The sequence below is a fragment of the Mycobacterium sp. SA01 genome (assembly GCF_041287105.1).
Classification (GTDB): domain Bacteria; phylum Actinomycetota; class Actinomycetes; order Mycobacteriales; family Mycobacteriaceae; genus Mycobacterium.
In genome coordinates this window covers 1-57,259 of the sequence record NZ_JBGGNO010000016.1, presented here as the reverse complement: position 1 = coordinate 57,259, position 57,259 = coordinate 1, and the positions used below count along the sequence as shown (strand labels likewise).

Below are 57,259 nucleotides of genomic sequence, written 5' to 3'. Positions count from 1 at the left end.
TGTGCCGCAGGCACAGTTGGATTGCGGGGTGCATGCCCGCGGCGTACCAGTGCCGCACCGATTCCCAGATCCGGTCGGCGGTGGCCGCCGAGATGTCGGCGTGGTCCTCGGCGCCGACGTCGGTGACGGCGTCGAGGTCGGTCGGGACGCGAATCCGGCCGTCCCCGGCGGGGGAGTGGCTCACCCCTGCTTCCTGTGCAGGGTCGCGGCCAGATGGTGGGTGAGCGGCACGCCGACGGCGGCCATCCGCACGCTGTAGGTGAGTTCGTCACCGGCGAGTTGGAACGAACGGCTCAGGGCGGTAACGCTTTTCGCCGAACCGGTGAGCCCGATGGCGGTGGAGTCGAGATCGATCGCCAGGCCGTCGCCGGTCTCCGACAGCGTGCCTTCGTCGATCTCGGTGACCCCGGTGGGATGGGCGACGACAAGTTCGATCCGGCCGGGCGACGGCACCCGCAGGTAGCCGGTCTCGGCGTGCAGGGGCCGACCGTCGTCGGTGGCCCTGGTCCGCTGCGAGTAGGTCAGGAAGGGCTTGCCGACGTGTCCGATCGCGACCTCTTCGACGTAACCGAACGTCTCGATGGTCGGGTACTCGCCGGTGCCGGCGCCGGTCCAGGTCCCCAGCAGGGGCGCCAGGACCGCGACGTCGGGATGAAGCTCGGGCACGATGCCCAGGGTACGGGCCGCGATCTACATCGGGCCGACGAGCTCGACCCAGTTCCCGTCCGGATCGGCGACGAACATCCAGCCCATACCGGGTACCGGGGCGAACTCCGCGAGCTCCTGGGCGATCTCGTAGCCCGCGGCCTTGACCTGCTCGGCGGCCGTGGTTGTGTTGGCCACCACCACGGTGTAGTAGCGGATGCCGGCCGCGGCCGGTCCGCCCCCCGGCGTCGCCGGTGCGGCCGGCGGCTGGTCGAGGGTGATCAGCTTGAGCACGTTGTCACCGAGTGCGTAGCGCTTCATGGTGCCGCCGGGGAAGTCGAGGTCGCCGGTGAAGGGCAGGCCCAGGAAGTTCTCGTAGAACTCGACCATCGGACCCAGGTTGGTGGTGACCAAACCGACTTCGATGTTCTTGGCGAGTAGCTCGATGGCCATAGGTGTTCCTCTGCGTTGAGTGGGTGACGTCGGACGGATGAGCGGTGTTCAGATCGGACCGGCGAGCTCGACCCAGTTGCCGTCGGGATCGGCCACGAAGAACCACCCGATGCCGGGCAATGCGGTGAATTCGGTGAGCGGTTCGACGATGTCGTACCCGGCGGCGGCGACCTGGGCGGCCACCTCGGTGACGTTAGTGACCACCAGCGAGATGTAGCGGACACCGGTCTGCGCGCGTCCGCCGCCGGGGGTGAGGTCCGCGGGAGGCGGTTGGTCGTAGGTCACGAGTTTGAGGGTGTTGTCACCGATCAGGTAGCGCTTCATGGTGCCGCCGGGAAAGTCGAGGTCGAGCTGGAACGGCAGCCCGAGGAAGTGCTCGTAGAACTCCACCATCGGACCCAGATTGGTGGTCACCAGACCGATCTCGACACTGGGGGCGAGCAGCTCGACGGCCATGGTGTCGAAGGATACGGCCCGGATCGGTCAGGACGCGGGCTTCGTCCCGATCGTGATGAGGTCGAACACGCCTTTGGTCCACAGCGGCCGGTGCACCCGGTGCTGGTCGCTGATCGTGAAACCGGCGTCGGTGAACAGCGTGCGCATCTCCTGCGCCGACGGGTTGTGCGCGGCACTGGCGGGCGAGTTGGTCAGCTGGCCGAGCAGCGGCAGTTGCGGCGGGCTGATCGTCGCGACCGCCGCCAGCCCGCCGGGCCGCAGCACCCGGTGGAATTCGCGCATCGCCGCCGGCTGGTCGAAGAAGTGAAAGGCCGATGTCGAGACGACGGCGTCGAGCGACTCGTCGTCGAACGGCAGTTGTTCGGCCGGCCCCTTGCGCCACTGCACCTCCGGGTCGCGCGCCTTGGCCTGCTTGAGCATGCCGTCGGACATGTCCACCCCGTACACCTCGTCGGGCTGCAGCTCGGCTTTGATGCGAGCCGCGAGAATACCTGTGCCGCAGGCGATGTCAGCGATCCGGCAGGCGCCGTGGGCGCGCAGCTCATCGATGACCTCGTCTTGGGCAGGCTGGTAAACCCAGTGCTGCAGACGGGGATGGTCGTAGAGCGGTGCGGCGACGCTCCAGAACCGTGTCACCAGGTCGTTGAGATTGCGACCGTGTGTCGCCATGGCTGCTCGCCTTCGCTAGAACCGATCGAACCAGTCTAGGAAGGGCCGGCCGGCTACTTCGCCAGCGGGGCCAACTGCAGATGGGTGTGCGGGCCACGGGCGAGAGCGGCCACCGCCGAGACGATGTTGCCCGCCGTGGTGACCAGCCCCTCCGGATCGCAGACCCGCAGCACGCGAGCAACCGCGGGGCCGGGGACCAGCACCCAGTCGATCCCGCGCCGCGAGCACCGGACGGTGAGCGTGTGCAGCGCCGAGAACCCGTCCATCGCGAAGAAGTCGAGCTTCGACAGGTCGATCACGAGCTGCTGATACCCCGAGATGTGGTCCTCGACGTAACCGAGCATGTCGCCGGCATTCGACGCGTCCACCTCGCCGACTGCGGCGATGAGCAGGGTGGTCGCGCTGAGCTCTCTGGACCGGAAGGCTCCACGGTCCGTGCGGTCGCGGCCCAAGCGGGTGACAGCCAAGGGTCCTGCGGCGGTGGCTGAAGTCATGGCGCCTCCATCAGTGGTACTCCGCGATGCCGGATGTGCCTGCCGAAGCTCTTCGAATCGAAGCTGCGCTGCGAAAGTTCTCGAGCCCTCGCGCGCCGGCGTCTCCGGGCGGCTGTGAACTCAACCTTCGGGAAATGTACTACGGAATCAGTCGTGTGGCTACACATTGTTGTGGGTAGCTATATGGGCACTTCAGCACCGATTCGGCTGTCCCGGAAATGGGACGCGGCAGTGCGGATATGGCAAATATTGACGCCTATCGAAATTGAATCCGAAGGTTAGCTGCCGAACACCCCCGTCACCGCAGCCCAACCAGTGTCCGGGCACTGGTTGGCCGGGTGTGCTGGTGCGGCTCCGGCTCGCGACGACGGAATCCGTACCGTCTCCGCGGCGTCGGCGACGCCGTCTCAGGTGCGTCGCCACCGGCCTGGCACAGTATCTTCGGTGGCAGGACTATGAGCATCCCTTACACACCGCAAACTCCGGCGGGCACACCGACCTGTTACCGCCACCCCGACCGCCCGACCTATGTGCAATGCACTCGCTGTGGGCGGCCGGTCTGCCCCGAGTGCATGCGCAGCGCCGCGGTCGGACATCAATGCGTCGACTGCGTGGCAGCCGCCGGTCAGAGTGTCCGCCCGGCGCGTACCGGAGCCGGCGGCATCCGGCGCTCCGGCCTGCCGTATGTGACGTATGCGCTGATCGCGGTCAACGTGGTGATGTTCGTGCTGCAGATGACGTCGAGAGATCTTCAGCGTGCGCTCGTGCTGTGGGCCCCCGGCGTGGCCGGAGGCGAGTACTTCCGCCTCATCACATCGGCGTTCATGCACTACGGCGCCATGCATCTGCTGTTCAACATGTGGGCGCTGTATGTGATCGGCCCCCCGCTCGAGGCCTGGCTGGGCCGGCTGCGGTTTGGTGCGCTGTACGGTCTCAGCGCGCTGGGCGGTTCGGTGCTGGTGTACCTGCTCGCACCGATCGGGGCGGCGACCGCGGGCGCCTCGGGCGCGGTCTTCGGATTGTTCGGGGCGACGTTCGTGGTGGCCAAGCGGCTCAATCTCGACGTGCGCTGGGTGGTCGTGCTCATCGGCATCAACCTGGTGCTGACGTTCACCGTCCCGTCCATCAGCTGGCAGGGCCACGTGGGCGGCCTCATCACCGGGTCGCTGATCGCGGCGGTCTACACCTACGCACCGCGGGAACGCCGCAACCTCGTGCAGGGCGGAGTCTCCGCGGCTGTGCTGGTGGTGTTCGCGGCGCTGATCTATTGGCGCACCGCCGAGTTGATCGGTCAGTACGGCGCGCTGATCACCGGCTGACTCAGAGCCGGGTCAGCCAGAACGGGTAGGTGAAGGTGCCGCCCGGTGCGCCGTCGCAGCCGACGTCGAACGACGATTCCATGGTTCCCGACAATGTCTTGGCATCCCAGGTGAAGACATCGCGGGTGGGGATGACCGGACCGTAATAGATGTCGCCGCAGCGCAATCCGTCCGGATTGTCGACGGTCATCGTGTATTGCCCGTTGTTCAGCGTCGCGATGCCGTACCAGGGGTAGGCCTTGGCGATCGGCATGGGGTTGGCCGAGACGCGGACGCAGGTCGGCGAAAACACGATCTCGCCAGGGCAGGGGGCGGCCCCCCACGCCCAGGTATGGAAATCCCGGCGGTCCGGGATGATGAAGTTGTAGTTGCCGGGCCACAGTTCCGCGGACGCCGGCGGGGCCAACGTCACCGCAGCCGCCGTGAGCGCAATGCCTATCGCCAAAGTCCGCAACGCCCGGCTCCCTTCGTAGCTCCGCTGTAGAAATCTATGCCGTGCGGCCGTGAGAAATAAGCGGATTCCGCAATGTCACCTGCTGATCAGCAACACGTCAAGTCTGCGCGGGCCGTGCACACCTTCGACCCGGTTGAGTTCGATGTCGCTGGTGGCGCTCGGTCCGGAGATGAAGGTCAGCGGTCGCCCCGGGTCCAAGGCGGCGAACGCCTGTGGGACGGTGTCGACGATCTGGTCGGTGAAGACGACGCAGATGTGATGATCGGGGACCAGGGTCAGCGCTCGGCGGCCTTGGGTGGGCCCGGCGTCCAGGACGATCGTTCCGGTGGCCGCGATGCCCAGGGCGCATCCGGTGACGACGGCGTCGGCGGTGTCGAGTTCGGTTACCGCCATGGGGTTTTCCGGCCGGTCGACGACCGTGTCGATGCCGTCGACCCACTCGGCGGGCAGGCCGGACGGTATCGCCACCCGGGCGCCGGCACCCGTCAGCTCGGCGACGGTGGCCGCTATCTCGGCTGCCTCGACGGCCAGCACCCGGGCCTGGTATTCGGCGACCGTTCGCGCGTAGCGCTCGGCGTCACCGGGTCCGTGCGCCGGCTCCCGGTCGTAGTCGCGCGGCACCTGAACGGGTTCGGGCGGGGCTGCCGCGAGCGCCCCGCGGATCCGGTCGAGGACGATCCGACGTGTCTCGTTCATCGGGACGCCTCGTCGTGGGTGCGGGCCCACCACTGCCGGAAGGTTTCCGCGGGTGGCGCGGGCACGTCACGGCTTGCGGTCCAGCGCGACGCCGGCCAGGGCAGGTGTGTGATGCGCTGATCGGCACCCGCCACCAGCCGCCCAGCGGCGAGAAGCTTCTCGGCCGCGGCGAATCGTCTGGGCGAGGCCATCGCCCACGCGGCGGCGCCCATCGCGAGGTCCTGACCGAGCGCCCGATGGTCGTCGACCTGTGCGGCCCGCAGGTGCACCAGGATCGAGGGGATGTCGATCCGCACCGGGCAGGCGTCGAAACACGCGCCGCACAACGACGACGCGTAGGGAAGCGAGGCGTTGGGGTCGTCGTGCCCGTGCGTCCCGGTCAACTGCGGGCTCAGGATCGCGCCGATCGGGCCGGGATAGATCGAGCCGTAGGCGTGGCCGCCGGTGCGTTCGTACACCGGGCAGACATTCAGGCAGGCGCTGCAGCGGATGCAGTGCAGGGCGGCACGGCCCACCGCATCACCGAGCACCGCGGTGCGGCCGTTGTCCAGCAACACCAGATGGAAAGCCTGCGGTCCGTCACCGGGATGCACACCGGTCCACATCGAGGTGTACGGGTTCATCCGTTCAGCCGTCGAGGAACGCGGCAGCAGCTGCATGAACACCTCGAGGTCGGTGAACCGGGGCACCACCTTCTCGATGCCCATCACCGTGATCAGCGTCTGCGGCAGCGTCACGCACATCCGGCCGTTACCCTCGGATTCGACGACGGCCAGTGTCCCGGTTTCGGCGACCGCGAAGTTCGCACCGCTGACGGCGACCTTGGCGGACAGGAACTTTCGACGCAGATGCGCGCGGGCCGCCATCGCGAGTACACGCGGCTCGTCGGTCAGTTCACCGGCATCGGGCATCTCCCTGGCGAAGATCTCCCGGATCTCGGCACGGTTGCGGTGGATCGCCGGAACGAGAATGTGGCTGGGTGTGTCGTGCCCGAGCTGCACGATCAGTTCGGCGAGGTCGGTCTCGATCGCCGCGATGCCTTCGGCTGCCAGATGCTCGTTGAGCCCGATCTCCTGGGTGGCCATCGACTTGACCTTGACCACTTCGTCGGCGCCCGTCTCGCGGATCAACCCCGTCACGATCCGGTTGGCTTCGGCGGCGTCACGCGCCCAGTGCACAACGCCGCCGCGGGCCACCACGTTGGCCTCCAGCTGGTCGAGCAGCTCCGGAAGCCGGGCCATCACGTCCTGCTTGAGCGCGCTGCCCGCGGCCCGCAACTGTTCCCAGTCCGGGCATTCGGCAACCGCTCCAAGCCGTTTGGTGCGGATGGTCCGGGTCGCGTGGCCGACATTGCGGCGCATCTGCGTGTTGGCCAGCTCGCGACGCGCGGCCTCCGGGAACGGTTGGCTGCCACGCAGATTGCCAATGCCGGGAACGCCGAGGAACGTCATCGCTCCGGCTCCGTCGACGCGAGGATCTCCGCGAGATGCACGGTGCGCACCGCCGAACGTATCCGGCTCAGCCCGCCGCCGATGTGCATCAGGCACGAACTGTCCCCGGCGGCACACACTTCGGCGCGCGTGGCGATGACCGCCGACATCTTGTCGGCCAGCATCGCGGTGGAGGTGTCGGCGTTCTTGATCGCGAAAGTGCCACCGAATCCGCAGCAGGTGTCCGCGTCGGCGAGTTCCACCAAGGTCAGGCCGCGCACGTGGCGAAGCAACTCCAGCGGCTTGTCACCGACACGCAGCAGCCGCAGCGAATGACAGGTCGGGTGGTAGGTGACCCGGTGCGGATAGTAGGCACCGACATCGCGCACACCGAGCACGTCGACCAACAATTCGGACAGTTCGTAGGTACGTGCCGCCATCGCCTCCGCGCGCTGCGCCAGCGCGGTGTCGCCGGCCCGGCGGGCGACCATCGCATGCTGGTGGCGCACCGAGCCGACGCACGATCCGGACGGCGCGACCACCACATCGCAGCCGCTGCTCTCGAAGACCTCCACGTGGTGGCGCACCAAGCCGGTCGCCTGCCCGAGATAGCCGGTGTTGATGTGCATCTGACCGCAGCACGTCTGGTCGGCCGGGAAGGCCACCTGATGCCCGAGCCGCTCCAGCAATTCGACAGTCGCGATCGCGGCCCGCGGAAACATCGCGTCGGCCAGACAGGTCGCGAACAGTGCAATACGCATCTGTTCCACCGTACGTCGGGAGGGCGTTGCGACAGCTACCATGAGCCTCCACGTCGCCGGGACCCGACGCCGGGCGCACCGAGAAACGGGGTGGGGAGTGAGCACGGCGACCAAGGCCCGCACCGGGTTAGTCATCGGCGCCCTGGGCGTCGTGTTCGGCGACATCGGCACCAGCCCCATCTACACCGTGCAGACGCTGTTCAACCCGGGCGACCCACACCCTGTTCCGATCACCTCCGCCAACGTCTACGGTGTGGTGTCACTGATCTTCTGGTCGGTGATGATCATCGTCACGCTCACCTACGTCACCTTGGTCATGCACGCCGACAACGACGGTGAAGGCGGCGTGATGGCCCTCATCACGCTGGTCCGCAGGCTCGGGCGCAGGTCGAGCCCGCGGGTCATCTCCGCGTTGTCGGCGCTCGGAATCCTGGGTGCCGCACTGTTTTTCGGTGACAGCATGATCACCCCCGCCATCTCGGTGCTGTCCGCGGTGGAGGGTCTGAAGGTCGTCGACCCGTCACTGTCGGAGCTGGTGGTGCCGATCACCGCGGTCATCATCGTCGGGCTGTTCGCGGTACAGCGGCGCGGCACCGCCGCGGTGGGACGGTTCTTCGGCCCGGTGATGATCGTCTGGTTCCTGGTGATCGGCGCGTGCGGGGTGCGCGGCATCTCCGGGCATCCGCAGATCCTCAAGGCGCTGTCGCCGACGTACGCGTTGGAGTTCATCGTCGGCCACTTCCACATCGCGTTCTTCGCGCTCGCCGCCGTCGTGCTGTCGGTCACCGGCGCCGAGGCGCTCTATGCCGACATGGGCCACTTCGGCCGCAAGGCGATCACCTGGGGCTGGCTCGGTCTCGTGCTCCCGGCTCTCGTACTCAACTACCTCGGCCAGGGTGCCCTGCTGCTGGGCAACCAGAGTGTGGTCAATGCGCCGTTCTTCCTGCTGGTACCGCACGGCTGGGAGCTCCCGATGGCGATATTGGCCACCGCGGCGACGGTGATCGCGTCGCAGGCGGTGATCACCGGCGCGTATTCGGTGGCCTCGCAGGCCGCGCAACTCGGCTATCTGCCGCGGCTGCGGATCGCCCACACCTCGGCGTCGTCGATCGGGCAGATCTACGTCCCGTGGATCAACGGGATGCTGATGGTGGCGGTGCTGATCCTGGTGTTCGCGTTCCGGAGTTCGGCGGCACTGGGCTACGCCTACGGGATGGCGGTCACCGGCACGATCACCATCACCACCCTGTTGTTCCTGTACATCGCGCACACCCGGTGGCGGTGGCCGCTATGGATGGTGGTCATCGGCGGCGGTGCACTGCTGACCGTGGACCTGATGTTCCTGGCCGCCAACCTGACCAAGCTCGTGCACGGCGCGTGGTTGCCGCTGCTGATCGGTCTGGTCACCTTCACGGTGCTGATCACCTGGCAGCGGGGCAGCGCGATCGTGGTGAGCGCCCGCGACAAAGCGGAGGGCCCACTGGAGCCCTTCATCGACGAGATCAACAACCACACCCCGCCCTACCCGCGGATCCCTGGCACCGCGGTGTTCCTGAACCGGGAGAGCGAGACGGCGCCGTTGTCGATGCGGGCCAACGTCGACCACAACCACGTCGTGCCCGAGCGGGTGATCATTCTGTCGATCGTCGTTCCGCCGTTACCCCGGGTGCCCGACAGCGAGCGGATCACCGTCGACGACCTCGGGGATCCGGATGACGGCATCTATTACGTGGCAGCCCAATTCGGTTACATGGAGCGACCCGACGTGCCGGCGGCGTTGCGGTTGGTGAACCCGGCCGACGTCGGCGGCGACATCGACCTCGACAGCACCTCCTACTTCCTGTCCAAGATCGAACTGATTCCCGGTGATCAGCCGACCATGGCGCCCTGGCGCAAGAGGATCTTCATCGCCACATCGTTGATGGCCGCGGATTCCGCGGGATACTTCGGGCTGCCGACCAGTCAGACAGTGCTGATCGGCTCACGTATTCAGGTTTAGCTCCACGCGTTCACCCGTCTGACTACGGTGTGTCCATGACCGACTCCACGACGGTGGCGATCGTCGGCGGCGGCCCCGCCGGCATGGTGCTCGGACTACTGTTGGCCAGGGCGGGCATCGAGGTCACTGTCCTGGAGAAGCATGCCGACTTCCTTCGCGACTTCCGCGGCGACACAGTGCATCCCACGACCCTGCGCCTTCTCGACGAGCTCGGCTTGGGCGAGCGTTTCGCGGCGTTGCCGCAGAGCAAGGTCGATCACGCCGAATTCACTGTGGGCGACAACTCGCTGACGATGGTGGACTTCCGCCGGCTGCGCCAGCCCCACCCGTACATCGCGATGGTGCCGCAGTGGGATCTGCTCAACCTGCTGGCCGAAGCCGGTCAGGCGGAGCCGACGTACACGCTTCGGCTGTGCCACGAGGTGACCGGGCTGTTGCGCGACGGCGCCCGGGTCACCGGGGTGACCTACACCTCGCCGGACGGCGACGGTGAATTGCGGGCCGATCTGACCGTGGCGTGCGACGGCCGGACGTCGGTCGTGCGGCAGAGCGCCGGGCTGGTGGCGCGGGACTTCCCGGTGCCGTTCGACGTGTGGTGGTTTCGGCTGCCGCGGGACAGCAGTGCCGAGTACACCCTGATTCCCCGGATCACCGCCGGGCGCGTGCTGATCATGATTCCGCGGGAGGGGTACTTCCAGCTGGCCTACCTGATTCCGAAGGGCAGCGACGCGCAGCTGCGGGCGCGCGGGCTGGCAGCGCTGAAAGCCGAACTGGCCGAACTGATTCCGGAGGCCAATACCGACAGCCTGACCTCGTTGGACCAAGTGAAGGTTCTCGACGTCCGGCTCAACCGGCTCAGTCGCTGGCACACCGACGGACTGCTGTGTCTCGGCGATGCGGCTCACGCGATGTCCCCGGTCGGCGGCGTCGGCATCAACATGGCCATCCAGGACGCGGTAGGTGCGGCGACACTGCTGGCCGGCCCGCTGCGCCGCGGCGCTGTCACCGACCGCGACCTGGCCGCTGTCCGTAAGCGCCGGTTGCCCCCGGCCGCGGTCACCCAGGCCGTGCAGCGCCTGCTGCACAAGCGGCTGGTGGCGCCGATTCTGAACGGGCACAGCGCCGATCCGCCGGCGGCGATCACCGCGCTGATCCGGCGGTTGCCATGGCTCTCGGTGATACCGGCTTACCTGGTCGGTGTCGGGGTGCGACCCGAGCACGCCCCGGCGTTCGCTCGCCGCTAGGCACATCCCTGGCGAGATGCCCTGCCCCTCAGGCGATTTCGGTCACGCGAAGTTCGGCACCAGGGCACGCAGGAGGTACTGCTCGACGAAGAGTCTCTTGGCGTCGACGGGACGATGCCGCCACACCGGAGCGAGCAGGAACAACGACGCGGTGTGCAGCCAGCGCGCGGTCTCCCGCGGGTCGAGCTCGGGATGCAGACTGCCGTCCGCCTGCCACCGTTCGAACAGCGGGCCGTAATGCCGCAGGACGACGTCGACGATCTGCTCGGAACCGATCTCGAGTGCGGTCGCCACCGCCGTACTCTCGCCGGACATCAAAGCCTCGTTCAACGCGTTACCGACCACGGACTGGACGGGCACCAACATCAGTTCCTGGATCGAGGCCGGCGCGTCGTCGGGCTGCGGTAGCGATGCGACGTGTGCGGCCAGCGCGGCGTCGATTCGGGTCAGCAGCAGCCCCAGCAGAAGGTCATCGCGGGATGGGAAGTAGCGGTACACCGTCGAGCGGACCACGCCGGCTTCGGCGGCGACCTCAGCCATCCGGATCTGGGTGTTGCCCCGGCGCACGATGCATCGGCTTGCGGCTTCGAGCAGCCGGTGGCGCGCCTCATCGCCGGCAAGCAGAGCCCGTTCGGCGCGCAGGGGACGACCCGTTGTTCCCATCCGCCAGATCGTACGACGCAGCGCAAGGACGGTTCCGTGAGATTTGGGTCAGCCGCCGACCATGATCAGACCGCCGTCCACCGGCAGCAGTTGACCGGTGATGAAGTGCGAACCCTCGCCGGCCAGGAACACCAGCACCGGCCCGAGGTCGCGGTCGGGATCGCCCAGCGCCCCGCCAAGCGGGATGGTGGCTTTGATCTGCTGATCGATGAACGGCGCCGCGTCCGGGCCGAGGAACTCCCGCAACCGGTCCGCCCCTCGCGTCTGCATCGCCGGCGCCAACGCATTGACCGTCACGTTGTCGGACGCCCAGGCTTTGGCCGCCGAGCGGGTCCAGGCCTGCACCGCGCCCTTGGCTGCGGCGTACACCGCGGAGATCGGACTGCCCATCACCGCTTCGGCCGAGCCGAAATTGATGATGCGCCCGCCGGACTTGCGCATCACCGCGTGTGCGGCCTGGTTGGTCAGGATCGTGGTCTTGACGTTGGTGTCCAGGACGAAGTCGATGTCGGCGGTGGTGATCTGGCCGGGCACACCCTGGTGCCACAGTCCCGCCGCGTTGACCAGTACGTCGAGGCCGCCCATCGCCGCCACCGCGGCGTCGATCATCGCGTTCACCGACTCGGCGTCCCGGGCGTCACACGGCACCCAGATGGCCTGCGAGTCGTCGGCGGGTTCATTCTGGTGATAGGTCGCGACGACCTCGGCGCCGGCATTCGTGAGAGCCCGGACTGCCGCGGCGCCCAGCCCGCCGGCCGCACCGGTGACCACCGCGCGGCGCCCGCTGAGTGGCTTGCTCATCGGGAGAACAGGGACAGCCCTGCGGCCGTGTGCCTTACCATGACGGTCACGGTAGGGTGCGGCACCGCCGGTGTCAACCGTCGATTAGCCGAAAAGCATTGTGCGAGTTGGTCTGTGAGGAACAGATGAAAGCAACGATGATCACCGGGCCGGGGCAGACCGACGTCGTCGATGTCGCCGACCCGGTCGTGGGACCAGCCGACGTGTTGGTGAAGATCAGAGCCTGCGGCATCTGCGGCTCGGACGCGCTGTACATCTCGATGGGCGGGCTGCCGCCGCGGCAGGGCCGCATGCCGCTCGGGCATGAACCGGCGGGGGAGGTTGTCGAGGTCGGCCGCGAGGTCACCGGCATCAACGTCGGCGACCACGTGGTGATCAACCCCATCGGCGCACCGAGCGGCATCATCGGCAACGGCGGGGCCACCGGAGCGCTGGCGGAGTACCTCCTCGTCGAAAACGCGGTGCGCGGGCAGAGCATCGAGGTGATCCCGGCCGACATCCCGTTCGACGTCGCCGCCCTCAACGAACCGATGGCCGTCGCCCGGCACGGCGTGAATCAGACCAAACCCACACCGGCGGACAAGGTGGCGGTGTTCGGTGCCGGCCCGATCGGGCTGGGCGCCACCATCGCCTACAAGGCCCTGGGCGTCAGTCACGTGACCGTGGTGGACCTGATCGGATCGCGGCTGGACAAGGCGCTGGCCGTCGGCGCCGACTCGGTGATCAATGCCGGCGATGAGGATGTGGCGCGGCGCCTCATCGCGTTGCACGGCAAGGGTGAGGCGATGTGGCCGGGCAAGTCGGGCACCGACATCTACCTGGACGCGGCCGGCGCGCCGTCGGTGATCAACACTGCGCTGGCGGCAGCACAGGTCGGTGCGCGGCTGGGGGTGGTGGCCGTGCACAAGGAGCCGGTGCCGGTGGACTTCATCAACATCATGGCCAACGAGATCACCGTCGTCGGATCGATGGGCTATCCCACCGAGATCTTCGAAGTGACCCGAGATCTCGTGGCGAACTGGGAGAAGTACGCGGTGATCGTCAGCCACACCTTCGATTTCGGCGATGTGCAGGACGCGCTGCAGACCGCGCTGACGCCGGGTGCCGCCGACAAGGTCGTCGTCACCTTCGCCTAGAGCTGTGGCAGCACCTCGGTGGCCAGCAGCTCGAGGGTCGCATCCGACGCCCGGTCGTGGGTGAAGAACACCACCTGCGTGAAGCCCATGTCCCGGAGTTCGCCCAGTCGGTCGACGATCGCGGCCGGCGTGCCGATGAGCCCGCCTTCGTGCAGACCGAAACCCGGCCCGCCGAACCGTTTCTCGGCGATCTGGCGCACGCTCTCCAACGCGGCGGAGTCCGGCGCCAGAGCCAACACGGCCTCGACCGACATCACAATGGAGCCGGGATCTCGGCCGATGTCCTCACAGATCGCCCGCAGGACGGTCAGCTTGTGTTCCATCTCCCCGAGCGCATAGGTGGGCACGTTCCAGACGTCGGCGTAGCGGGCCACCAGCGGCAGGGTGTACCTCTCACCGGACCCGCCCACCACGATCGGCGGCCGTGGCTGTTGAACGGAGCCGGGTTTGATGGGCATGTCGCGAACCGTGAAATGCGTTCCGCTGAAATCGATCCGCTGATCGGCGAACGCCTGGGTGAGGATCTCCAGCGTCTCCTGTAGACGCGCGGACCGCTGCGCGAACGTGCCCCAGTCCAGTCCGAGCCGGTGGTGTTCGTCTTCGATGGATCCGCTGCCGATACCCAGTTCCAGCCGACCGTCCGATATCTGGTCCAACGTGGTTGCCATCTTGGCCAGCACAGCGGGGTGACGAAATTGGTTGCACAGCACCATGTGTCCCACGCGGAGGTGCTCGGTGCGGCTCAGCAGAGCGGTGGCAAGCGTCCAGGCCTCCAGCGAATCGATGCCGGGAACGCCGGGGCCGTACATGTGGTCGTAGAGCCACAACGAGCCGATGCCGAGTTCCTCGCAGCGTTGCGCGCGGTGCAGGACATCGGCGTAGCTGAACCCCATCTGCGGGACGTAGACCCCGACGTCGAGGGGTGTGGTCACTGTTTGATGCCGACGGCGTGGCGCAGCTGGGCCAGGAACTGGTGGGCGTCGTCGCTACGGACCACGTAGTGCGATATCGCGACACGAATTGCGGTGGCGGCCTTGATCTCTGCGTTGGGTCCGCTCAACAGCCTCTGCAGCCGGGTCCGCATCAGCGGCAGGATGCGGTCCAGCTGGGCGATCACCACCTCGGGCTCGATGTCGATGAGCCGTACCCCGGAATAGGTCTGCTGGTAGGAGACGATGAACTGCAGTGCCGCGTCGAGCTTGTCGGTGCCACGCAGTCCCGCGGTGGCCCGGCTGATGCCGGTGTCGAACATCTCGCGCTCGTAGGCGCCGAATGCGTCGAGCAACTCGGTCTTGGACGCGAACCAGCGGTACAGGGTCGGGCGGGAGACGCCGGCCTGAAGAGCGACCTCGGAGAGACTGAGCTTGGTCTGCCCGCTTCGGGCGAGCACCTCGGCGGTGGCATTGAGGATGCGCCGCCGCGACGAGGTTTCGTCGTCGTCGGGGATCACAGCGGTGGTTCCTGCCGGGCTCACGTGTACAGGATTACAGGTCGAGGCCCGGGTGTCACGCGGAGTTCGCACATCCGGGACCGAAAACACTGTCTTTACAAATACTGGTCAAAGTGTCACGCTGTGCACGTGTCGGCGGACCAGCGTGGGTACAGCCCCCACGACATCACGTCGCGGCGATTCTGGGGCCAGACCTTCGACGCCCGCGAGCAGACCTTCGCCGCTCTGCGGGCCACCGACGGACTCACCTGGCACGAGCCGTTTCCCTCGCTGTTCCCGATGGAAGAGCCCGGCTTCTGGGCGTTGACCCGGCGCGCCGACATCGTCCATGCCAGCCTGCATCCGGAGCTGTTCAGTTCCGCACAGGGCATCGCGTTGGACCCGATGCCCGCCGACATCCAGCGGATCGCCACCTTCTTCCTGATGATGGATCCGCCGCAGCACACGGTGTATCGCCGGCTCATCAGCTCCGCATTCACCCCGCGCAACGTCGCCCAGATCGACGAGCAGGTTCGCAAGAACGCGGCCACCGTGGTCGACGAACTGGTCGGCGCCGGTGAGGTGGACTTCGTCGCGGCGTGCTCGGCGCGACTGCCGATGATGACGATCTCGGAGATGCTGGGCGTGCCGAACTCCGATCGCGAGGCGGTGGCCAAGGCCGCGGAGAAACTGTTCTCCATGAGCGACGACGAGTACGCCACGATCGAGGAGCGCGCCGAGGCGACCGTCAACGAGATGTTCCTGTTGGCGGGCACCGGCATTGAGTTGGCGAAGTTCCGCCGTCGGCATCCGGGCGACGACTTGATGACCAGCATCGTCAACGCCGAAGTCGACGGGCACCGGCTCACCGACGAGGAGGTCGGCGCGTTCCTGGTGCTGCTGGCGTCGGCGGGCAACGACACCACCAAGCAGACGACCTCGCACGCCATGCTGGCGCTGGCGGCGAACCCGGACCAGCGCGCCTGGCTGATGGACGATTTCGACGGCCGGATCGGACCGGCGGTCGAGGAGTTCATCCGCTGGTCGACGCCGGTGCTGCAGTTCGCCCGATTCGTCGCGCACGACACCGAGCTCGCCGGCCAGCAGCTGAACGCCGGCGACAAGGTCGGATTGTTCTACTGTTCGGCGAACCGCGACGCCGCCGCCTTCGACCGGCCGGACGCGTTCGACCTGCAGCGTTCGCCGAACCCGCACCTGGGTTTCGGCGGCGGCGGCCCACACTTCTGCCTCGGTAACCAGTTGGCCCGGACCGAGCTGCGGAATCTGTTCCGGGAGTGGCTGTTCCGGGTCGACGTAGAGCTCGGCGAGCCCGATTATCTGCTGAGTAGTTTCGTGCACGGGATCAAGCGGCTCCCGGCGTTCGTGCGGTGAGCGTGAGGCAGGGTATGCGTATCGAAGTGGACCTGACCAAGTGCACCGGGCACGGAATCTGCGAGACGATCGCCGAGGATGTTTTCGAGGTCGACGACGACGGCAGTGTCCGCATCCACGGTGACGCGCGGCCGCAGGAGGACCGGGCGCGGATGCAGCAGGCCGTCACCCAGTGTCCCGCCGCGGCGCTGGCCCTGATCGAGGACTGACCGGTGAAGAAATACTTCAGCCACACCTTGTTGTACCTGCACGAGACCATCGCGCTGGGCTCCGAGCGCAGCGACCGGTTCACCGAGAAGTTCACCGGTGTGTACCAGCCGATGATGGAACAGCTTGGGGCGCGGCTGTTCTCGATCTGGGAGACCACGCCGTACAACGGACACTGGCCGCAGGTGACGATCATCTGGGAGATCGACGCGTTCGCCGACTATGCCCGGATCGGCAGGGCGCAAGCACCCGGCGGCAGCCATCGCGAGACCGCCGCCGAGTGGGCGGATTATCTCGGCGGTGCCGGCGCGTCGGGGGAGGGCCGGATCATGTACGCCGGGCGCGGTAACCGTCCGCTGGCGGAGCTCAAGGACTCGAAATTCACTGCCGGACTGGTGATCCAGGAGATCATGCAGACCAAACCGGGCAAGCAGGACGACTACATCCGCGAGCTGGAACGGCTATACGTCCCGTGGTCGGAGCGTACCGGCAAGCGGTGGCTCGGCTCCTTCATCACGACCTTCCGGTTCAACGAGGTGATCCACTACTGGGCGCTCGACGGGGACTGGGACTGCTTCGAAAACCACTACCCGTCGTGGAAGGACAGCCCGCCGGCCGAGATCGTCACGTGGATGAGCGTCGCGCCCGCGCTGCGTGACGGGTGGGAGGACTCGATCCTGCAGGCCCTGCCGCCGTCGCCGCTCCGATGATGGGTGTGATGCAGGGCTTCTCGTACAGTCCCTTCGATCCGGCGGTGATGGCCGACCCGCGGCCGTACTACCGGACCCTGCGGGACCACCACCCGGTGTACTACGTCGACGAACTCGACACCTACGCGTTGTCCAGGTTCGACGACGTCTGGAACGTGCTGGCGATCAATGACGGCACGTTCGTCGCATCCGAGGGAACCCTGCCCGCGGCGGCGGTACTGGCACACCGCAATCACGGTCCGGTCGCCGATCCGCCACTGCATCCGCTGCCGTTCCACGCCAACTTCGACGCGCCACTCTATGACGACGTCCGGCGCTGCACGGCGGCGCAATTCCGGCCGAAGTCGGTCACCGCATGGCAGGACCGGATCCGGGAACTGGCGAACGAGCGTCTCGACGAACTGCTGCCACGGGGCAGCTTCGACCTCACCCAGGAGTACGGCGGAATCGTCGCCGCCTCCGTGGTGTGCGAATTGGTCGGACTGCCAACCGAATTGGCCGCCGACGTGCTGGCCACAGTCAACGCCGGCAGCCTGGCGGAGCCCGGCAGCGGCGTCGAGGTGGCCAACGCCAGGCCGGGGTACCTCGAGTACCTGATCCCGGTGGTGCAGCGGGTCCGCGCCGGAGAGTTCCCCGGCCCGCTGCCGATCGTCGAGAACCTGCTGGCCTACCGGCTGCCTGACGGATCGGCGCTCACCGACAGCGAAGTGGCGGTCCAGATGTTGGGCGTATTCATCGGCGGTACGGAGACGGTGCCCAAGATCGTCGCGCACGGCTTGTGGGAACTGCTGCGCCACCCCGATCAGCTCGCGGCGGTGCGGGCAGATCCGGCGGCCAACGTGCCGGTGGCCCGCGAGGAGATCATCCGCTACTGCGCCCCCGCGCAGTGGTTCGCCCGGACGGTGCGCAAGCCCTTCACCATCCACGACACCACCATCCAGCCGGGCCAGCGCATCATCACTTTGTTGGCTTCGGCGAACCGCGACGAGCGCGAGTTCGGCGACCCGGAGGTGTTCCGCTGGGACCGTCCGATCGAGCGGTCGCTGGCGTTCGGCCGGGGCCAGCATTTCTGTTTGGGCTATCACATGGCGCGACTGGAGATCGCGGTGCTGCTGCAGGAGTGGCTGCGTCGCGTCCCGGACTACCAGATCGACGCCGACCGCGCCCACCGGCCGCCGTCGAGCTTCCAGTGGGGCTGGAACCACATACCCGTCCACGTCTGAGCTTGTCCGACAACCCCTCACATTCCGCTGAGCGCACGCTTAGCATGGTGGCGGGCGGGCGCTGAGAGGGTGGGACTGTGCGGCGACTCAACGGCATGGACGCGATGCTGCTCTATAGCGAGACTCCCAACCTGCACACCCACACACTGAAGGTCGCTATCGTCGATGCCGCCCGCTTCGACGGTGACTTCGATTTCGCGGTGTTCCGCCGCACGGTTGCCGAGCGACTGCATCTGCTGGAACCGCTGCGATACCGGCTGGTGGAGATCCCCGGGCGCCTGCATCACCCCATGTGGTTGGAAAACTGCCAGGTCGATCTGGACTACCACTTGCGGCGTGTCACCGTCGCGGCCCCGGGTGGGCGCCGCGAGCTCGACACCGTGATCGGCCAGATCGCCAGCACACCCCTGGACCGGCAGCGCCCGCTGTGGGAGTTTCATTTCGCCGAAGGGATGGCTGACAACCGGTTCGCGCTGATCGGCAAGGTGCACCACACGCTGGCTGACGGTGTCGCGTCGGCGAATCTTCTTGCCCGGCTGATGGATCTGGCCGGCCAGGAGAATACGCCCGCCGAGCCCTACCCGGTCTGCGCGTTGCCGCCGGCCCCCGAGCTGCTGCGCTATGCGCTGGCCGATCATCTGCAACAAGCCGCCGCCCTCCCGACGTTGATCAAGGATGCGGCCACCGGTTTGATCAGGCTGCGCCGTCGGCAGCGGCAACGTGACGAACAGGCGGAGTTGGCCAAGCCGTTCTCGGCACCTGCCACCTTTGTCAACCACGTGGTGTCGCCGGTTCGCACCTTCGCCACTGCCACAGTGGCTTTGGCGCAGATCAAGGAGACCGCCAAGCGACTTGACATCACGTTCAACGACCTGGTTCTCGCGATCGCCGCGGGGGGCCTGCGCGAGCTGTTGTTGCGCTACGACGGAAGTGCGGACGAGCCGCTGACCGCAGCGGTCCCGGTGGCCACCGACATGTCCGCCGACCGGGTGACCGGCAACGAGATCGGCGGCTTGTCGATCTCCTTGCCGGTCGACATCGATGACCCCTTGGAACGGGTCCGGCTGACGGCGCTGGCCGGCCGGCGGGCCAAGGAGAATTACGAGTTGCTCGGACCCACCGTGCAGGGCCGCATGATGCAATACCTGCCGACTGCCCTGGCTCCCAAAGCATTTCGCTGGCAAGGCCGCCGCGCCGACCGCAACCGCATCATGAACGTCGCTGTGTCCAACGTGCCGGGCCCGCGCGAACACGGCCACATCGGCGGGGCACCGGTCAGCGAAATCTATTCGGTGGGGGTGCTTTCAGCCGGGAGCGCGTTCAACATGACGGTGTGGAGTTATGTCGACCAGGTCGACATCGCCGTTCTCTCCGACGACCGCACCTTCACCGATGTGCACGAGGCAACCGAGGCGATGGTGCGGGCGTTCGACGAAATCCGCACGGCGGCAGGTTTTTCCGATGGGCTGCACCACGTCGAAACCGCGATGCCGCCGGTCACCGCAAGCGGGTAGCGGCTCAGCCGAGGATGGGCAGCCGGCGCTGGCGGCTCAGCCGCTTCATCGCTGCGCTCATCACCGACCGCACGTGCGCGTCCACCTCAGCGATGTCGGGGTCGGGTCCGAACCGTGCCGCGATGTCGATCGGCTCGAGCACCTCGGTGACGATCTTCGACGGCAGCGGCAGGTTGGGCGGCATCAGCACGCTGAGCCCGAACGGCACGCCGAAACTGACGGGCAAGATGTCCAACCGGGCCTTGGTCAGACCCAGCCGCTTGGCCAGCCAATTGCCCCTGGTCAGGAACAGCTGGGTTTCCTGACCCCCGATCGACACCGTGGGAACCAGCGGAACGCCGGCCGCCAGCGCAGTGCGGACGTAGCCGGTGCGGCCGTTGAAGTCGATGGCGGTCTGAGAGAACGTCGGGCGGTACGAGTCGTAGTCCCCGCCGGGGAACACCAGCACCACCGCTGCGGAGTTCAAGGCGATGGCGGCGTTGTCGCGGCTGGCTTCGATGACGCCCACCCGGCGCAGCCACCCGTCGAGCGGTCCGATGAACACCCCGTAGTGAGCCAGCGTGTAGAGCGGCCGGTCATAGCCGAACCGGCGATAGAACTCCGGGGCGAAGATCAGCACGTCCGGGGTCAGCATGCCGCCGGAGTGGTTGGACACCACCAACGCCCCGCCCGTAGCCGGGATGTTGTCCAGCCCGCGCACTTCGGGGCGGAACCATCGTTTCATCAGGGGTGAGACGGCGCCGACCACACTCGCGGTGAATGCCGGATCCCACTTCGTGGTCTCGGGTCGGTCGGCCGGGTCGCCGCTCATTGCTCCCCCAGGAACGTCTGGTCACTGTGAAGGTTGGCGATTGCCGCCCCCGACGACGCGCCCACCAGCGAATATATGCCTCTCAAAAAAAGAGAATAGCATAATCACCGCGCGACGATCGCCGGCATGGATTCCCAGCCGCGCACCGTCGAGGTGGGGCTGAGCTCGGCGTCGGTCAGGTCGACCTCCCATTCGGGGAACCGGTCGAGTATCTCGTCCAGGGCGATCCGCCCCTCGAGCCTGGCGAGCGCATTGCCCAGGCAGAAGTGAGTGCCCACCCCGAAGCCGAGGTGCTGATGCGCCGCCCTGTGCACGTTGAAGGCTTCGCTGTCGGCCCCGAACTGCCGCGGATCGCGGTTGGCGGCGCCCACGAGCAGCATCATCGGGCTGCCTGCCGGCACCTGTTGTCCGTAGTACTCGAGGTCGCGGGTCACGTAGCGGCTGATGTGCGGCGCCGGCGGCTCGAAGCGCACCAGTTCTTCGACAGCGGCAGGCAGCAGTGTCCGATCGCCGACCATGTCCCGGCGCTGATCGGGGTGTTCGGCCAGCACCTTGCCTGCCCAGCCGATCAACCGAGTGGTGGTCTCCGCCCCCGCCGTTGCGATCACCTGCAGGTACAGCAGCAACTCGTCGCGGCGCAGGCGTCGCGTGGTGCCGGTCTCGTCGGCGAACTCGGCGGTGAGCAGTTCGGTCATGATGTCGTCGGACGGGTGGTCGGCACGCCAATCGATGTACTCGGCGAACACCTCGCCGGTGGCGATCGTTCCGTTCGGGTTCTCGGTCATCGGCCGGCCCCGCTCGGTTCGCAACGTCGAATCACCATGGTCCACAACGTGTTGTTGCTCGGCCTCCGGAATGCCGAGCAGCATGCCGATGACGCGCATCGGCATCTGCGCACCGAGGTCTTTGACGAAGTCGAAGCGCCCAGCGCCCACCAAAGGATCCAGGCAGCGCGCGGTGAACTCCCGGATCCGCGGTTCCAGCGCCGAAACCTTGCGGGGAGTGAAGATGCGCGACAACAATTTCCGGTGGATGTTGTGGATGGGAGGGTCCTCGAAGATCAGGGTCCCGGACGGAATCTCCATGCCGGACTTGATTATTTCCAGGATTGCGCCCCGCGCGGAACTGAACGTCTCGTGGTCGTGGAGCGCGGCGTCGACGTCGGCATACCGGCTCAGCGCGAAGAACTCGTGCACGGGGTTGTAATAGAGCGGAGCGTCCTCGCGAATCCGGGCGAACGTGGGATAGGGGTCCCGGTTCACCGCGACGTCGTACGGGTCGTAGGCAACCTCAACGGTCATGTGCACTGCCCTCCATGTCTTCCTCGTCAGCGGTCGAGGAACTGCAAGATCTTCGGTGCGGCCTGCACCCAGGTGTCAAACAGGTTGAATCCCTCGGCCTTTCCTTGCGCCATCGCCTCCGAGGCGCGCTCCCAGGCATCCTCCGGCCACGGCGGATCGATCAGCTCAGAGCCCTTGATCAGGCAGTGCACTTCCAGGGATGTCCGTTTGGGGTGATTGAGATCATTCTCGCCACCTCGGATGATCAGGGTCGGCACCGCGAGATCGGTGAACAGGGTGTCGTCGACACCCGAAATGGTCTGACCCGGTTTGGTGACGAATGCGTTCAGCCACCGCAGCATGATGGTGAGGAAGTCGTCGGCGGTGAAGCGCAGAAGACGTTCGCGGTTGGCCGGATTGGCCTCTATACAACTGCGCCAGTCGTTCACCGCGAGCACACCGGGCATCCCCCGTCCGCGTACGGCAAGGATGCTGGGCATGGCGTAGACGTGGCCAAGAACGTAGGTGCCGAAGATGCCGCCGACGATGTTCCACAGCACCAGCTTGGTGACCTGCTGCGGATACCGGATCGCGGTCAGGATGGAATCGCGGGCGCCGCCGGAACCGCCGGCCAGGATGCACGGGCCGATACCGAGTGCGGTGATCAGATCGGACAGGATGATGGCCCGCATATGGGACTCGGACTCGCCGAACAGCTGCACATCGGATTTGCCGCAGTTCGGCCGATCCCACAGGAGCACGCGGTAGCCGCCGTCGGCGAGCGCCTCGGCCAACGGGCGCAAACCGGGAATGTCTTTGCTGAACCGGCCGCCGGGTGTGAGGACGATGAAATCACCTTCTGCGCCGATGATTTCGTAGACGACGTTGCCGCCACGAATTTCGATCACGCGCTCGCCGGGGTGGCTCAGCTCAGGTGAATTGGTCATCGAAAGCGATGGTGACACACCCTGGCGGGCCTGGCGCCCGGTATCTAAATAAATTCCTTGATTTAGTTTGACCTGTGGTGTTCACTGTGAATGGTGAGCCCAGCCAAGGACCAGCGTACTGACCGGTCGTCTGTCACCCGGGACGCATTGCTGGTGGCTGCCGAGCGGCTTTTCGCCGAACACGGGATGCATGCGGTGTCCAACCGGCAGATCAGCGAAGCCGCGGGCCAGGGCAACAATGCCGCCGCGTGCTATCACTTCGGCTCCCGCGCGGACCTGCTGCGCGCCATCGAGACCAGGCACCGCACCGCGATCGACGCGATCAGGTTGCGCAAGCTCGAGGAGATCAGCTCGAACCAGGAGCTCCGCGACTGGATCGGCGTTCTGGTCTATCCGTTCACCGAGCATCTCGAAGCCCTGGGCACGCCGACGTCCTACGCCCGGTTCGCCGCCCAGGCGATGGCCGACCCCTCCTACCGCGAGCTGGTGGTCGCCGGTGCGCTCACGTCGGATCTCATGCTGAAAACGGTGCGTGGCATCAACCGCTGTCTTCCGGATCGTCCGAAGCGAGTGCGCCTCGGCCGCTGGATGATGGCCTCGAACCTGTTGATGCACACCTGCGCCGAGATCGAGGGTGAGCTCGCGATCGGTAAGCCGTCGGTGAGCTCCAACTGGTCGGTGGTCGCCGAAGAATTGATCACCGCGCTCGTCGGGTTGTGGGAGGCGCCGCCGACCCGGCAGGCCGTGGCAAGGCCCGACCGCGACGTGGACACCTCGATCACGGTCTGACCGCGACCCGCCGGATCCAGTGAAAGTGTGACGCAATGGCTTTCGTCGGTCGCAGCGATGTCAAAGATCCGGGTGCGCAACAGGAGCAGTGGGATCGGATAGCCCGTCGGCGCGAGCGCCTGTACGCGCAGGACGCGCACTTCAGCGCTACCAAGCCGGACGACACGGTCGCCGCGGCCGCGCGCAGGCCGGGGCTTCGGATCGCGCAGGTGATGGCGACTGTCATGGAGGGTTACGCCGACCGGCCCGCCCTGGGCTCGCGCGCCCGCCAACTGACAACCGACCCGGTGACCGGGCAGACCACACTGCGACTCAGGCCGGAATTCGCGACCGTCAGTTATGGGCTGCTGTGGGAACGGGTCCAGGGACTGGCCGCGGATTGGCACCACCACGCCGAAAATCCGGTGACCACTGGCGATTTCGTGTGTGTGCTGGGGTTCGCCAGCGTCGACTATGCGGTCATCGAACTCGCCTGCATCCATCTGGGCGCGGTGGTGGTGCCACTGCAGACCAGCGCGCCGGCCACCCAGCACGCGCCGATCCTGGCCGAAACCCAGCCGCGGATCCTATTGGCCAGCATCGAATCCCTGGACACCGCGGTGGAGTCCCTGTTGCTCGGCAGCACCCCGCAACGGCTGATCGTTTTCGACTACGAATCGCGTGATGACAGCCAGCGGGTCCGGTTCGAGGCGGCGGCCCTGCGCCTGGCCGAGGCCGGCATTCCACTGGCGATCGAGGTGCTCGACGAGATCGTGGCGACGGCGGTGGAGCTGCCGCGAGCGCCGCTGCATGTGGCGGCCGACGGGGAGGATCCGCTGGCGTGGGTGTTCTACACCTCCGGTACGACCGGCACTCCCAAGGGTGCGATGCTAACCGAAAGCCTCTGTATCGGTTCGTGGTTGGCGCAGTCCGATCAGCCGGTCATCACCTTGAGCTACATGCCGATGAGCCATCTCATCGGATACGGGTACGTGCTGATGACGTTGGCCAACGGCGGCACCAGCTATTTCGCCGCGAGCAGCGATCTTTCGACGCTGTTCGACGACCTGGCCGCGGCCCGGCCTACCACGCTGAGCCTGGTGCCGCGGGTGTGCGAGATGTTCTACCACCACTTCCTCGGTGAGTTCGACAAGGCCACGATTGCCGGCGAGCCTCCCGCCGCCGCAGAGCAGCGGCTGCTCGAAGATCTGCGGGAGCGGGTTCTCGGCGGACGGGTGCTCGCATGTGGTTGTGGCTCGGCCGCGTTGTCACCGGAGATCAAAGACTTCATGGAGCAGGTACTCGACCAGCACCTGATGATCGGATACTCCTCCACCGAGATCGCCGGCGGCATGCTGCTCGCCGATGAGCATGTCCTGCGGCCGCCGGTGATCGACTACAAGCTCGACGATGTTCCCGAACTCGGCTACTTCAACACCGACACGCCTCATCCACGTGGGGAATTGCTGGTCAAGTCGGAACGATTCATGGCCGGCTACTACAAACGGCCGGACCTGACCGCCACGATGTACGACGCCGACGGCTACTACCGGACCGGTGACATCATGGCCGAAGTGGCGCCGGACCGGCTGCGCTTTGTGGATCGGCGCAACAACGTCATCAAGCTCTCCCAGGGTGAGTTCGTTGCCGTGGCCCGGCTCGAAGCGCTGTACACGAAGAGTCCGCTCGTCCGCCAGATCTACCTCTACGGCACCAGCGAGCGGGCCTTCCTGTTAGGTGTCGTCGTCCCCACCGACCCGGAGTCATCGGCGGCGGAGATCGCGGCCTCGCTGCTCGAGGTCGCGCACGAAAACCAGTTGAACAGCTACGAGATCCCGCGCGATTTCCTGATCGAGACCGAGCCGTTCAGCCTGGAGAACGGATTGCTGTCCGGGGTCGGAAAGTTTTTGCGGCCCAAGTTCAAAGAGCGTTACGGCCCCCGTCTGGAACAGCGTTACGCGGAACTGGCAGACAACCAGGCCCGCCAATTGCGGGCGCTGCGCGCCGAAGGGTCCGCCCTTCCGGTTGACGAGCTGGTCGCCCGTGCGGTGCAGGCGACCCTGGGGCTCTCACCCGAGGACGTCGATCCGAGCGCCCGATTCATCGACCTCGGCGGTGACTCACTGTCGGCCCTGACGATCTCGCGACTGCTGGCCGACGTCGTCGGCGCCGAGGTGCCGGTCGGCGTGGTGACCGACCCGACCGGCAGCCTGGCGTCGCTGGCGTTGTTCATCGAGCGTCAACGCAACTCCGAATCGAAGGTGACGTACGGCTCGGTGCACGGCGCCGGGATCGGCGAGATCCGTGCCGCCGATCTGACGCTGGACAAGTTCATCGACGGTGACATCCTCACCACTGCAGCCTCTCTGCCCCGGCCCACCGAGCAGATCCGGTCGGTTTTGGTCACCGGTGTCACGGGATTCCTCGGCCGGTTCCTCGGCTTGGAATGGCTGCAGCGGATGGCGGACGCCGGCGGCACCGTCACCTATCTGGCCCGGGGCGCCGATCCAACGGCCGCTCGCGCCCGCATCGAAGCCGTGCTGGAATCGGATCCGGCCTTGCTGCAACGGTTCCGCGACCTGGCCGACGACCACCTGGAGGTCGTCGCCGGCGATATCGGCGAGGCGGGTTGGGGTCTGGACGAGGGCACCTGGAACCGGCTCGCGGAATCGGTCGACCTGATCGTCCATCCGGCCGCACACGTCAATCACCTGCTGCCGTACGACCAATTGTTCGCCGCCAACGTGGCCGGTACCGCCGAGCTGATCCAGCTGGCGCTGACCTCGAGACTCAAGACGGTGCACTACATCTCAACCATGGGCGTCACCGCGGTCACCGACCACATCGTCGGCGAGGACGCCGACATCCGCTCTGACGTACCGGCGGTGTCGCTGTCGGAGGGCTATGCCAACGGGTACGGCGTCAGCAAGTGGGCCAGTGAGGTGCTGCTACGGGAGGCCCACGACCTGTGCGGCCTGCCGATCGCGGTGTTCCGGCCGGGAATGATCCTGGCGGACAGCCGTTACCACGGACAGTTGAACGTGCCCGATATTCTCACCCGGCTGCTGTTCAGCGTCATCGCCACCGGTGTCGCGCCGCGCTCGTTCTATCTCGGCGGCGGCGATGGGGCCCGGCCGCACTACGAGGGACTGCCGGTGGACTTCCTGGCCCGTGCCATCGCTGACGTCGGGATGCGCGGCGGGACCGCGTTCGCCACCTACAACACCACCAATCCGCACGACGACGGGGTGTCGCTGGACACCTTCATCGACTGGTTGACCGACACCGGGTTTCCGGTGCAGCGCATCGACGACTACACCGACTGGCTGACTCGGTTCGAAACCGCGATGCACGCCTTGCCCGAACGAGCCAAGCAGCAATCGGTGCTGACGGTGCTCGACGTCTACCGCCACCCCGCACCGGCGGTGCCGGGATCGCCGGTGCCCGCAGCTGGATTCCGAGCCGCGGTGCGGTCAGCGGGGTACGAGATCCCGGGCATATCTGACGACCTCATCACCAAGTACGTCGACGACATGCGACTGCTCGGGATGCTGTAGCCGAAGGGACAATGATGTCACTACCCACGAAACTGGATTACCCCGCAGCAGGATTCGGGGCGCCGAAGAATCGCCGCGGCCATGCGCGCGACGCCCGCGCCGGCATCGGCCTGCCGCCTGGAACCGAGGTGTTCTCGGCCGACAACCACCTCTCGGTCGCGACGGACATCTTCTACGAGCAGTTCCCGGACGACCTCAAGGACGAGGCGCCACGCATCTGGTACGAGGACGGCGCCTACATGGTGGGCGTCAAGGGCAAGTCCTTCGTCGTCGGTGATTTCAGCGCGGTGCTGATGCAGTACGACGATTTGGCCGGTGCCGCGACCGGGGCCGCTGAGATCGACACCCGGATCGCCGAACTCGCCGAGGACGGGGTCGACAAGGAGCTCGCGTTCCCGAACGCGGTGCTGGCGTTGTTCCACTATCCGGACAAAGCGCTGCGAGAGCGCATCTTCCGGATCTATAACGAATACATCGCCGACATCCAGGAACGGTCGAACGGCCACTTCTACGGCGTCGGGCTGATCAACTGGTGGGAGCCCGCCGGCACCAGGCGCACCCTCGACGAGCTGAAGGCTCTGGGGATCAAGACGTTTCTGATGCCGTTGTACCCGGGATTCGACGACGATGGCGTGGTCATCGACTACGGTTCGACCGCGATGATCCCGGTGTGGGACGCCATCGAAGAGGCCGGCCTGCCGGTCACCCACCACATTGGTGAGACTCCGCCGAAAAGCCCGTGTGAAGTTGGCAGTGTGGCGGTCGCGATGATGATCAATATCGATTCGTTCCGGGACATGTTCGCGCGCTACATCTTTTCCGGCATCCTGGATCGGCACCCGAGTTTGAGAGTCGGCTGGTTCGAGGGCGGGATAGCCTGGGTGCCGTCCGCGCTGCAGGACGGCGAGCATGTGCTGGCCTCCTACCGGCACATGTTGGATCACCCACCCCGGCATGACATCCGGTACTACTGGGACACCCACATGTCGGCATCGTTCATGGTCGACCCGCTGGGCCTGAGCCTGATCGATCAGATCGGTGTCGACAAAGTCATGTGGTCCAGCGACTATCCGCACAACGAAAGCACATTCGGCTATTCCGAACAGTCGCTGGCGGCGGTGGTGGCCGCACTGGGACCGCAGGACGCCGCCCGGGTCGTCAGCGGCAACATCAAGCGATTCCTGGGGGTGTCATGACAGCGTTCTCGATCCCCGCCGAGCCCGACCGCGCCCGGATGTACAACGACGTCGGCGCGAAGATTCGCGCAGCGATGGTCCACAACGGAGTGGACGCGCTCATCCTGCTGATGAACGGTCACGTCAGCTACGCCACCGGGGCCAGTTGGCCGCTGCTCGACGCTGGGCTTTCACACCTCGAGCGTCCGGTGGCGATCGTGCTGGCCGACGACGAGCACCCGCACGTGTTCCTGCCGTTCCGGGAAGGTGCTGCCGCCGAGTTCGGCGTCCCGGTCGATCACCGGCACCGCGCCGTGTATCTCGAATTCGAGGACGGGGTCGACAGTTTCGTTCAGTTCGCCGAATCGTTGATTCGCCCCGGAGCCGTCGTCGCCGTCGACGAGCTGACCGGAGCGATGCGTCAATCCGGCAGCCGACTGTTCGCCGACACCTCGATCGACGCGGCCGCCGTGCTGGCGGCCGCCCAGCTGGTGAAGACGCCGGACGAGATGGCGGCGATGCGCCGGGCGTGCCGGATCACCGAGGAGGCGGTCGTCGAGGTGCAGAAGGCACTGGCACCCGGCGTGCGTCAACTCGATCTGTCGGCGCAATTCGCCAGGCGGGCCTTCGAATTGGGTGCCACCTCCAACATGTTGGAGGCGATCTGGCAGGTGATGCCCAAGACCCGGGCCGAGGGACAGTGGACCACCCACGGTGACCTCGCCCTCCCGTTACTGCCCACCGAACGCGCCCTCGCCCAGGGGGATGTGCTGTGGACCGATGTCAGCATCACCTATGGCGGCTACTGTTCGGATTTCGGTCGCACCTGGATCGTCGGTGACGAACCCACCGCCCGTCAGCAAGACCAGTACCGGCAGTGGCGATCCATCCTGGACGCGGTGCTGGCAGTGACGAAAGCCGGTGCGACATCCGGAGATCTGGCCCGCGCGGCAATCGCCGCCAACGGCGGCCGCAAGCCCTGGTTGCCCCACTTCTACCTCGGCCACGGCATCGGCACCTACCCGGCAGAGGCCCCGATGATCGGAACCGACCTCGGGGAAGAATTCGACGACAACTTCGTCTTCCCGGCGGGGATGGCCCTGGTCCTCGAACCCGTCGTCTTCGAAGACGGAACCGGGGGATATCGCAGTGAGGAGATCGTGATCATCACCGAGGACGGCTACCAGTCGTTGACCGACTACCCCTACACCCCTTATGGCGACTGAGACTCTGCCCGACGAGCGGGCACTGCGATTCGGCCGGCGCGAACGGGTGCTGGCCCAGATGGCGGACCACGACCTGGACCTGCTGGTGCTGGGCCGGCAGGCCAACGTGCGCTACGTGAGCGGCACGCCGCAGCTGTGGGTGGCGGGCACGCGTCCGTTCGGCCCGATCTTGGTTCTGGAACGCGCGACCGGCGAGATCCATCTCAACAGCACCTGGGATGAGGGTGTTCCGGACGAGATCGGACGGGACCGGCTCTACGGTTTGTCCTGGAGCCCCGTCACCCTGGTCGAGGTGCTCAAAGGCCTGCCCGCGTCGGCCACTGCCCGCCGCGTCGGAACCGATGCGCTCTCACCGACATTCGCGCAGTTGTTGCCGCAGGCGTTTCCCAATGCCGAGCTCGTCGACGGCGAGCCCGCGATGCGGGCGGCACGCCGGGTCAAGACCGCCGAGGAGATTGGCGCGATCCGCGCGGCCCTGGCTGCCGCGCGGAGCGCACTGTCGGCGGCCGTCGGTGAGCTCGGTCCGGGCAGCCGCGAACAGTCATTGGTCGGGGCGATGATGGAAGCCATGACGCTGGCCGGCGTCAGCACCCCGGCCACTCAGAACGGCGCGTGGGTGACGTCGCGGGAGCACCCGTGGCGCCGCGCCCGTGAGGACGGGCGCATCCAGGCGGGCGACCTTGTCGCCTTTGCCGCCGGGGCGCTCGGCGGAGGTTACGTCGGCGAGATCGGGCGCACCGCCGTCGCGGGCGACCCGCCGGCGGGCGGCCCCGCGCTGTTCGGACGTTCGAAGGCATTGGCCGACAGGCTGTTCGCGGCCTGTCGGGCCGGCGCGCCTGCGGCCGGCCTGCTGGCAGCCTACGACCAGGCCGGGGAAGCGCTGCCGCCGATGCCGGTCGCGCACGGCCTGGGAATGGGATTCGATCCGCCGGTGGTGTCCGCTGAGCTGTCCCGCTCGGTCGCCAACACCACTCTGGAAGCCGGGATGGTTCTGGCAGTCACCGGTTATGTGTGGCAGGAGGGTCTCGGGGCGGTGTTCACTCGCGATGCCGTCCAGATCACCGAGGACGGGCCGGTTCTACTCACCTCGTCGCAAGGCGGCCAGTAGCGCGCCGACGTCGCGGGCCTCCCACAGGTTGAGCACATTGGTGAGCATCTGCAGGGGAGCACGGATGCCCTCGTCGTGTTTGATGGCCGGATCGAACCGGGTCATCTCTTTCGCCGCCTCGCCGAGGCGGGCACGGATCAGCGCGGGCACATCGAGCAGCCACGTGGCGCCCATGATCGCGGCGTACTGCAACACCTGAGCGGCCAGCTCATCGCAGTCGGTCCGCGGACCGCCCGACGCTTCGTACTCCTGCGCGAAGAGCACGACCAGATCGTCGAAGTGCTGATCCCAGAGCGCATTTTCGGCCGCCGATAGCGCACCCCACAACGCCATCGCGACGTTGAGCCGGCTGACGCACCCCCAGTCCATCAATCCGCACTGCAGTCGGCCGGCGCCGTCGCGCCAGAACCAGGCGTTGTCGACGTTGGCGTTCCAATGGCACAGGGCGATGTGGTCGGTGGCGGCAGCCAAGCGCGGCCACAGCAGTGTCTCGGCGGCGACGATCAGCGGAATCTGGTCGGCGAGGTCAGACAGGAACTCTGGTGTGCGGACGTTGGCGGGCAACAGATTCGGGTGGCTTCCGGCGAACTCGGTCAGTCGCCTCAGTTGCCGGGACAGCTTGTCCTGCCGCAGCGGAGGGCGTTCACCGACGGTGGCGGCCTGCAGGTCGACCGGGAATCTGGCGATCGCGTCGTCCGCGCCGCCACGGCGATGCCATCCTGCCAGCTGCGCCAGCGATCTGATCAGGGTGCGGTAATGTTCGACCGCGCAGGGCATTTCGTAATCCAGGCATTTGTGGTGTTGCGGCTCGATACCGTCGGCGCCGAATCGGATGCGCTCGGTGATCAGAATCCCCGTCCCGGTGCCGGCGTGGTAGTCGGCGAACAGGGTGGCGGGCACGGTGATGGGGAAGTCACGTCGTCGCGCGAGCTCGGCGAACCGGACCTCAGGTTGCATCTGGGTGCGTCCGATGTCGCGGAGCGGATCGGCGAGGTCGCGAGAAAACTTGACGAAAAGAGTTGTTGGTAAACCCGGTTCGGTTCCGGCGTACTCGACGGACAGCAGCGCCTTCCGGCCGGTGCTGCCACCACGGACCTCGGTGCACTCAGTGATACGGGTGACAACGTTTCCGGGGGACAGGGTCCCGTAGGCGTGGAACGCCGACGTGAGGAACCGACGGCCCGCATCTTTCAGGGACGCCGGATCGGCCGGCAGTTCGACGCCGGTGTCGTCGCCGATGACCGAGCTGTCCACTACCAGGTCTGCTCGGCGGCGCGCACCAGGATCTGGTTGACCGCCACCCGGCGATCTCGAGTGACCATGTAGAGCACGGCATCCGCGATGTCCTCCGACCGGAGCTTCGTCATGCCCGCTGTGCGTTCGTCCATGGCGGCCTTGGCCTCCTGTGGCAGGTGATCACCGATCTCTGTATCGACGGTGCCGGGCCCGACCACCCCAACCCGGATTCGCTTGTCGAGCACCTCCTGGCGCAGACCTTCGCTGAACGCGTTGACACCGAACTTCGTCAGCGAGTAGACCGCGGTGCCGGGCCGGGCCACCCAGCCCGCCGTCGAACTGACGGTGACGACGTCGGCTACGCCGCGGGGGGCGTCCGCGGCGGCCGCGGCGAGATGGGGCAGCGCGGCGTGCGTGGTGTACAGAACCCCTTGAACATTGACTGAGACCAGGTCATCCCAATCCGCAAGCGGTGCGTCGAGGGCCTGCCCCATCCGCATCAGGCCGGCGTTGTTGACCAGGATGTCGAGCCGGCCCCACGCCGATACGCAAGCCTCCACCGCCCGCTGTACCTGAGCGGCGTCGGTGACGTCGGCGGCCACCACGATGGCCGAATCGCCGGTGGAGTCGATCTCCGACTTCAGGGCTTCAAGCCGCCCGGCACGGCGGGCCAGCAGCGCGACCTTGGCTCCATCAGCGGCCAGCGCGCGTGCCGTCGCCGCACCGATGCCGCTGCTCGCGCCGGTGACCAGCGCCACCGTCCCCGCCAATGCGCCGGTCACGATGTGGCCGCCGGGCGGTGGTCAGCGCCCACGAGTTCGCCCAGCACATAGGCGTTGTCCTCGCCGAGGTCCGGTGCACCACGTTCGACGACGGCCGGAGCCCGCGATAGCCGCCACGATGCGGCCAGCACCGGGCGCAGACCTTCGCGGTGGTCGGAGACGAAGCGGTAGGTTCCCCGCTCCCAAAGGAGGTCGTCGCCGATGATGTCGGCGGCGGTGGCGCTTTTGGTGGCAGGCACACCAGCATTCTGCAACCGGCGCGCCAGGTCCGCGGCATCAAGGGCCGAGGTGTGCTGCTCGATTCCGGCATCGAGCGACCCGACATGGGCCTGGCGGTCGCGGGCGGTGGCGTAACGCGGATCGTCCGCCAGCTCCGCGGCGCCGAGTTCCGCACACGTCCGCCGCCATTCGTCGTCGGTGCCCACCGCGATGCTGATCCACTGATCGTCGCGGCAGGGGTAACAGCCGTGCGGTGCGAGGTCAGGATGGCGATTGCCGTCGGGGCGCAGGGCGCGTCCGGTCATGGAGTGTTCGACCAATCTGTCTCCGATCATCGAGGAGAGCACCTCGACCGCGGAGACGTCGACGAATTGACCTTCACCGGTACGTTCCCGGTGCAGCAGTGCGGCTATTGCTCCGACCGCGGCGGCGGCGCCTACGGTCGAGTCGCCGTAGCGCATGTTGGCTCCCAGCGGGGGCCCGTCCTCGTAGCCCACCAGGGCGGCAAGGCCGGCCAGTGCCGAAAATGATGGCGCATAACCGGTTTGGTAGCCGAGCGGCCCGTCGTTGCCCCACATTTTGATCGATACTGCAATGATGTCGGCTTTGATGGCCGCCAGATCGGCGTAGCCCAGCCCCTGCCGCTCCATCGCGCCGGGACGAAGATTGTTGACCACGATGTCGCTGCCGGCCACCAACTCGCGTACTGCGGCCATCCCGGCCGGCGTCTTGATGTCGAGGTCGACGCTGAGGATTTCTGGGTTGATGCTCAGGAAGTAGGGCGCGTGGTTGATGTCAGTACCGCCGTAGGCGCGCATCTCCTCGGGCAACGTGGTGCACTCGATCTTGATCACCTCGGCACCGAGCAGTGCCAACAGCTTCCCGGTGTAGGGCCCGGCCCACACCTTGGTCAGCTCGACCACCCGCACCCCTTCGAGCGGTCCACCGCGCCGGCGTGCGGGCGCCTTGAGTTGTGGCTGCCGCACCGCGGGGCGCCGGCGGGGGGCGGCGAGCAGGTCCAGTACTGCAGAGGTGTCTGCGCCCAGTCTCGGTGCGGCCGTGTCGATCCGGGCGGGGGTGGCGGTCAGCAGGTAGGGGGCGCCGGGATAGGCGGCGGTGCCGAGCACTGGGTGGGTGACGTCGTGAAAGAAGTGGCGGTGCCGGTACTGCGGTGACCGCAGGAGGTCGTCGGCTCCGTTGACCGGTACCAACGCGAGCCCGAGCCGTTGAGCGGTCTCGGCGGTCTCTTCGCGGGGTCGATCACCGATCCACTCGGCGAAGCGGCGCTTGAAGGTCGCCACCTTCTCGGGCGTGACCGAGAACTCCAGCCAGTCATCGTCGAACGCATCGAGCCAGGGGGCATGCTCGAGAAGCTCTTCGAGTGCCAGCCAGTGACTGCGGCTGGTCATGTAGAGGTAGACGAACCCGTCCGCGCAGGCGAACATCGACGCGGGGCCCTGCTGGTCGTAGTCGTCGCGGGTGTCTGCCGGTGACACCTCTCCGGAGATGAAGCGACCGAGAATGCAGTCCGCCCGGGCAACCTGCACAGCGTGTTGCGAGATATCGATGAATTCGCCTTCACCGGTGTGCATCTGACGAAACAGTGCCGACATCACGCACAGCGCGGCATCCAACCCGGCCTCGTAATCGGCGGCGTAGCGGCCCGGTCCCTTCAGGGGCGGCCTGGCCGGATCGGAATGGCTTGGCGTGTGGTGGCCCCAGCCGCCGGCCTGGAAGACGTTGATGCTGCGACTGTTCTGCAGTTCGGGCGGAGCTCCCGCGCCGAACGGGGTGATGGAGCAGACCACGACGCCGGGATGGTCGGCACTGATCTGCTCGGTCGTGGCCGGGTCGTGGTCATCGATGACGGCGTCGGCCCTCGCCAGCAGCTCGCGAACCGCATGCGCAGCCGGGGTCACCGAACGCTTGTTGGTGTTCAGATACGCGAACAGTCCGCTGCGTTCGGGATCGGAGCCGAGGTCCAGCAGTGGAGCCATGGCCCGGGTGGGACTGCCCCGCCCGGGCCGCTCCACTTTGATCACCTCGGCACCGAGGTCGGCGAGCAGCTTGCCGCAGTACTCGCCGGACACGCCCTCGGCGAGTTCGATGATCCGGAATCCGGTCAGCGCCGACACGTCAGCTTGTCCGGTCAGGGCTTGGCGCGGCCCGACTTGCTCAGTCGCCATTCCGGTGGGAAGTTCATGTCATTGTCCTTCACCACATTGTTGAGGCCCTTCTCGAATGTTCCAGCGGTCAGGTCCACGGTGTTCGCCACGTCGTTGGTGATCATCGGCAGCATGCCTTCGACCATGCCGGTGAGCAGGCTGCCGAAGTACTCGCCCTTGTGCTGCTTGTACAGCTCCAGGAACGTCTTCTGCACCGCGACGGTGTCGGTGGGTCGGGACTTCGAGCAGGCCAGCGCGTACTTGAGTGTTTCTGCTTCCAGGTCGGCACGTGGTACCACGCTGTTGACGAAGCCGCAGTCGTACATCTCCTTGGCGCTGAACGGCCGTCCGGTGAACAGCATTTCGGAGAACTTCCGCAGGCCCATGGTCTCGGCCCACCACCACAGCCGGGGGCCCCAGCCCACATACCGGAAGGCGGGATGCCCGAAGAGCGCATCGTCGGAGGAGATCACCAGATCGGCGTCGCCGGCCTGATAGAAGTGCCAGCCGTAGCAGTAACCCTTGGCTTCGATGATGCTGACCTTGCGCAGTTCCTGCAGCGGCCGGTTGCCTGCGGGCGCCTTGGCGTAGAAGTCGGTGACCGTCGACAGATAGCGGTAGGAGCCGCCGGGCGGGTACTTGACGTCGTCGTCGTTGATGGCCAGTTCGTGCAGCAACGGCATGCCGGGGTTTTCGATCATCCCCCGCTGCTCGGGCAGGTCACCGCCGCTGCCGAAATCGTCGCCCTCGCCGCGGATCACGACGACCTTGACGTCGTCGTCGACATTGCACTTGTGGATGATGTCGGCGTAGAGCTGGCGCATGCCCAATGATGTCGCGTTCTGGGCATCGGGTCGATCGAAGGTGATGTAGGCGATCCGGTTCTCGCGATCCTTCTCGAACTTGATGTACTGCGCTGCTTCCTTTTTCATTTCTTCGTAGTCGAATTCAGGCATTATCACTCCTCATTGGTTGATGTGTTACTTGAGTAAGGCGCCCGCGTCGACGGGGAGTTGCACGCCTGTGACATAACGGGATTCGGCACTGGCGAGGAATAGGACGGCATTGCTGATGTCCTCGGGCTCCACCCAAGGTGTCGGCAGCGTATGCATCATCTGGGAGACCGGGGCAAAGTCCTCCGGTCCGGGATTCTCCTTGTCAGGGGCGAACAGCCGGAAGGTGGCGTCGTTGAGCGCCATCGGAGTGTCCACCTGCGTCGGGTGCACTGAATTCACCCGGATGGAATGCTGGCCGAGTTCGACCGCGAAGGTGCGCATGAGGCCGACGACACCGTGTTTGGCTGCGATGTAATGTCCCGTGTGAGCCATGGCCTTCATGCCTCCCACCGAGCTGGTCAGGATGATCGATCCGCCACGCCCGCCGGAAAGAATGTGGGGTACAGCGGCTTTCACTGTATGCCAGACTCCGGTCAGGTTGATGTCGATCATGTCCTTCCAGATGTGCTCGTCGAGCTTGTGAAGGCGGTTTCCGGCGTTGCCGATGCCCGCGTTGGCCACCACGATGTCCAGCCGACCCAGCTGGTCCACGCCGGTGTCGACGGCGCTCTTGACGGCGTCATAGTCGCGCACGTCCACCTGGGCTGTCACGATCCGCCGGCCAAGGGCGCCGACGAGCTCGGCGGTCTCAGCCAGGTCAGCCGGTGTCGACGGCGGGTACACCACATCGGGGATGGCGGCGCAGATGTCGATTGCGATGATGTCGGCGCCTTCTTGGGCCAGTCGCACCGCGTGGCTTCGACCCTGACCCCGTGCCGCGCCGGTGACGAACGCGACCATGCCTTCCACCCGTCCGTCCATACCTACCTACCCCCCGTTCACCGTTGTGAGTGTGGTCTGGCGCCGCGCTGGTTGACGCATCCGGCCAGTCCGCAACCGGCGGTAGAACTCTGCGGCACCGGATGTGGCATCGCAGTCCACAACTGCTTTGGCATGGTCGACGAAGATGGCGGCAGCGCGGCTCACCGGGATCTTCACCTGTCCGCTGTCCGATCCCGGGCCAGGGATGTCCCACACGAGGACTTCGATGCCGGTCTCGCGCATCGCCGCCTCGACCCAGCGTCGGACGCCGTCGTCGCTGCGATACAGGTCTCCCGACACCACCACCGTGCGCAGCAACGGCTCCTCGGCCGGTCCCAGGGGCATGCTGCCGGCGCGGGTGGCGCCGAGGATTCGCAGGCCCAAGTCCTGTTGCGCGGTGGGGTCATCACGGGTCGCGAAAACCCTGATGTCCCAGCCGGTGAGCGATCTGTCGCAGATCAAGCCACCCGCGTAGGCGATCGCGTCGGCAATGGTGGCGCACACGACGTCCATGCGGTACCGGGTCAACACGCGGGCTCCACAGCGGGATAGGTGACTCCGGTGAGGCTCTCCGACATCTGCCACAACCGGCGGCAGGCGTCGAGGTCGAGCACCGGCTGCGGGAGCTTGGCGAATGTGACTCCGCCGCCGGCGGTTTCGTAGATTCCGCGCGGGCCGTAATAAGTTGCCCCGGTCGCCTCGGCAGATACCGCGGCGTACAGGGTGGGTTTGATCCCCTCGTCGACGTCGAGCCACATGAACGGCAGCAACCGCCAGGTGAGCTGGGTGAGCCGGCTGGTCAGCGTCGGTTTCGTGCGACCGTACGACGCGCCGCTGAGCAAATTGGTCTTGCTCAGCCCAGGGTGCGCGGCGTTGGACGTGACGCCCCACTGGCCGCTCCGGCTGCGCCGTTCCAGCTCGAAGGCGAACATCAGCTGGCTGAGTTTGGCGACACCGTAGGAGTGCATCGGCTTGTACTCGCGTTCGGCGTTCACGTCGTCGAACGTGATGTGTTTCTGGGTGGCCGCGATGCTGCTGACGGTGACCACCCGCCCGCTGCCCAGTAGTGGCAGCAGTCGCCCGGTCAGCGCGAAGTGGCCCAAATGGTTTGCACCGAATTGCAACTCGAAGCCGTCGGTGGTCTGTTGACGGGTTGGCGGGGTCATCACGCCGGCGTTGTTGATCAGGACGTCGACCGGCCTGCCCTCGCGGGAGAGTTCGCCGGCGAACGTTTCGACGCTGGCCAGTGAGGCCAGGTCGATCAGCTTGACGCGCACGTCGGCCGCTGGGGCCGACTGCCGGATGTGCGCGGCGGCGGCCTCGCCTTTGGTGCTGCTGCGTACCGCCATCACGACGTCGGCGCCGGCGCCCGCGAGCCGCTTCGCCAACCCGAAGCCCAGACCGCTGTTGGCCCCCGTCACCACCACGTGCCTGCCGGACAGGTCCGGGACAGCCAGCGTGAGGTCGGGACGGTTCACCAGTTCACCGGTAGCTCGTGCAGGCCGTAGGCCAGTGCATCGTGCTTGAACGGCAGCTCGCTGACGGGCACCGCGGGCGCCAGTGTGGGAATCCTGCGGAACAACGTGGGCAGCACGATTTGTAGTTCCATCCTGGCCAGTTGGCCGCCCACACACGAATGCCGGCCGTAGCCGAACGCGACGTGCGGCCCGTCGTTGCGGTCCAATTGGAGCCGCTCGGGATTGGGGAACTGGCGAGGATCCCAGTTGGCCGGCGCTACATCGAGAATGATTCCCTCACCGGCACGGATGATTCCACCACCGACCTCGATGTCCTCGGTCGCGATGCGCCGCTGGCCGGTCTGGATGATGCTGCAGTAGCGGAGCAACTCCTCGACAGCCGACGCGACCACCTTGGGGTCGTCGGTGTCCCGGAGGATCGCCAGCTGCTCAGGGTTGTCGAACAGCGCCGCGATGCTGACGGAGATCTGACCGGCCGTCGTCTCGTGGCCGGCGATCAGCACACCGGTGGCCAGCTGGGCCGCCTCCTTCAGCGAGATTTCTTCGTCCCTGACCCGCTCCGCGAGATCGGATACCAGATCCTCGGCGGGCTCGTCCATCTTCTTTTCGATCAGCGCCTTGAGGTACTTCGCCAGCGCCCCTGCGCCTTTCGCGGCGTCCTCGGCCGAGGCGTTGCGGGCCATGCCCTTGTTGGACTGTTCCTGGAAGAAATCGGCGTCCTCATAGGGCACCCCCAGCAGATGACTGATCACGAGCGAGGGGACCGGTAGCGCCAGGGCACTGACCAAGTCGGCGGGCTGTGGGCCGGCCAGGATGGCGTCGATGTGGTCGTCGGTGATCTTCTGTACCGCGGCGCGCAGCGCCTCGACTCGCCGGTAGGTGAACGGCTTCGACAGCATGCGCCGGTAGAACGTGTGTTCCTCGGCGTCAGAGGTGAATACTGAACGGGGACGACGGTGCACAGTGGACTGCATGCCCTCGTTCCAGTGCGGATATCCCGGCTTGCGGTCGTCGACACTGGCCCGACTGTCGGCGAACAGCGAGCGGATCGCCTCGTAGCCGGTGATCAGCCACGGCGTGCTGCCATCCCAGATGCGGACCCGCCCCATCTGCGCATTCTCGTTGAAGGCCAACGATTCTCGCGGTGGCGTGAGGGGAAGGCCCGCGGCGCGAGACATCGGAAACTCGGGCACATCCGACGTACCAGCCGCAGTCACAGGTCTCAGTGAACAACACCTGCGGCAGTAAATCAATCAATTTATTTTATTTGGCCGTCGGTGGCGGCGGCTCAGCCCGCGATCGATACCTCCGCAGGAACCGCTTCCAGGCGCGCAGGCACGTGCTTATGCCAGGGTGTCCCGGCGTAGGGATCGCGCCAGTCGGTGGAGGTGAGCGCGTTCGGCGCCACCCCCGGAACGCGGCGTTGCCCGTCGGCGTCGACGTAGTCGAGACCGAAGCCGTTGGGCAGTGCGGCGTGCCCGGTCATCATGGTCGCGCTGATCTCGACGGTGGCCTCGGCGCTGCCGGCGGCGGTGGTGATCCGCACCCGGCCACCGTCGACCAGGCCGAGCGCTGCGGCGTCTTCGACGCTGACGCGCAAAGCACCGTCGGCGTCGCGCTTGCGCCAGGACGGATCCCGCAGGATGTCGTTGGCGGTGAACGCCCGGCGCTCGCCGGCGGACAGCACGATCGGGAACTCCGGGTCGGTCAGTTCCGGCCGGTCGTCGGCCAGCGCACGAATGTCGTCGAGCATCTCCGGGATCACCAGCGCGATCTTGCGGTCGGGGTGACTGATCAGTGCCCAGTCGTCTTCGTACTCGTGCACGGTGAACGTCACCCCGGACTTGCCGGCCAGGATCGCGTCGAACAGCGCGTTGCCGTCGGCGTGCCCGGCCCGGCGCACGGCGTCGGGGTAGGTGACGGCGGCTTTCTGGGCCAGCCCCCAGAGCGCGGCCGCGCCGGCCAGCCCGTCGGGCAGCGTCGGGCCGAGAGTGTCGTACAAGACGAACGGCAACGCCCTACCCAGCGCTGGATTGGCGGCGAGTTCGGTGAAGAAGGCTTGGGTGTAGGCGTCTCGGCCGTGCCTGGCGGCGTCGCGCAGCGGGCGCAGATCGTCGTCGCTGACCACACCGAGCGCCCGCACCAGCCGAGACCAGATCTCGGGTTCGGGCAATGTTCCGGGAGTGGGCTCGAAAAGCCGATGGCGCAGGTGGAATTCGTTGCGCGGGAACTCGAAATTGAAGAAGGTGGCTTCCGGTTTCTCGAACTGGTTGGCCGCCGGCAGCACGTAGTGGGCCAGCCGTGCGGTCTCGGTCATCGCCACGTCGATCACCACCAGCAGTTCCAGCGATTCGAACGCGGCGCGGCAGTTCTCCGAGTCTGCGATGGAGTGAGCAGGATTGGCGCTCTCGACGATCATCGCGCGGAACCGGTCAGGATGGTCGGTCAGGATCTCCTCGGGCACCACGTTGGACGGAACCAGCCCGGCGATGATCGGCGCACCGGTCACCGGGGAGCGTCCGACACCGCTGAGGCTGAACAGCGGCGCGAACGACGAATGCAGATGCTGTCCGCCGGGTTTGGCGAAACTGCCGGTCAGGATCCAGAGCAGCTTGTTGAGGTAGGAGCACAGGGTGCTGTTGGGTGCCTGCTGCACGCCGAGGTCTTCGAACACCGCGACCGAATCGGCGGCGGCGATGCGACGGGCCGTGGCGCGCACCAACTCCACATCCACACCGCTGCGTTCGGCGTACTCGGCGATCGGCACCGTTGCCAGCACGGCGCGTACCTCGTCGGCGCCGTGCACATGCTCGGCGAGAAACACGTCATCGCAGAGGTTTTCCTGCACGAGGACCGCGGCCAGCGCCGCGAGGCACCAGGCGTCGGTGCCGGGCCGCACCCGCAGGTGGAAGTCGGCCATCTTGGCGGTATCGGTGAGAACCGGGTCGATCACGACCATCGAGCGGGCCGGGTCCTTGGCGATGTCGTTGAGCACGGTGCGAGCCCGCGGGAAGCTCTGCGACATCCACGGATTCTTGCCGACGAAGACCGACACCTCGGCGTGCTCGAACTCGCCGCGGGTGTGCCCGCCGTACAGCTGGAAATCAACCCAGGCCTCGCCGGTCTTCTCCTGCGCCAGGGCATTCGACCGGTATCGCGAACCGAGCAGCTTGAGGAAGGCCCCGCTGTAGGCGCCGCCCAGGTGATTGCCCTGACCACCGCCGCCGTAGTAGAAGATCTTCTCCCCGCCGTAGGCGTCGGCGATTCCGCGGAAACCTTCGGCGATCTCGGTGATCGCGGTGTCCCAATCGATTTGCTCGTAGCTGCCGTCGGGTCTGCGGCGCATGGGGGAGGTCAGCCGCGCCCGGTTGTTCTGATAGTGGTCGAGGCGCAGCGCCTTGTTGCAGGTGTAGCCCTGCGAGGCTGGGTTGTCCTTGTCGCCGCGGATGCGGGCCAGGGTGCGGACCCCGTCCTGAACGCTGGTCTGCACCACGATGCCGCAGTTGCATTCGCAGAGGATGCAGGCGGTGGGTTGCCAGTCAGCGGACATCGGATCTCCTAAGTGGGCAGTTCGGCTTCGAGCAGGTCGCGCAGTTGCCGATGGACGATGTCGAGCGGTTTGGTGTCGCGCGCCGCTCGGGCGAGCACGATGGCGCCTTCCAACGCGGCGGTCGTGGTCACCGCCATCTCGTCGGCGCGGTCCTTCGCGATTCCGTCGGCCATTAGGCGCGCAGCGATCAGGTCGTTCCAGCGGGTGAACGCCTCGGCGGCCCGGTCGATCACCGGGTTGGCGTTACCCGGTTCACCGGATTCGACGGCGACGGCCACCACCGGGCAGCCGGCTCGGTAGTCGGTCTCGAGCAGGTTCTTGCGATAGAAGCGGGTCAGCCCGTCGAGCATCTCGAGGCTGTTGGAGGCTTTGGCCAACTTGTCCGCCACAAAGTCAGCGACGTAATCGACTGCCTCGCTGAGTAATTGAGCGCGCCCGCCGGGAAAGTAGTGGTATGCCGAGCCGCGCGGAGCCCCGCTGTGCGCCAAGACGTCGGCGATCGCGGTGGACTGCGCTCCGCGTTCGCGGATCAACAGTGCGGCGGAGGCGACCATCCGTTCCCGGGGGCTCGTCATGATTATGTATGTAACCATACATAATCGCGTGGCACCAGAGTGCGGCCGTCGGCTCTGCGCTCAGCGTGCGTCGGAAGCCCGAGAGCGCACGCTCACCGCAGGGTCGATGCGCTGAGCGCAGAGTCGCGGCGTGTTGAATAGCGGAGTGTCAGAGCTGGATCAAGTGGTGCGTGCTCGCCGATCTACCCGGCTATTTCACTCCGGCAGGCCTGTGCAGCGTGCGGATGTGCTCGAGGCTCTCGACTTGGCGAGGCGCGCGCCCTCGAACTCCAACTCACAGCCGTGGCACCTGGTGTTCGCCTCCGGCCCGGCCCTGGATCGCCTCGTGGCCGCGCTGGTAAACGCGTCCCGCGACCGTGAACCGGCGATCCCGCCGCTACCCGCCGAATTTGAGAATGCGAAATTTGCACTGGGCGAGCAGCTGTACGGCAGCATGGGCATCGCGCGCGATGACGTCGACAGCCGGCGCAGGGCTGTGGCGTTCAACTGGCGGTTCTATAACGCGCCGCTGGCGGGCATCGTCTGCATGAATCGCGAACTGCACCACGTCGATAGCCTGGGAGTCGGCATGTTCCTGCAGACGCTGCTGCTGGGGCTGACCGCTCGCGGCCTCGGCACCTGCGTGCAGATGCTGATCGCGGGTTATCCGGATGTGGTGCGCGAGGAGCTGGCCATACCCGATCGTTACGAGATCCTCTGCGGACTCGCCATCGGCTATCCGGTCGAGGAGTTCCCGTCGAACAACCTCGACGTCCCGCGCAAGCCGCTCGACGAGTGCGTGGTATTCATCGACCACTAGGGCAGTAACGTCGCCCGAATGTCGTACTTCAGCCGGGTGTCCGATCATTCCTACCGCGCCAACGAGCATGCCGGCGGCGCGTGGAATCTCGCCGAACAGCACATCGCCCCGTCGTTCGGTCTGCTCGCGCACGCCATCGAAACCGACCGGGACGCCCGCGGGAACGGACATCTGGCGGTGGCGCGGCTGAGCTACGACATCCTGGGGACGGTGCCCGTCGGTGTCGTCGAGGAGGTCGAGGTGCGGGTGCTCCGGCCGGGCCGAACCATCGAACTCGTCGAAGCCACTCTGATGTACCAGGACCGCGCGGTGGTGCTCGCGCGAGCCTGGCTGATGAAGAGTTACGACACGTCCGCACTGCGCGGCAGCGGTCTGCGGCCGATTCCGTCGCCGGCGGAGATGCCGGAATGGGATCCGAGTGCGGTGTGGCCGGGTGGTTTCATCGCGTCGGCCGAGGTACGACGCGCCGAGGAGCGACCAGGCCGGGCGATTTATTGGGTGCGCACTGCGGTGCCGCTGCTCGACGGCGAGCAGGTGAGCCCGCTGGCCCGCGCGGCGGGATTGCTCGACATCGCCAACGGGATGGCGGTGCTGGTGGATCCGCGCGAGGTGGCGTTTCCGAATCTGGATCTCACCGCGCACTTTTTCGCCGAGCCGGCCGGCGAGTGGGTGGGCTTCGACACCGCGGTGTCGATCGGCCCGACTGGAATCGGGTTGACGCACAGCATCATTCACGACATAACCGGCCCGATCGGCGCTGTGTCGCAGAGTTTGACCGTCCGGCCTGGCATCGGACTCGGGTAATGCGCCGACGACCTAAACGCAGGTACTCCAGTGCTGTTGCAGCAGAGGGATGAACTGCGTCGCGTGTTCGTCGGGGAAGTGCATGCGCGCACCCTTGATCGTGCGGACCGCGACGGTCGACGGGATCAAATCGGCGAGCCGGCGCGCCCATTTGATTTTGAAGAGTGGGTCGTCGGTGCCCCAGACGATGAGTGTAGGCGCCGTGAGTGTCGCCAATCGCGATCTGACGTCCGCTAGGTCATCCGACGACAGAGATGTGATGATGCGTGAAAGGGCGCGCGCCGAATGTGCTGTCCCAAGTGTGGGATTGCAATAGGCGTCGACGATCTCGTCGGGTAGCCGACGGGGATGTTGGTAGCCAATCCCTAGAGCCCGATGCGCGAGCGGCCTGCGGCGCGCTGCATACGGACCGATCTTCGCCAGTAATCCGACGTGTGCCATGACCGTTATGGGTTTGAAAAGTGCCGGTGGAGTGTTGCCCTCGGTGTCGCAATTCGTCAGGACCAAGGTGGTCAGTCTGGCACCAAGGCGTGCCGCCACGATTTGTGCGACTGCTCCTCCGGTGTCGTTGGCAACCAGGTCGAAACGGTCAAATCCCAGGAGGTCGATCAGCTCGATGACGCGATTCGCCAGTCCGGTTAGGGAGACGTCGTCGGATGGCCTCGCGGGCGGTGTGTGCCCGTGTCCGGGCAAGTCGATCGCGATGCAACGACGTTCTCGGGAACTGACCGCGAGGATGACATTGCGCCAGAGCAGGCTATTGGCGATGAGGCCATGGATGAAGACGGCCGGGCGGCCGCGCCCGACGTCCAGATAACTGATCGGACCTGACGCGGTTGTGGCGTCGCGTCGGTGGGCTTCGAGTGTGGTGATGTCCATCCCGGCGGATCCTCTCCTTGGAACACCGCAGACAGTTCACATACTCTGGGTATGTCACAGCGTACGGGCGACTATCGTCGGAGCCGTGGAAGTTGTCAAGACTCGCCGGGTTGAAGGTGCACAGCAGACACGGGCCGCTCTGCTCGTAGCCGCAACGCACGCGTTCGCCGAGCGTGGATTCGCAGCTGTATCGATGGTCGAAATTGCCGCCACCGCGAATCTCACCAAAGGTGCTGTCTACCATCACTTTACGGATAAGACCGACCTCTTCGCGTCAGTCCTGAACGAATGCAACGAAAGGGCGCAAGCCCGGGTCTACGAGGCGATCGCCAAACACCGGGACGACTGGTGGGCGGCGACCAGTGCAGCACTGGAGGCCACACTCGACGTGTCCGGGGATCCGGTCGCCGGCCGGCTGATCTATCTGGAAGGCCCGATCGGTCTGGGCTGGAGACGGTGGCGAGAATCTGAACGTCATTTCACGCACCGCAACGTGCGCCTTGTGCTGGAGAGCGGAGTCGCGGCCGGTGCCTTTCCTGACGATCTCCCTCTGGAGGCGATGACGCACGTGATGTCGGGCATGGTCACGCATTCGTGCATCGCGATGGCGGAAGCGTCGGCCCGTCAACGCAAACGTGTTCGCCGCGACCTGCGACTCGCCATGCTCCGGACTCTACGAGGGCTCACCGTCGGCGAGCCCCCGGCATGAGTCTGGGCAGCACGCCTGTGGCCTCAGACCGCGGCGAAGTTGATCGTGCTGGTCGCGGCCAACTCGTTGTCCTCGCCGCGGTGGATGTCCACCTGCACCACCACCGAACGCTTGCCGGTGCGCAGGATCTTGGCCACCGCGCGGGCCGGGCCGACCTTGATCGGCCGCAGGTATCGGACGAACAAGTCGGTGGTGGCGATGCCGAACCCGAACGGGGTGGCGCGGGAGGCCAGCTGCCCGGCGGCCACATCGGCCATCGTGGCGATCAGTCCGCCCTGCAGCCCACCCGCGGTGTTCGTGGTGCGCTCGTCCACCGGCATCTCCAGCACAACGGTGTCGTCCGTCGCTTCGACGACCTGCAGGCCGAGCTGGTCGAACAACTCCCGAAGCGAGCGCGGTGCGGTCATGGAGAACGACGTTACCGCGCGACGCTAGACCTGGACCTTCGCCGCCGCGGTTTCCGGCATCGGCTCGTAGCGGGCGAACGACCGGGTGAACGACGCGGCGCCGTGGGTGAGGCTGCGCATGTCGATCGCGTAGCGGGTCAGCTCCGCCTGTGGCACCTCCGCCCGGATCACAGTGTGGTTCTCGCGGGCCTGCTCGGTGCCCAGCACCCGACCCCGCCTACCGGACAGGTCGCCCATCACCGCACCGACGAGATCGTCGGGCACATCGATGGTGACCTCGTCGACGGGTTCGAGCAGATCGATGCGGGTTGCCGCGGCGGCCTCCCGCAGCGCCAGGCCACCGGCCATCTGGAACGCCATGTCGGAGGAGTCGACGCTGTGCGCCTTGCCGTCGACCAGCGTCACCCGGATGTCGACGACGGGATAGCCGCCGTGCACGCCGTGTTCCATCTGGGCGCGCACCCCCTTCTCGACGCTCGGGATGAATTGGCGGGGAACCGCGCCGCCGACGACCTTGTCGACGAACTCGAAGCCGCCGCCCTGGGCCAGCGGCTCCACTTCGATGTCGCACACCGCGAACTGGCCGTGTCCGCCGGACTGCTTCACGTGGCGGCCGTGACCCTTGGCCGGGCCGCCGAAGGTCTCCCGCAACGGGATCCGGACCTCGACGGTGTCGACGTTGACGCCGTACCGGTTCGCCAGCGCGTCGAGCACCACGCTGGAGTGCGCTTCGCCCATGCACCACAGCACGATCTGGTGGGTCTCCGGGTTCTGCTCGATGCGCAGCGTCGGGTCCTCGGCGGCCAGCCGCTGCAAGCCGACCGAGAGCTTGTCTTCGTCGGTCTTGGCGCGGGCGGCGATCGCCACCGGAAGCAGCGGCTCCGGCATGGTCCACGGTCTGAGCAAAAGCTGATCTGTCTTGTCCGACAACGTGTCTCCGGTCTCGGCGCGGGTGAGCCTGCCGATCGCGCAGATGTCCCCCGCCACCACCTGCGCGGCGGGGCGCTGCTGCTTGCCCAGCGGGAACGACAGCGTGCCGATACGTTCGTCTTCGTCGTGGTCGGCGTGTGTGTTCGCCTCGAAGAAGGCCGAAAAATGGCCCGACACATGCACTGTCGTGTCGGGCCTGATGGTGCCGGAGAACACCCGGACCAGGCTGACCCTGCCGACATAGGGGTCGGATGTCGTCTTGACCACCTCGGCCAGCAGCGGTCCGTCCGGATCGCAGGACAGTCCGTCGCGGGCCACGCCGTGCGGGGTGTAGACCTCGGGCAGAACATGCTCGGGCGGCGACGGAAAGCCGCGGGCGGCGACGTCCAGCAGCTCGACGGTGCCGACGCCGGTGCCGCTGCAGACGGGGATGACGGGGAAGAACGCGCCGCGCCCGACGGCTTTCTCCAAATCCTCGATCAGCACGGCCTCGTCGATAGCCTCACCGCCGAGGTAGCGCTCCATCAGCGACTCGTCCTCGGACTCCTCGATGATGCCTTCGATCAGGGTGCCGCGATGCTCGTCGATCCGAGCGGTGTACGTGTCGTCGGGCGGATGGACGGTCCTGGTGCCGTCCCGGTAGTCGTACTGGCTGCCCGACAGCAATCCGACCAAACCCGTCTGGGTGGGCAGGTAGAGCGGTAGGACCTTGTCGCCGAAGGCATCCTGCGCGGCGCGCAGCGCGGTGTCGTAGTTGGCGCGGGCGTGATCGAGTTTGGTGATCGCCACTGCGCGTGGCATTCCGACGTCGGCGCATTCATGCCACAGCCTCTTGGTGGCCTCGTCGACGCCCTCGTTGGCGGCGATCACGAACAACGCGCACTCGGCGGCGCGTAGGCCGGCCCGAAGTTCACCGACGAAGTCGGCGTAGCCCGGGGTGTCGATCAGGTTGACCTTGATGCCGTCGTGCGGGACGGGTGCCAGCGCAAGCCCGACCGAGCGTTGTTGGCGGATCGCGGCATCGTCGAAGTCGCACACCGTGGTGCCCTCGACCACCGACCCGGCCCGTGCCAGCACGCCGGAGGCGACCAGAAGGCTTTCGACGAGTGTGGTCTTGCCGGCACCGGACGGGCCGACGAGCACGACGTTGCGGATGGCGGCCGGACTGTCCGCGGCGGGAGCCGATCGGGCGGCCTGGGAAGTGTTCGTCTTGTCGGCCATGCCAAACCTCCTGCCCCTTCACCATTCACCCGGTGCCGCGGTCGGCACAAGGGGATCGATGGAATTCAGGCGGTGGGCGCCGACATTCGGGTCGGCTCGAGGCGGCCGCGGAGCACCTCCGAGGCGTACTCCACCCAGTGCGCACGCTCGGCGGCGTCGGCGTTGGCCAGGGCGACGTCCGAGCACAACGCGCGCTGGCCGGTGGCCTTGGCCCGATCGGCAAGGCGCGCAGCCTCGTTGACCGGATCACCGATCACCGTGTATTCGTAGCGGTGTTCGGCGCCGATGTTCCCGGCGAACACCCGTCCGGCCGACACCCCGATACCGAAGTCCACGACGGGAAGCCGGCGCAAGGCGACCGTCAGCGCGCGGGCGGTCGCCAGTGCATCGGACGACGCGCGGGCACTGGGCAGCGGCGCACCGAACACCGCCAGCACCGCGTCGCCCTGGAACTTGTTGATCAGGCCGTGCCGTTCGTCGACCGAATCGACGACGATCTGGAAGAAGTCGTTGAGCACCCCAGCCACCTCGGCCGGCGAACTGCTTTGCGCCAGCTGCGTCGAGCCGACCAGGTCGACGAACAGCACCGCCGCCTCCCGAACCTCGCCGGTGAGGCTGTCGGCGTCGCTGACCGCGCGTAGCGCGACGTCCGTCCCCACGTGGCGGCCGAACAGATCGCGCAGCCGGTCGCGTTCGGCAAGCCCGGCCACCATGCGGTTGAAACCGCTTTGCAGCCGCCCGATTTCGGAGCGTTCGTAGACGTCCACCCGGGTCCCGATCTGGCCGCGTTCGACCTTGGCCATGGCGGCGACGACGTCATGCACCGGGTCTGAGATGGACAGCGCGACGATCGCCATGCCGCGCAACCCGACCAGAACCGAGATCACCGACAGCACGATGACCGGAATCTCGATCGACGCGTTCTTCTGGATGATCCAGCCGCTGGCGCGCATCAGCACCACCACCGCGATGCCGATGCTGGGAAGCGCGCTGCTCATCAGCCACATCAGCAGCAGCCGCGGCAGCACGCCCGGTGCGGTGTCGCGACCGGGCGCCGGCCCCATGACAGCCGCGGTGATCGGGCGCATGGGCCGCTGGATCAGCAGCAGCGCGGCGCCCGCCGAGGTGGTGACACCGAACAACACCAACATGCCGATCAACCAGGCGGCCGCCGCGCCGCCGTCGCGATTGACGATGACCATGATGACGCCGCTGATCAGCCAGATCGCCGTCAGCAGCGCCGACTGGTGACGCAGAAACCTCTCGACGAACACCTGGTCGCGGTGGGTCGGTGATTCGCCCGCGGTGAACCAGCGCAGTCTGCGATCGACCACCCAGATCGCGTAGCCGATAGATCCGGCGAAGCCGAACACCGACAGCGTCACCGCGGCGATCAGGGTGTCGGTTCCGAAGACGGTCTCGGCTTGCGGCACCAACTCGTGGCGCAGCGGCATCACCAGCGCGGTCAGCTCGACGCCCGCGAGGATCTGCGCGAGCACGAGGGCGAGGGCGTAGCGGACCTTCAGCCTGCTCGCCGTCATGGGTTCAGACGCTACTGCGACAACCGGGCAGAATCATGCTCTCTGAAAATGAGAGTAGTGCTTCCGATGGCGCTACCCGCTGCGTAACATCCGCGCTGTGAAGTTCGGGATTCCACTGGGTGGCGTTCACCCCGGCCTGTGGCGGGACCTGACGGTGCGGGCCGAGGAGTTGGGCTACGAGTCGGTGTGGCTTCCCGAGCATCTGGTGCTGCCCGCCGAGATGTCCGGCAGCCCCCATCACGGCGACAGTCATCCGCCGATCCCGCCGCAGACGCCGATGTTCGACGCGATCGCCTACCTGTCGTATCTGGCCGGCCAGACCAGCACGATTCGACTGGGCACCTACGTCTACAACATCGGCTTGCGCCACCCGTTCGTCAGCGCCCGCGCGGCCACGACGCTGGACGTCGTGTCGGACGGCCGGTTCGACTTCGGGATCGGCGCCAGCTGGCTGCGCGAGGAATGGGACGCCGCGGGTCTGGACTTCGGCAGCCGCGGCGCCCGCGTCGACGAGGCGCTCGAGGTGTGCCGCGCGCTCTGGACCGAGCCGACCGTCGAACACCACGGCCGGTTCTTCGACTTCGACGCCGTTGCCTTCGAACCCAAGCCGGTGCAGCCAGGCGGACCGCCGATCCACGTCGGCGGCGACGGCCTGCCCGCGTTGCGCCGGGTTGCCCGGTTCGGGTCCGGCTGGATCCCGATGAACCACACCCTGGACCAGATCCCCGGATCGGTGCAGAAGCTCTCGGCGCTCTGGGCCGAGCACGGACGTGCCGGCAAGCCCGAAGTGACCGCGTCGGCTCCGGCCGATTCACCCGCGGATGTGCGCCGCGCGGCTGATGCAGGCATCGACCGGATGATCGTCATGCCGTGGCGGCGCACCCGCGAGGCGCTTGACGGCATCGCCCGCTTCGCCGATGCCGTGCTGAACCCGTCGCGGAGTTGAGGCCGTGACGATCACGCCGTCGGACATCCTGCTGACCGACCGGGTGGCGGTGGTGACCGGCGGCGGGACCGGCATCGGCCGTGGGATCGCCGCCGGGCTCACGCAATTCGGGGCGACGGTCGCCATCTGGGAACGTGACGCCGACAGCTGCGCGGCGACCGCGGCCGAGCTGGGGGTGCTCGGCATCGTGGCCGACGTTCGTGACAGCGGACAGGTCGACGCCGCACTGGCGCGTACCCGCGACGAGCTCGGACCGGTCAGCATCCTGGTCAACAACGCCGGCGGGGTATTCGCCTCCTCCCTGCTGGACACCAGCGAAAACGGTTGGGACGCTTTGTACAAGGCGAACCTTCGACACGTCCTGCTGTGCACGCAACGGGTGGCCAGGCAGCTGGTCGAGGACGCCCGCGGCGGCAGCGTCATCTCCGTGACCTCCATCGAGGGGGTCCGAGCGGCACCTGGATACGCGGCCTACTCCGCGGCGAAGGCCGGGGTCATCAACTACACCAGGACGGCGGCCTTCGAGCTGGCGCCGCACGGTATCCGGGTCAATGCCATCGCACCCGACATCACCGTCACCGAGGGCTTGCTGGCGTTGTCGCCGAACGGGATACGGCCCGAACTGAGCCAGGCCGTTCCGCTGGGACGGCTCGGTGATGTCGACGAGATAGCCTCGGCGGCAGTCTTTCTCGCCTCGGACATGGCGCGCTACATCACCGGTCAGACGCTGCACGTCGACGGCGGCACCCAGGCTGCGGGCGGGTGGTACCACGCCGAGGGCGGCGCACGGTTCGGGCCGGCCTGATCAGCTGTCGGCGCGGCGGTCCACGCCGAACAGGACCGCGGACACCAGCACGCACCCGGCGGCGACCGCGATGGTCAACGGCACCGACACCTGTACCAGCAACGCCCCGGCGACCGCGCCGGCCAGCATGGTGGCGATCGAGGCCAACCGGCGGACGGGCTTGGCGCCCGGGCCTCCCGCAACACGACTGTCGGCAGCCAGGCCCGTCACCGTCAGCGTCAGCACCGTGGTGGTCAGGTCGGCGACCGCCATCCGCCGGGCCGTGCTGTTCTGCAGGCCGTACGCGAACGCCAGCGTCGCGACGATGACCGGGCGGCCCACCGTCGAGATGCCGAAGACGGCAGCAGCCGCCGCGACGACACCGAGCAGCGCCGCCTGCACCAGCAGCACCGACATCGGCCACGTCGGCGACGCGGCCACGCGGTGACCGACGGCGCCGCCCACCAGTGCGCCGAACATGAACGCGCCCAACGCGATCAGCGCCATCCACGCCGACAGCCCGGAGCTGGGGTTTGCCGCGAAACCGAGGAAGACGATGTTGCCCGTCATGTTGGCGACGAAGACGTGACCGAGCCCGAGGTAGGACACGGCGTCGATAACCCCGGTGCCCGCGGTGAGGCTCAACAGTGCCGCGATGGTGCGCCGCGACGTGGTGGGTGCGGCGAGCTTGCTCTGCATACGGTGCACAGCAGTCTGAGCGGTTCCCGAATTCCCGACCATCCAGGAACCTTGCAACCGTATGGTGAGCCGGTGACAAGTGATCGCCCCTTGGAGGGCAAAGTCGCGTACGTGACCGGCGGGGCCAGGGGACAGGGCCGCGCGCATTGTGTGCGGCTGGCCCAGGCCGGCGCCGACATCGTCACCATCGACGCCTGCGGGCCGGTGGGCAACCACATCGGGTACGAACCGTCGACCCCGGAGGATCTCGCCGACACCGTGCGCCTGGTGGAGGACGAAGGCGTCAAGATCAGCGCCGAGCGGGTCGATGTGCGCGACCACGACGGGCAGAAGCGGGTGATCGCCTCTGCCATCGAGCAATTCGGCCGCCTCGACGTCGTCGTCGCCAATGCCGGAGTGATGAGCTGGGGCCGCGCCTGGGAGATCCCGCAGGAGCAGTGGCAGGAGATCATCGACGTCAACCTCACCGGGTTCTTCAACACCGTGCAGGCCTGCGTGCCGGCGATGATCGAGGCCGGCAACGGTGGTTCGATCATCGCGATCAGCTCGTCGGCGGGGATCAAGGCCGTGCCGGGCGCCGGGCACTACTGCGCCAGCAAGTTCGGCGTTGTGGGACTGGCGAATTCGCTCGCACTCGAGGTGGGCGAGTACGGGATACGGGTGAACTCGGTGCACACCTATGGTGTCGACACGGCCCTGGGCAACGACCTGTCGATGTACTCGACGTTCGAGAAGCACCCGCACTACGTGTACAGCTTCTCGCCGGGCGCGCTGCCCACCGAGTCGCTGATCGCGCCGAATCAGGTCAGCGAAGTCGTGCTGTTCCTGGCCAGTGATGCGTCGGCACTGCTGACGGCCGCCCAGATTCCGGCCGACAAGGGCTACATGAAGGTGTAGCCCGCCGAGCGTAACGCTGGTGTGACGCTCGGCGCTCAGCGTGACGCTGGTGTGACGCTCGCCGATCTAGGCTTGGGCGCCAAGGCTTTCCACGGCGAGCTCCTTGGCCCAGCGGTAGTCGGCCTTGCCTGCGGGGGAGCGCAGCACCTTCTCGGTGCGGATGAACGCCTTCGGCAGCTTGTAGTGCGCGATGTGTTCGCGGCAGGCATCGGCGAGTTCGGCATCGGTGGCGCTCTGCCCCTCGGCGAACTGCACGATGGCCACCACCTCGCTGCCCCACCGTTCCGAGGGCCGCCCGGCGACCACCACGTCGTACACCGCGGGATGGCTGGCGACCGCGCGCTCGACCTCCTCGGCGAAGATCTTCTCCCCACCGGAATTGATGGTGACCGAGTCGCGGCCGAGCAGTTCGATCTGACCGTCTTCCAGGAACCGCGCGCGGTCACCGGGCACCGACCAGCGCACGCCGTCGATGGTGGGGAAGGTACGCGCCGACTTCTCGGCGTCACCGAGGTAACCCAGCGGGACGTAAGCCCGTCGCGCCAGCCAGCCCTCACCGTCGCCGGGCGCGAGCACATGGGCGAAATCCGTTGAGATGATGGCGGTGTCGTGCTGCGGGGTGAAGGTGGCGGCCTTCTGCTCGACGCCCTTGGCCGCCATGGTCGTCATCTGCATGCCGGTCTCCGACGCCCCGACGGCGTCGAGCACCATCAGGTTGGGCAGGGCGGCCAGCAATCGTTCGCGGACGGTCGGCGACAGCGGTGCGCCGCCGTTGGTGATGGTCACCAGCCCGGACAGGTCGTAGTTGCCGGTCTCGATCTCGTCGAGCAGCGGCCGGGCGATCGCGTCGCCGACGACCGGAATGCTCAGCACGCGTTCACGTTCGGCCAGCCGCATCACGGCGGGAGCGTTGAGCCGGTCGACGTCGTCGGGCAGCACCATCCAGCCGCCGGTGCTGAACATGTTGAACGCCGCCCACTGCGCCGCGCCATGCATCAGCGGCGGGATCATCAGCACCGACCGGAAACCGGCATTGGTGCGGGCCTGCTCGGCGAGTTCGGCGTAGGTCGACAGCGAGGTGTCCGAACCGAACGGCCGGCCGCCCATCGCCGACATGAAGATGTCGTGCTGGCGCCACAGCACACCCTTGGGCATCCCGGTGGTTCCGCCGGTGTAGAGGATGTAGAGGTCGTCGCCACTAGGGGTGGGCATGCCACCGGCCGGCTCGGGCGTGCTGACGATGGACTCGTAATCGACTGCGCCGGGCAACAATTCGTTGCCGGAAGCGTCGGCGACCTGGATCAGCACCCGCAGCTCCGGGAGCCGGTCGCGGATGGCGGCCACGCACGGCGCGAACTCGGCGCCGTAGACCAGTGCCTTGGCGCCCGAGTCGGTGAGCAGGTAGAGGAGCTCTTCCTCCACATAGCGGTAGTTGACATTGAAAGGCGCGACCCGGGCCCGGTAGCCGGCGACCATCGCCTCGAGGTACTGGTTTCCGTTGCGCAGGTACAACCCGATGTGGTCCTGGCCGGATTCGTGCGGCGCCAATTGGTCACGTTCGGTGTGGCAGCCCAGTCCCTGCGCGGTGAGATAGTGCGCGACGCCGTCGATGCGGGCGTCGAGTTGCGCGTAGGTCAGGCGCTGACCCCGCCAGATGAGAGCCTCGTGATCCGGCAGCGTCTCGGCGACGGTGTGGAACACCGACGAAAGGTCGAAGCTGACGGCGCTGCTCATGGGCGGTCCTCCGGATGGCCGAGACTAGAACGCGTTCTAGTCTGCCACGGGCGCGGGCGTCGGTAGGTGGCGGAACATCACCCAGCGGGACCGCCCCACCTCGACGGCGCCAGGCATAACTGGTGGTGCGCCTCCACTTCGGCGAGTAGTCTGGCCTGGTGATTCCGGGCGCACATCGGGGTGCGGAGCGATCCAGGCCACTGCGGGCCGACGCCGAACGCAATCGGGAGCGGATCGTCTCCGCTGCCGCCCGGCTGTTTGCCGAGCAGGGCCTGTCAGTTCCGCTGGAAGACGTGGCCCGAGCCGCTGAGGTAGGGGTGGCGACCCTCTACCGGCGATTCCCGACTCGCACCGATCTGGCGATCGCAGCGTTCGAGCGGAACATGACCTCCTACGAGGACGCGGTCGACAAAGCCCTGGCCAACCCGTGCGCCTGGGACGGCTTCCAAGACCTCGTCTACGACGTCTGCGCGCTACAGGCCTCCGACCCGGGATTGCGGGCGCTGCTCACCACCGCGTTCCCGGCCAGCTCCGTCATCGAGCAGCGCGCCGCCGAAGCCGTCGCGAAACTCGGGCAGGTGATCACCCGGGCGCAACAGGACGGGACGCTGCGTCCGGACATCGGCGTCGGGGACATCGTGGTGATGCTGCTGGCCAACACCGGTGTCCTGGAAGCGACCCGCGAACACGCACCGGACGCATGGCGCCGCTTTGCCGCACTGATGGTCGACTCGTTCCGGGTCGGGCCGCAGCAGGCGCTGCCGCCGCCGACCCCGGCTGAAGAGCTCCGCAGCTCGATCGCCATGCTGACAGGCGACACCTTGCGCATCGAATCACTCCCCCCGACCGAACCACTGAGGAGCGACCTTGACTGACCGCCCGACCATCGACTTTCCGGCCCGAATCGGCGTGTGGTGGGCGAGCGAGAGTTGGTCGATGCCCGCAGCCGTCGAAGTAGCGCAGGAGATCGAAGCGCTCGGTTTCGGATCGCTGTTCATCCCGGAGGTCGGTCTGAAGGACTGCATGGTGCAGTCCGCGGTGTTCCTGGCCGGAACGCAGCGCCTGGTGCTGGGTACCGGTATTGCGAATATCCACGCCCGGTTGGCGACGATCGCCGAGGGTGGCGGCCGCAGCCTGACCGCCGCCTACCCCGGCCGCTTCGTCCTCGGTCTCGGGGTCAGCCACGGGCCGTTGGTCGAGAACATGCTCGGCGGAACCTACGACAAGCCGCTGGCCACCATGCGCGGCTACCTGGACCGGATGGCCGGTCTGCCGGAATTCGTCGAGCCGGGCTCCGGGCGTCCGACCCGTCTGCTCGCGGCCCTCGGCCCGAAGATGATCGAGCTGTCCGGCACGCACGCCGACGGTGCGCATCCCTACCTGGTGCTTCCGGAGCAGACCGCGACCACCCGCGAGATCCTCGGCCCGGACAAATGGGTGGTGTCCGAGCAGGCCGTCGTCGTCGGGGAGAGCGCCGAGGAGCAGATGCGCCGCGCGCACCTGCATCTCGAGGTCTATTCGGGCCTGCCCAACTACCGCAACTCGTGGCTGCGGCAGGGCTTCGACGAGTCCGATCTGGTGCGCGGCGGCTCCGACCGGCTTGCCGAGCGCATCGTGGGGCAGGGTTCGGTCGAACAGGCCGCCGCGTCGGTGACAGCGCACCTCGACGCCGGCGCCGACCACGTGGTGGTGCAGGTGCTCGGCGACGGCGACCCGAGCTGGGATCCTCGCCCGGCATTGCGCGAGCTGGCGTCGGCGCTCGACCTCAAGGGCTGATCGCTGAAGGGCTGATCGACCTCAGGGGTTGATCGTGTTCTCGCCGACCTGACGTCCCCACACGTACTCGGTGAGGATGGGCTGGCCGAGCTCGAAGTGGTTGTACGGCGCGAGCGAGGCGCCGTAGTCGGCGACCAGGAACGGTGCCGGCCAGAAGTCGTGGGTGATGGGCTGCCAACAGCCGGGACCTCCGCCGGGACCGCCCTTGGCGTTCACCCGCGGCAGGTTGTCGGGATACACATACGGATTCGGTGCGCCGGTCAGGCCGATGTGGAAGTCGATGGAGTAGCCGTTGCCGCCCGCGCTGTCCTTGGCGTTGGACGTCGCGTAGTTGCGGACGGTGCACAGGATCTCGGGGCTGTAGGTGTCGAGCAGCTGGGCGGTCGGGATCAGGTCGGCCTGGCCGCGCACGAAGTACGGGCCGCCGCGTTCGAAGATGTCGGCGCCGGTGTTGCCGAATCCGGTGGACGCCAACAGCGCGGCGTCGAGGTCCTTCTGCTGGGCGTTCAGTGTGCGGGCCGTGGTGACCGCGTGGTCGAGGGAGTCCCAGAACTGCGGGCTGGCCTTGATGTAGACGTCGGCCAGGTTCGACAGCTGCCGGACGTTGCTGCGGATCTGCGGCATCTGCGGGTTGACGTCGTCGAGCACCGCGTTGCCGTTGACGATCGACTGGCCGAACTTGGTGCCCAGGCCGTTGAGCGCCTCGGCGGCCGCGCTGAGCGTCAAGTTCAGCTTGACCGGATC

General features: G+C 67.0%; 56 protein-coding genes (1 of these 56 cut by a window edge). 22 read left to right on the top strand and 34 right to left on the bottom strand.

Annotated features, from left to right (window positions below; genetic code table 11):
* The 6 genes in view from lipE to AB4879_RS07990 are tightly spaced (at most 53 nt apart) and all read right to left on the bottom strand, a layout consistent with a single transcriptional unit that may run on beyond the window.
* Positions 1–184, bottom strand: the 5' end (the start) of a protein-coding gene (gene lipE, locus AB4879_RS08015) for a lipase LipE (protein WP_370507170.1). The gene continues 1,070 nt to the left of window position 1, outside the view; 184 of the gene's 1,254 nt are visible here — the first part of the coding sequence; its start codon is at positions 182–184; its stop codon lies off the left edge, out of view.
* Complete coding sequence (locus AB4879_RS08010; RefSeq protein ID WP_370507169.1) at positions 181–666, bottom strand: peroxynitrite isomerase; 486 nt, start codon at positions 664–666, stop codon at positions 181–183. The genes lipE and AB4879_RS08010 overlap by 4 nt, the downstream gene beginning before the upstream one ends.
* A gap of 24 nt (positions 667–690) precedes the next feature.
* Positions 691–1,098, bottom strand: coding sequence for a VOC family protein (locus AB4879_RS08005; protein ID WP_102809759.1), 408 nt, complete (start codon positions 1,096–1,098; stop codon positions 691–693).
* 48 nt (positions 1,099–1,146) lie between these two features.
* Complete coding sequence (locus AB4879_RS08000; protein ID WP_102809758.1) at positions 1,147–1,554, bottom strand: VOC family protein; 408 nt, start codon at positions 1,552–1,554, stop codon at positions 1,147–1,149.
* 27 nt (positions 1,555–1,581) lie between these two features.
* Positions 1,582–2,223: a class I SAM-dependent methyltransferase gene (locus tag AB4879_RS07995; protein WP_102809757.1), complete on the bottom strand. Its 642-nt coding sequence runs from the start codon at positions 2,221–2,223 to the stop codon at positions 1,582–1,584.
* A 53-nt stretch (positions 2,224–2,276) separates the two neighbouring features.
* Positions 2,277–2,717 carry an STAS domain-containing protein gene (locus AB4879_RS07990; protein WP_102809756.1) on the bottom strand — a complete coding sequence of 147 codons (441 nt, stop codon included), beginning with the start codon at positions 2,715–2,717 and terminating at the stop codon, positions 2,277–2,279.
* Between the two features lie 455 nt (positions 2,718–3,172).
* Between AB4879_RS07990 and AB4879_RS07985 the strand changes: the two genes are divergently transcribed.
* Positions 3,173–4,036, top strand: a complete 864-nt coding sequence (locus AB4879_RS07985) for a rhomboid family intramembrane serine protease (protein ID WP_102809755.1) — start codon at positions 3,173–3,175, stop codon at positions 4,034–4,036.
* 1 nt (position 4,037) lies between these two features.
* On the opposite strand, the gene AB4879_RS07980 is transcribed toward AB4879_RS07985, so the two are convergent.
* The 4 genes from AB4879_RS07980 to AB4879_RS07965 all read right to left on the bottom strand — a co-directional run bounded on the left by AB4879_RS07980 (position 4,038) and on the right by AB4879_RS07965 (position 7,377).
* Positions 4,038–4,490, bottom strand: coding sequence for a hypothetical protein (locus AB4879_RS07980; RefSeq protein WP_051660049.1), 453 nt, complete (start codon positions 4,488–4,490; stop codon positions 4,038–4,040).
* Positions 4,491–4,565: 75 nt separating this feature from the next.
* Complete coding sequence (locus tag AB4879_RS07975; RefSeq protein ID WP_370507168.1) at positions 4,566–5,186, bottom strand: lactate utilization protein C; 621 nt, start codon at positions 5,184–5,186, stop codon at positions 4,566–4,568.
* Positions 5,183–6,637, bottom strand: coding sequence for a lactate utilization protein B (locus tag AB4879_RS07970; protein WP_370507167.1), 1,455 nt, complete (start codon positions 6,635–6,637; stop codon positions 5,183–5,185). Before AB4879_RS07970 ends, AB4879_RS07975 begins: the two co-directional genes overlap by 4 nt.
* Complete coding sequence (locus tag AB4879_RS07965) at positions 6,634–7,377, bottom strand: (Fe-S)-binding protein (protein WP_370507166.1); 744 nt, start codon at positions 7,375–7,377, stop codon at positions 6,634–6,636. Before AB4879_RS07965 ends, AB4879_RS07970 begins: the two co-directional genes overlap by 4 nt.
* A 40-nt stretch (positions 7,378–7,417) precedes the next feature.
* On the opposite strand from AB4879_RS07965, the gene AB4879_RS07960 reads away from it, so the two are divergent.
* Complete coding sequence (locus AB4879_RS07960) at positions 7,418–9,376, top strand: potassium transporter Kup (protein WP_370507165.1); 1,959 nt, start codon at positions 7,418–7,420, stop codon at positions 9,374–9,376.
* 35 nt (positions 9,377–9,411) lie between these two features.
* Positions 9,412–10,620, top strand: coding sequence for an FAD-dependent oxidoreductase (locus AB4879_RS07955; protein ID WP_370507164.1), 1,209 nt, complete (start codon positions 9,412–9,414; stop codon positions 10,618–10,620).
* A 42-nt stretch (positions 10,621–10,662) separates the two neighbouring features.
* Here the strand turns inward: AB4879_RS07955 and AB4879_RS07950 are convergent, their stop codons facing one another.
* Positions 10,663–11,283, bottom strand: a complete 621-nt coding sequence (locus AB4879_RS07950; protein WP_370507163.1) for a TetR/AcrR family transcriptional regulator — start codon at positions 11,281–11,283, stop codon at positions 10,663–10,665.
* 48 nt (positions 11,284–11,331) lie between these two features.
* Positions 11,332–12,084: an SDR family NAD(P)-dependent oxidoreductase gene (locus AB4879_RS07945; RefSeq protein WP_102809749.1), complete on the bottom strand. Its 753-nt coding sequence runs from the start codon at positions 12,082–12,084 to the stop codon at positions 11,332–11,334.
* Positions 12,085–12,209: 125 nt separating this feature from the next.
* Here AB4879_RS07945 and AB4879_RS07940 point away from each other — a divergent pair, with 125 nt between their 5' ends.
* Complete coding sequence (locus tag AB4879_RS07940) at positions 12,210–13,220, top strand: zinc-binding dehydrogenase (RefSeq protein ID WP_370507162.1); 1,011 nt, start codon at positions 12,210–12,212, stop codon at positions 13,218–13,220.
* Here the strand turns inward: AB4879_RS07940 and AB4879_RS07935 are convergent.
* The gene (locus AB4879_RS07935) at positions 13,217–14,152 is read right to left on the bottom strand and encodes an LLM class flavin-dependent oxidoreductase (protein WP_370507161.1); all 936 of its coding nucleotides are present in this window, start codon (positions 14,150–14,152) and stop codon (positions 13,217–13,219) included. The two genes, AB4879_RS07940 and AB4879_RS07935, sit on opposite strands and share 4 nt — an antisense overlap.
* On the bottom strand, positions 14,149–14,694 hold the full coding sequence (locus AB4879_RS07930) for a TetR/AcrR family transcriptional regulator (RefSeq protein ID WP_233209505.1): 546 nt from the start codon (positions 14,692–14,694) through the stop codon (positions 14,149–14,151). Before AB4879_RS07930 ends, AB4879_RS07935 begins: the two co-directional genes overlap by 4 nt.
* A gap of 105 nt (positions 14,695–14,799) precedes the next feature.
* On the opposite strand from AB4879_RS07930, the gene AB4879_RS07925 reads away from it, so the two are divergent.
* The 5 genes from AB4879_RS07925 (at position 14,800) to AB4879_RS07905 (ending at position 19,695) form a co-directional block, all read left to right on the top strand.
* On the top strand, positions 14,800–16,041 hold the full coding sequence (locus AB4879_RS07925) for a cytochrome P450 (RefSeq protein ID WP_370507160.1): 1,242 nt from the start codon (positions 14,800–14,802) through the stop codon (positions 16,039–16,041).
* 14 nt (positions 16,042–16,055) lie between these two features.
* Positions 16,056–16,250, top strand: coding sequence for a ferredoxin (locus tag AB4879_RS07920; RefSeq protein ID WP_102809746.1), 195 nt, complete (start codon positions 16,056–16,058; stop codon positions 16,248–16,250).
* 3 nt (positions 16,251–16,253) lie between these two features.
* Complete coding sequence (locus tag AB4879_RS07915) at positions 16,254–16,958, top strand: NIPSNAP family protein (RefSeq protein WP_102809745.1); 705 nt, start codon at positions 16,254–16,256, stop codon at positions 16,956–16,958.
* Positions 16,958–18,181 (top strand): cytochrome P450, encoded by a 1,224-nt coding sequence (locus AB4879_RS07910; protein WP_370507466.1) that lies wholly within the window; start codon positions 16,958–16,960, stop codon positions 18,179–18,181. The genes AB4879_RS07915 and AB4879_RS07910 overlap by 1 nt, the downstream gene beginning before the upstream one ends.
* 77 nt (positions 18,182–18,258) lie before the next feature.
* Complete coding sequence (locus AB4879_RS07905) at positions 18,259–19,695, top strand: wax ester/triacylglycerol synthase family O-acyltransferase (RefSeq protein WP_370507159.1); 1,437 nt, start codon at positions 18,259–18,261, stop codon at positions 19,693–19,695.
* A gap of 4 nt (positions 19,696–19,699) precedes the next feature.
* Here AB4879_RS07905 and AB4879_RS07900 read toward each other — a convergent pair whose 3' ends face one another.
* From AB4879_RS07900 to AB4879_RS07890, 3 genes are all read right to left on the bottom strand, one after another.
* The gene (locus AB4879_RS07900) at positions 19,700–20,506 is read right to left on the bottom strand and encodes a lysophospholipid acyltransferase family protein (protein ID WP_370507158.1); all 807 of its coding nucleotides are present in this window, start codon (positions 20,504–20,506) and stop codon (positions 19,700–19,702) included.
* A 104-nt stretch (positions 20,507–20,610) separates the two neighbouring features.
* Positions 20,611–21,807: a cytochrome P450 gene (locus AB4879_RS07895; RefSeq protein ID WP_370507157.1), complete on the bottom strand. Its 1,197-nt coding sequence runs from the start codon at positions 21,805–21,807 to the stop codon at positions 20,611–20,613.
* A gap of 26 nt (positions 21,808–21,833) precedes the next feature.
* Positions 21,834–22,733, bottom strand: coding sequence for an alpha/beta fold hydrolase (locus tag AB4879_RS07890; RefSeq protein WP_370507156.1), 900 nt, complete (start codon positions 22,731–22,733; stop codon positions 21,834–21,836).
* Between the two features lie 90 nt (positions 22,734–22,823).
* Between AB4879_RS07890 and AB4879_RS07885 the strand changes: the two genes are divergently transcribed.
* The 5 genes from AB4879_RS07885 to AB4879_RS07865 are packed head-to-tail and all read left to right on the top strand — an operon-like array spanning position 22,824 to position 30,567.
* On the top strand, positions 22,824–23,522 hold the full coding sequence (locus tag AB4879_RS07885; RefSeq protein WP_370507155.1) for a TetR/AcrR family transcriptional regulator: 699 nt from the start codon (positions 22,824–22,826) through the stop codon (positions 23,520–23,522).
* Positions 23,523–23,557: 35 nt separating this feature from the next.
* On the top strand, positions 23,558–27,058 hold the full coding sequence (car, locus tag AB4879_RS07880) for a carboxylic acid reductase (RefSeq protein WP_370507154.1): 3,501 nt from the start codon (positions 23,558–23,560) through the stop codon (positions 27,056–27,058).
* An 11-nt stretch (positions 27,059–27,069) separates the two neighbouring features.
* Positions 27,070–28,254, top strand: coding sequence for an amidohydrolase family protein (locus AB4879_RS07875; RefSeq protein ID WP_370507153.1), 1,185 nt, complete (start codon positions 27,070–27,072; stop codon positions 28,252–28,254).
* A complete protein-coding gene (locus tag AB4879_RS07870; RefSeq protein ID WP_370507152.1) occupies positions 28,251–29,459 on the top strand; it encodes a M24 family metallopeptidase in 1,209 nt (402 codons plus the stop codon). Before AB4879_RS07875 ends, AB4879_RS07870 begins: the two co-directional genes overlap by 4 nt.
* Positions 29,449–30,567, top strand: coding sequence for a M24 family metallopeptidase (locus AB4879_RS07865; protein WP_370507151.1), 1,119 nt, complete (start codon positions 29,449–29,451; stop codon positions 30,565–30,567). The genes AB4879_RS07870 and AB4879_RS07865 overlap by 11 nt, the downstream gene beginning before the upstream one ends.
* Here AB4879_RS07865 and AB4879_RS07860 read toward each other — a convergent pair.
* From AB4879_RS07860 to AB4879_RS07815, 10 genes are all read right to left on the bottom strand, one after another.
* Positions 30,538–31,821, bottom strand: a complete 1,284-nt coding sequence (locus AB4879_RS07860) for a hypothetical protein (protein ID WP_370507150.1) — start codon at positions 31,819–31,821, stop codon at positions 30,538–30,540. The two genes, AB4879_RS07865 and AB4879_RS07860, sit on opposite strands and share 30 nt — an antisense overlap.
* Positions 31,821–32,585: an SDR family NAD(P)-dependent oxidoreductase gene (locus AB4879_RS07855; protein ID WP_370507149.1), complete on the bottom strand. Its 765-nt coding sequence runs from the start codon at positions 32,583–32,585 to the stop codon at positions 31,821–31,823. Before AB4879_RS07855 ends, AB4879_RS07860 begins: the two co-directional genes overlap by 1 nt.
* On the bottom strand, positions 32,582–34,939 hold the full coding sequence (locus AB4879_RS07850; RefSeq protein WP_370507465.1) for a CaiB/BaiF CoA transferase family protein: 2,358 nt from the start codon (positions 34,937–34,939) through the stop codon (positions 32,582–32,584). Before AB4879_RS07850 ends, AB4879_RS07855 begins: the two co-directional genes overlap by 4 nt.
* A gap of 14 nt (positions 34,940–34,953) precedes the next feature.
* Positions 34,954–35,925: an enoyl-CoA hydratase/isomerase family protein gene (locus tag AB4879_RS07845; protein WP_370507148.1), complete on the bottom strand. Its 972-nt coding sequence runs from the start codon at positions 35,923–35,925 to the stop codon at positions 34,954–34,956.
* 24 nt (positions 35,926–35,949) lie between these two features.
* Positions 35,950–36,786: a mycofactocin-coupled SDR family oxidoreductase gene (locus AB4879_RS07840; protein WP_370507147.1), complete on the bottom strand. Its 837-nt coding sequence runs from the start codon at positions 36,784–36,786 to the stop codon at positions 35,950–35,952.
* 6 nt (positions 36,787–36,792) lie between these two features.
* Entirely contained in the window at positions 36,793–37,317 is a 525-nt protein-coding gene (locus AB4879_RS07835) for a hypothetical protein (RefSeq protein WP_370507146.1), read from the bottom strand.
* Positions 37,311–38,264, bottom strand: coding sequence for an SDR family oxidoreductase (locus tag AB4879_RS07830; RefSeq protein ID WP_370507145.1), 954 nt, complete (start codon positions 38,262–38,264; stop codon positions 37,311–37,313). The genes AB4879_RS07835 and AB4879_RS07830 overlap by 7 nt, the downstream gene beginning before the upstream one ends.
* Entirely contained in the window at positions 38,261–39,442 is a 1,182-nt protein-coding gene (locus AB4879_RS07825) for a cytochrome P450 (protein WP_370507464.1), read from the bottom strand. Before AB4879_RS07825 ends, AB4879_RS07830 begins: the two co-directional genes overlap by 4 nt.
* Before the next feature lie 110 nt (positions 39,443–39,552).
* Positions 39,553–41,814 (bottom strand): molybdopterin-dependent oxidoreductase, encoded by a 2,262-nt coding sequence (locus AB4879_RS07820; protein WP_370507144.1) that lies wholly within the window; start codon positions 41,812–41,814, stop codon positions 39,553–39,555.
* Positions 41,815–41,822: 8 nt separating this feature from the next.
* Entirely contained in the window at positions 41,823–42,389 is a 567-nt protein-coding gene (locus tag AB4879_RS07815) for a TetR/AcrR family transcriptional regulator (protein ID WP_102809740.1), read from the bottom strand.
* A 145-nt stretch (positions 42,390–42,534) separates the two neighbouring features.
* On the opposite strand from AB4879_RS07815, the gene AB4879_RS07810 reads away from it, so the two are divergent.
* Entirely contained in the window at positions 42,535–43,188 is a 654-nt protein-coding gene (locus AB4879_RS07810; protein ID WP_370507143.1) for a nitroreductase, read from the top strand.
* Between the two features lie 18 nt (positions 43,189–43,206).
* Positions 43,207–43,992, top strand: a complete 786-nt coding sequence (locus AB4879_RS07805) for a thioesterase family protein (protein WP_370507142.1) — start codon at positions 43,207–43,209, stop codon at positions 43,990–43,992.
* Positions 43,993–44,004: 12 nt separating this feature from the next.
* Here the strand turns inward: AB4879_RS07805 and AB4879_RS07800 are convergent, their stop codons facing one another.
* Positions 44,005–44,871 carry an alpha/beta fold hydrolase gene (locus tag AB4879_RS07800; RefSeq protein ID WP_370507141.1) on the bottom strand — a complete coding sequence of 289 codons (867 nt, stop codon included), beginning with the start codon at positions 44,869–44,871 and terminating at the stop codon, positions 44,005–44,007.
* Between the two features lie 85 nt (positions 44,872–44,956).
* Between AB4879_RS07800 and AB4879_RS07795 the strand changes: the two genes are divergently transcribed.
* Positions 44,957–45,580 (top strand): TetR/AcrR family transcriptional regulator, encoded by a 624-nt coding sequence (locus AB4879_RS07795; protein WP_370507140.1) that lies wholly within the window; start codon positions 44,957–44,959, stop codon positions 45,578–45,580.
* A 23-nt stretch (positions 45,581–45,603) separates the two neighbouring features.
* Here AB4879_RS07795 and AB4879_RS07790 read toward each other — a convergent pair whose 3' ends face one another.
* From AB4879_RS07790 to AB4879_RS07780, 3 genes are all read right to left on the bottom strand, one after another.
* Positions 45,604–45,987 (bottom strand): PaaI family thioesterase, encoded by a 384-nt coding sequence (locus AB4879_RS07790; protein WP_036342396.1) that lies wholly within the window; start codon positions 45,985–45,987, stop codon positions 45,604–45,606.
* A 24-nt stretch (positions 45,988–46,011) separates the two neighbouring features.
* A complete protein-coding gene (locus tag AB4879_RS07785; RefSeq protein ID WP_370507139.1) occupies positions 46,012–48,138 on the bottom strand; it encodes an elongation factor G-like protein EF-G2 in 2,127 nt (708 codons plus the stop codon).
* Between the two features lie 65 nt (positions 48,139–48,203).
* The gene (locus AB4879_RS07780; RefSeq protein WP_370507138.1) at positions 48,204–49,679 is read right to left on the bottom strand and encodes an adenylate/guanylate cyclase domain-containing protein; all 1,476 of its coding nucleotides are present in this window, start codon (positions 49,677–49,679) and stop codon (positions 48,204–48,206) included.
* A 97-nt stretch (positions 49,680–49,776) separates the two neighbouring features.
* On the opposite strand from AB4879_RS07780, the gene AB4879_RS07775 reads away from it, so the two are divergent.
* Both AB4879_RS07775 and AB4879_RS07770 read left to right on the top strand, forming a co-directional pair.
* On the top strand, positions 49,777–50,625 hold the full coding sequence (locus AB4879_RS07775; protein WP_102809736.1) for a TIGR03619 family F420-dependent LLM class oxidoreductase: 849 nt from the start codon (positions 49,777–49,779) through the stop codon (positions 50,623–50,625).
* Between the two features lie 4 nt (positions 50,626–50,629).
* The gene (locus AB4879_RS07770) at positions 50,630–51,430 is read left to right on the top strand and encodes an SDR family NAD(P)-dependent oxidoreductase (RefSeq protein ID WP_370507136.1); all 801 of its coding nucleotides are present in this window, start codon (positions 50,630–50,632) and stop codon (positions 51,428–51,430) included.
* Here AB4879_RS07770 and AB4879_RS07765 read toward each other — a convergent pair whose 3' ends face one another.
* Entirely contained in the window at positions 51,431–52,108 is a 678-nt protein-coding gene (locus AB4879_RS07765) for a YoaK family protein (RefSeq protein ID WP_370507135.1), read from the bottom strand. It abuts the gene before it with no gap.
* A 72-nt stretch (positions 52,109–52,180) separates the two neighbouring features.
* Between AB4879_RS07765 and AB4879_RS07760 the strand changes: the two genes are divergently transcribed.
* Complete coding sequence (locus AB4879_RS07760; RefSeq protein WP_102809733.1) at positions 52,181–53,005, top strand: mycofactocin-coupled SDR family oxidoreductase; 825 nt, start codon at positions 52,181–52,183, stop codon at positions 53,003–53,005.
* 66 nt (positions 53,006–53,071) lie between these two features.
* On the opposite strand, the gene AB4879_RS07755 is transcribed toward AB4879_RS07760, so the two are convergent.
* Positions 53,072–54,739, bottom strand: a complete 1,668-nt coding sequence (locus tag AB4879_RS07755) for an acyl-CoA synthetase (RefSeq protein ID WP_370507134.1) — start codon at positions 54,737–54,739, stop codon at positions 53,072–53,074.
* Positions 54,740–54,897: 158 nt separating this feature from the next.
* Here AB4879_RS07755 and AB4879_RS07750 point away from each other — a divergent pair, with 158 nt between their 5' ends.
* Complete coding sequence (locus AB4879_RS07750) at positions 54,898–55,614, top strand: TetR/AcrR family transcriptional regulator (protein ID WP_233209504.1); 717 nt, start codon at positions 54,898–54,900, stop codon at positions 55,612–55,614.
* A complete protein-coding gene (locus AB4879_RS07745; RefSeq protein ID WP_370507133.1) occupies positions 55,607–56,515 on the top strand; it encodes an LLM class F420-dependent oxidoreductase in 909 nt (302 codons plus the stop codon). The genes AB4879_RS07750 and AB4879_RS07745 overlap by 8 nt, the downstream gene beginning before the upstream one ends.
* A 21-nt stretch (positions 56,516–56,536) precedes the next feature.
* Here the strand turns inward: AB4879_RS07745 and AB4879_RS07740 are convergent.
* Positions 56,537–57,259 (bottom strand): MCE family protein (locus AB4879_RS07740; protein ID WP_370507132.1); only part of this gene is annotated, 723 nt, incomplete at its 5' end.

Bases quoted from the DNA above. Each gene is read 5' to 3' on its own strand.
- AB4879_RS07825 (WP_370507464.1), bottom strand. From the start codon at position 39,442: ATGTCTCGCGCCGCGGGCCTTCCCCTCACGCCACCGCGAGAATCGTTG.
- AB4879_RS07995 (WP_102809757.1), bottom strand. From the start codon at position 2,223: ATGGCGACACACGGTCGCAATCTCAACGACCTGGTGACACGGTTCTGG.
- AB4879_RS07885 (WP_370507155.1), top strand. From the start codon at position 22,824: ATGGTGAGCCCAGCCAAGGACCAGCGTACTGACCGGTCGTCTGTCACC.
- AB4879_RS07780 (WP_370507138.1), bottom strand. From the start codon at position 49,679: ATGACGGCGAGCAGGCTGAAGGTCCGCTACGCCCTCGCCCTCGTGCTC.
- AB4879_RS07815 (WP_102809740.1), bottom strand. From the start codon at position 42,389: ATGACGAGCCCCCGGGAACGGATGGTCGCCTCCGCCGCACTGTTGATC.
- AB4879_RS07990 (WP_102809756.1), bottom strand. From the start codon at position 2,717: ATGACTTCAGCCACCGCCGCAGGACCCTTGGCTGTCACCCGCTTGGGC.
- AB4879_RS07985 (WP_102809755.1), top strand. From the start codon at position 3,173: ATGAGCATCCCTTACACACCGCAAACTCCGGCGGGCACACCGACCTGT.
- AB4879_RS07820 (WP_370507144.1), bottom strand. From the start codon at position 41,814: ATGTCCGCTGACTGGCAACCCACCGCCTGCATCCTCTGCGAATGCAAC.
- AB4879_RS07950 (WP_370507163.1), bottom strand. From the start codon at position 11,283: ATGGGAACAACGGGTCGTCCCCTGCGCGCCGAACGGGCTCTGCTTGCC.
- AB4879_RS07800 (WP_370507141.1), bottom strand. From the start codon at position 44,871: ATGGACATCACCACACTCGAAGCCCACCGACGCGACGCCACAACCGCG.
- AB4879_RS07890 (WP_370507156.1), bottom strand. From the start codon at position 22,733: ATGACCAATTCACCTGAGCTGAGCCACCCCGGCGAGCGCGTGATCGAA.
- AB4879_RS07785 (WP_370507139.1), bottom strand. From the start codon at position 48,138: ATGGCCGACAAGACGAACACTTCCCAGGCCGCCCGATCGGCTCCCGCC.
- AB4879_RS07765 (WP_370507135.1), bottom strand. From the start codon at position 52,108: ATGCAGAGCAAGCTCGCCGCACCCACCACGTCGCGGCGCACCATCGCG.
- AB4879_RS07895 (WP_370507157.1), bottom strand. From the start codon at position 21,807: ATGACCGTTGAGGTTGCCTACGACCCGTACGACGTCGCGGTGAACCGG.
- AB4879_RS08000 (WP_102809758.1), bottom strand. From the start codon at position 1,554: ATGGCCGTCGAGCTGCTCGCCCCCAGTGTCGAGATCGGTCTGGTGACC.
- AB4879_RS07870 (WP_370507152.1), top strand. From the start codon at position 28,251: ATGACAGCGTTCTCGATCCCCGCCGAGCCCGACCGCGCCCGGATGTAC.
- AB4879_RS07955 (WP_370507164.1), top strand. From the start codon at position 9,412: ATGACCGACTCCACGACGGTGGCGATCGTCGGCGGCGGCCCCGCCGGC.
- AB4879_RS07900 (WP_370507158.1), bottom strand. From the start codon at position 20,506: ATGAGCGGCGACCCGGCCGACCGACCCGAGACCACGAAGTGGGATCCG.
- AB4879_RS07945 (WP_102809749.1), bottom strand. From the start codon at position 12,084: ATGAGCAAGCCACTCAGCGGGCGCCGCGCGGTGGTCACCGGTGCGGCC.
- AB4879_RS07970 (WP_370507167.1), bottom strand. From the start codon at position 6,637: ATGACGTTCCTCGGCGTTCCCGGCATTGGCAATCTGCGTGGCAGCCAA.
- car (WP_370507154.1), top strand. From the start codon at position 23,558: ATGGCTTTCGTCGGTCGCAGCGATGTCAAAGATCCGGGTGCGCAACAG.
- AB4879_RS07910 (WP_370507466.1), top strand. From the start codon at position 16,958: ATGGGTGTGATGCAGGGCTTCTCGTACAGTCCCTTCGATCCGGCGGTG.
- AB4879_RS07805 (WP_370507142.1), top strand. From the start codon at position 43,207: ATGTCGTACTTCAGCCGGGTGTCCGATCATTCCTACCGCGCCAACGAG.
- AB4879_RS07845 (WP_370507148.1), bottom strand. From the start codon at position 35,925: ATGCCTGAATTCGACTACGAAGAAATGAAAAAGGAAGCAGCGCAGTAC.
- AB4879_RS07865 (WP_370507151.1), top strand. From the start codon at position 29,449: ATGGCGACTGAGACTCTGCCCGACGAGCGGGCACTGCGATTCGGCCGG.
- AB4879_RS07940 (WP_370507162.1), top strand. From the start codon at position 12,210: ATGAAAGCAACGATGATCACCGGGCCGGGGCAGACCGACGTCGTCGAT.
- AB4879_RS07875 (WP_370507153.1), top strand. From the start codon at position 27,070: ATGATGTCACTACCCACGAAACTGGATTACCCCGCAGCAGGATTCGGG.
- AB4879_RS07960 (WP_370507165.1), top strand. From the start codon at position 7,418: ATGAGCCTCCACGTCGCCGGGACCCGACGCCGGGCGCACCGAGAAACG.
- AB4879_RS07965 (WP_370507166.1), bottom strand. From the start codon at position 7,377: ATGCGTATTGCACTGTTCGCGACCTGTCTGGCCGACGCGATGTTTCCG.
- AB4879_RS07920 (WP_102809746.1), top strand. From the start codon at position 16,056: ATGCGTATCGAAGTGGACCTGACCAAGTGCACCGGGCACGGAATCTGC.
- AB4879_RS07975 (WP_370507168.1), bottom strand. From the start codon at position 5,186: ATGAACGAGACACGTCGGATCGTCCTCGACCGGATCCGCGGGGCGCTC.
- AB4879_RS07790 (WP_036342396.1), bottom strand. From the start codon at position 45,987: ATGACCGCACCGCGCTCGCTTCGGGAGTTGTTCGACCAGCTCGGCCTG.
- AB4879_RS08005 (WP_102809759.1), bottom strand. From the start codon at position 1,098: ATGGCCATCGAGCTACTCGCCAAGAACATCGAAGTCGGTTTGGTCACC.
- AB4879_RS07755 (WP_370507134.1), bottom strand. From the start codon at position 54,739: ATGAGCAGCGCCGTCAGCTTCGACCTTTCGTCGGTGTTCCACACCGTC.
- AB4879_RS07840 (WP_370507147.1), bottom strand. From the start codon at position 36,786: ATGGACGGACGGGTGGAAGGCATGGTCGCGTTCGTCACCGGCGCGGCA.